General features: G+C 62.0%; 71 protein-coding genes (1 of these 71 cut by a window edge). 59 read left to right on the top strand and 12 right to left on the bottom strand.

Annotation, left to right across the window (positions count from 1 at the left end; genetic code table 11):
- Positions 1-51: 51 nt before the first annotated feature.
- The 5 genes from rpoD to E4656_RS13555 form a co-directional block, all read right to left on the bottom strand.
- The gene (rpoD, locus tag E4656_RS13535) at positions 52-1,893 is read right to left on the bottom strand and encodes an RNA polymerase sigma factor RpoD (protein WP_135483822.1); all 1,842 of its coding nucleotides are present in this window, start codon (positions 1,891-1,893) and stop codon (positions 52-54) included.
- A 154-nt stretch (positions 1,894-2,047) separates the two neighbouring features.
- Positions 2,048-4,000, bottom strand: coding sequence for a DNA primase (gene dnaG, locus E4656_RS13540; RefSeq protein WP_135483823.1), 1,953 nt, complete (start codon positions 3,998-4,000; stop codon positions 2,048-2,050).
- 147 nt (positions 4,001-4,147) lie between these two features.
- Positions 4,148-4,591, bottom strand: coding sequence for a GatB/YqeY domain-containing protein (locus E4656_RS13545; RefSeq protein WP_135483824.1), 444 nt, complete (start codon positions 4,589-4,591; stop codon positions 4,148-4,150).
- Positions 4,592-4,743: 152 nt separating this feature from the next.
- Entirely contained in the window at positions 4,744-4,959 is a 216-nt protein-coding gene (gene rpsU, locus E4656_RS13550; protein ID WP_135483825.1) for a 30S ribosomal protein S21, read from the bottom strand.
- 162 nt (positions 4,960-5,121) lie between these two features.
- Complete coding sequence (locus tag E4656_RS13555; RefSeq protein ID WP_135483826.1) at positions 5,122-5,874, bottom strand: YdcF family protein; 753 nt, start codon at positions 5,872-5,874, stop codon at positions 5,122-5,124.
- Between the two features lie 155 nt (positions 5,875-6,029).
- Here E4656_RS13555 and tsaD point away from each other — a divergent pair, with 155 nt between their 5' ends.
- From tsaD to E4656_RS13580, 5 genes are all read left to right on the top strand, one after another.
- Entirely contained in the window at positions 6,030-7,073 is a 1,044-nt protein-coding gene (tsaD, locus tag E4656_RS13560) for a tRNA (adenosine(37)-N6)-threonylcarbamoyltransferase complex transferase subunit TsaD (RefSeq protein ID WP_135483827.1), read from the top strand.
- Positions 7,070-7,480 carry a dihydroneopterin aldolase gene (locus E4656_RS13565; protein ID WP_205849207.1) on the top strand — a complete coding sequence of 137 codons (411 nt, stop codon included), beginning with the start codon at positions 7,070-7,072 and terminating at the stop codon, positions 7,478-7,480. Before tsaD ends, E4656_RS13565 begins: the two co-directional genes overlap by 4 nt.
- A gap of 11 nt (positions 7,481-7,491) precedes the next feature.
- A complete protein-coding gene (gene folK, locus E4656_RS13570) occupies positions 7,492-8,055 on the top strand; it encodes a 2-amino-4-hydroxy-6-hydroxymethyldihydropteridine diphosphokinase (RefSeq protein WP_135483828.1) in 564 nt (187 codons plus the stop codon).
- A 106-nt stretch (positions 8,056-8,161) separates the two neighbouring features.
- The gene (locus E4656_RS13575) at positions 8,162-9,895 is read left to right on the top strand and encodes an alpha-glucosidase (RefSeq protein WP_135483829.1); all 1,734 of its coding nucleotides are present in this window, start codon (positions 8,162-8,164) and stop codon (positions 9,893-9,895) included.
- 90 nt (positions 9,896-9,985) lie between these two features.
- Positions 9,986-12,553: a peptidase M16 family protein gene (locus E4656_RS13580; RefSeq protein WP_135483830.1), complete on the top strand. Its 2,568-nt coding sequence runs from the start codon at positions 9,986-9,988 to the stop codon at positions 12,551-12,553.
- 81 nt (positions 12,554-12,634) lie between these two features.
- Here E4656_RS13580 and E4656_RS13585 read toward each other — a convergent pair whose 3' ends face one another.
- From E4656_RS13585 to E4656_RS13595, 3 genes are all read right to left on the bottom strand, one after another.
- Entirely contained in the window at positions 12,635-13,399 is a 765-nt protein-coding gene (locus E4656_RS13585; protein ID WP_135483831.1) for a hypothetical protein, read from the bottom strand.
- A gap of 223 nt (positions 13,400-13,622) precedes the next feature.
- The gene (locus tag E4656_RS13590; protein WP_135483832.1) at positions 13,623-14,276 is read right to left on the bottom strand and encodes a hypothetical protein; all 654 of its coding nucleotides are present in this window, start codon (positions 14,274-14,276) and stop codon (positions 13,623-13,625) included.
- 9 nt (positions 14,277-14,285) lie between these two features.
- Positions 14,286-14,705: a helix-turn-helix domain-containing protein gene (locus E4656_RS13595; protein ID WP_135483833.1), complete on the bottom strand. Its 420-nt coding sequence runs from the start codon at positions 14,703-14,705 to the stop codon at positions 14,286-14,288.
- A gap of 185 nt (positions 14,706-14,890) precedes the next feature.
- Here E4656_RS13595 and E4656_RS13600 point away from each other — a divergent pair, with 185 nt between their 5' ends.
- The 41 genes from E4656_RS13600 to E4656_RS13795 all read left to right on the top strand — a co-directional run bounded on the left by E4656_RS13600 (position 14,891) and on the right by E4656_RS13795 (position 40,661).
- Positions 14,891-15,241: a helix-turn-helix domain-containing protein gene (locus E4656_RS13600; RefSeq protein WP_167856063.1), complete on the top strand. Its 351-nt coding sequence runs from the start codon at positions 14,891-14,893 to the stop codon at positions 15,239-15,241.
- Between the two features lie 2 nt (positions 15,242-15,243).
- Positions 15,244-15,678 (top strand): hypothetical protein, encoded by a 435-nt coding sequence (locus E4656_RS13605; RefSeq protein ID WP_135483835.1) that lies wholly within the window; start codon positions 15,244-15,246, stop codon positions 15,676-15,678.
- Positions 15,675-16,052, top strand: coding sequence for a hypothetical protein (locus tag E4656_RS13610; protein ID WP_135483836.1), 378 nt, complete (start codon positions 15,675-15,677; stop codon positions 16,050-16,052). The genes E4656_RS13605 and E4656_RS13610 overlap by 4 nt, the downstream gene beginning before the upstream one ends.
- The gene (locus tag E4656_RS13615) at positions 16,049-18,292 is read left to right on the top strand and encodes a DDE-type integrase/transposase/recombinase (protein WP_135483837.1); all 2,244 of its coding nucleotides are present in this window, start codon (positions 16,049-16,051) and stop codon (positions 18,290-18,292) included. Before E4656_RS13610 ends, E4656_RS13615 begins: the two co-directional genes overlap by 4 nt.
- Before the next feature lie 69 nt (positions 18,293-18,361).
- Positions 18,362-19,129: an AAA family ATPase gene (locus tag E4656_RS13620; protein ID WP_135483838.1), complete on the top strand. Its 768-nt coding sequence runs from the start codon at positions 18,362-18,364 to the stop codon at positions 19,127-19,129.
- 1 nt (position 19,130) lies between these two features.
- Positions 19,131-19,757 carry a hypothetical protein gene (locus E4656_RS13625; RefSeq protein ID WP_135483839.1) on the top strand — a complete coding sequence of 209 codons (627 nt, stop codon included), beginning with the start codon at positions 19,131-19,133 and terminating at the stop codon, positions 19,755-19,757.
- Entirely contained in the window at positions 19,750-20,082 is a 333-nt protein-coding gene (locus E4656_RS13630; protein WP_135483840.1) for a helix-turn-helix domain-containing protein, read from the top strand. The genes E4656_RS13625 and E4656_RS13630 overlap by 8 nt, the downstream gene beginning before the upstream one ends.
- 240 nt (positions 20,083-20,322) lie before the next feature.
- Positions 20,323-20,697, top strand: coding sequence for a hypothetical protein (locus E4656_RS13635; RefSeq protein ID WP_135483841.1), 375 nt, complete (start codon positions 20,323-20,325; stop codon positions 20,695-20,697).
- Positions 20,690-21,028: a hypothetical protein gene (locus E4656_RS13640; protein ID WP_135483842.1), complete on the top strand. Its 339-nt coding sequence runs from the start codon at positions 20,690-20,692 to the stop codon at positions 21,026-21,028. Before E4656_RS13635 ends, E4656_RS13640 begins: the two co-directional genes overlap by 8 nt.
- Complete coding sequence (locus E4656_RS13645) at positions 21,021-21,650, top strand: DUF3164 family protein (RefSeq protein WP_135483843.1); 630 nt, start codon at positions 21,021-21,023, stop codon at positions 21,648-21,650. The genes E4656_RS13640 and E4656_RS13645 overlap by 8 nt, the downstream gene beginning before the upstream one ends.
- 10 nt (positions 21,651-21,660) lie before the next feature.
- On the top strand, positions 21,661-21,849 hold the full coding sequence (locus E4656_RS13650; RefSeq protein WP_135483844.1) for a hypothetical protein: 189 nt from the start codon (positions 21,661-21,663) through the stop codon (positions 21,847-21,849).
- Positions 21,842-22,246, top strand: coding sequence for a hypothetical protein (locus E4656_RS13655; RefSeq protein ID WP_135483845.1), 405 nt, complete (start codon positions 21,842-21,844; stop codon positions 22,244-22,246). The genes E4656_RS13650 and E4656_RS13655 overlap by 8 nt, the downstream gene beginning before the upstream one ends.
- Positions 22,243-22,833, top strand: a complete 591-nt coding sequence (locus E4656_RS13660) for a gp16 family protein (protein WP_135483846.1) — start codon at positions 22,243-22,245, stop codon at positions 22,831-22,833. The genes E4656_RS13655 and E4656_RS13660 overlap by 4 nt, the downstream gene beginning before the upstream one ends.
- Before the next feature lie 2 nt (positions 22,834-22,835).
- Complete coding sequence (locus E4656_RS13665) at positions 22,836-23,252, top strand: Mor transcription activator family protein (protein WP_135483847.1); 417 nt, start codon at positions 22,836-22,838, stop codon at positions 23,250-23,252.
- 5 nt (positions 23,253-23,257) lie between these two features.
- Positions 23,258-23,506, top strand: coding sequence for a hypothetical protein (locus E4656_RS13670; protein WP_135483848.1), 249 nt, complete (start codon positions 23,258-23,260; stop codon positions 23,504-23,506).
- A gap of 163 nt (positions 23,507-23,669) precedes the next feature.
- Entirely contained in the window at positions 23,670-24,167 is a 498-nt protein-coding gene (locus tag E4656_RS20370) for a putative holin (protein WP_205849208.1), read from the top strand.
- Positions 24,168-24,180: 13 nt separating this feature from the next.
- On the top strand, positions 24,181-24,798 hold the full coding sequence (locus E4656_RS13680; RefSeq protein WP_135483849.1) for a transglycosylase SLT domain-containing protein: 618 nt from the start codon (positions 24,181-24,183) through the stop codon (positions 24,796-24,798).
- Positions 24,789-25,220, top strand: coding sequence for a hypothetical protein (locus E4656_RS13685; protein WP_135483850.1), 432 nt, complete (start codon positions 24,789-24,791; stop codon positions 25,218-25,220). Before E4656_RS13680 ends, E4656_RS13685 begins: the two co-directional genes overlap by 10 nt.
- Positions 25,217-25,537: a hypothetical protein gene (locus E4656_RS20250; RefSeq protein WP_167856052.1), complete on the top strand. Its 321-nt coding sequence runs from the start codon at positions 25,217-25,219 to the stop codon at positions 25,535-25,537. Before E4656_RS13685 ends, E4656_RS20250 begins: the two co-directional genes overlap by 4 nt.
- A gap of 7 nt (positions 25,538-25,544) precedes the next feature.
- Entirely contained in the window at positions 25,545-25,706 is a 162-nt protein-coding gene (locus E4656_RS20760) for a TraR/DksA C4-type zinc finger protein (RefSeq protein WP_420812686.1), read from the top strand.
- Complete coding sequence (locus tag E4656_RS13695; protein WP_135483851.1) at positions 25,707-26,048, top strand: DUF2730 family protein; 342 nt, start codon at positions 25,707-25,709, stop codon at positions 26,046-26,048. It abuts the gene before it with no gap.
- A complete protein-coding gene (locus tag E4656_RS13700) occupies positions 26,045-26,347 on the top strand; it encodes a VpaChn25_0724 family phage protein (protein WP_135483852.1) in 303 nt (100 codons plus the stop codon). Before E4656_RS13695 ends, E4656_RS13700 begins: the two co-directional genes overlap by 4 nt.
- A gap of 1 nt (position 26,348) precedes the next feature.
- Positions 26,349-26,900 (top strand): DUF3486 family protein, encoded by a 552-nt coding sequence (locus tag E4656_RS13705; RefSeq protein ID WP_135483853.1) that lies wholly within the window; start codon positions 26,349-26,351, stop codon positions 26,898-26,900.
- Positions 26,897-28,441, top strand: coding sequence for a hypothetical protein (locus E4656_RS13710; RefSeq protein WP_240753989.1), 1,545 nt, complete (start codon positions 26,897-26,899; stop codon positions 28,439-28,441). Before E4656_RS13705 ends, E4656_RS13710 begins: the two co-directional genes overlap by 4 nt.
- Positions 28,435-30,018, top strand: coding sequence for a DUF935 domain-containing protein (locus E4656_RS13715; RefSeq protein WP_135483854.1), 1,584 nt, complete (start codon positions 28,435-28,437; stop codon positions 30,016-30,018). Before E4656_RS13710 ends, E4656_RS13715 begins: the two co-directional genes overlap by 7 nt.
- On the top strand, positions 30,018-30,815 hold the full coding sequence (locus E4656_RS13720) for a phage head morphogenesis protein (protein WP_135483855.1): 798 nt from the start codon (positions 30,018-30,020) through the stop codon (positions 30,813-30,815). Before E4656_RS13715 ends, E4656_RS13720 begins: the two co-directional genes overlap by 1 nt.
- The gene (locus E4656_RS13725) at positions 30,815-31,294 is read left to right on the top strand and encodes a phage virion morphogenesis protein (RefSeq protein WP_135483856.1); all 480 of its coding nucleotides are present in this window, start codon (positions 30,815-30,817) and stop codon (positions 31,292-31,294) included. Before E4656_RS13720 ends, E4656_RS13725 begins: the two co-directional genes overlap by 1 nt.
- Positions 31,295-31,587: 293 nt before the next feature.
- Positions 31,588-32,697 (top strand): phage protease, encoded by a 1,110-nt coding sequence (locus E4656_RS13730; protein WP_135483857.1) that lies wholly within the window; start codon positions 31,588-31,590, stop codon positions 32,695-32,697.
- Positions 32,694-33,605 (top strand): Mu-like prophage major head subunit gpT family protein, encoded by a 912-nt coding sequence (locus E4656_RS13735; RefSeq protein ID WP_135483858.1) that lies wholly within the window; start codon positions 32,694-32,696, stop codon positions 33,603-33,605. The genes E4656_RS13730 and E4656_RS13735 overlap by 4 nt, the downstream gene beginning before the upstream one ends.
- An 11-nt stretch (positions 33,606-33,616) precedes the next feature.
- A complete protein-coding gene (locus E4656_RS13740; protein ID WP_135483859.1) occupies positions 33,617-34,207 on the top strand; it encodes a hypothetical protein in 591 nt (196 codons plus the stop codon).
- Positions 34,204-34,626, top strand: a complete 423-nt coding sequence (locus E4656_RS13745; protein WP_135483860.1) for a gp436 family protein — start codon at positions 34,204-34,206, stop codon at positions 34,624-34,626. Before E4656_RS13740 ends, E4656_RS13745 begins: the two co-directional genes overlap by 4 nt.
- On the top strand, positions 34,626-35,180 hold the full coding sequence (locus E4656_RS13750; protein ID WP_135483861.1) for a hypothetical protein: 555 nt from the start codon (positions 34,626-34,628) through the stop codon (positions 35,178-35,180). Before E4656_RS13745 ends, E4656_RS13750 begins: the two co-directional genes overlap by 1 nt.
- Positions 35,181-35,208: 28 nt before the next feature.
- Positions 35,209-35,406, top strand: a complete 198-nt coding sequence (locus E4656_RS13755) for a hypothetical protein (RefSeq protein WP_135483862.1) — start codon at positions 35,209-35,211, stop codon at positions 35,404-35,406.
- Entirely contained in the window at positions 35,399-36,595 is a 1,197-nt protein-coding gene (locus tag E4656_RS13760) for a phage tail sheath subtilisin-like domain-containing protein (RefSeq protein ID WP_135483863.1), read from the top strand. The genes E4656_RS13755 and E4656_RS13760 overlap by 8 nt, the downstream gene beginning before the upstream one ends.
- Positions 36,595-37,086 carry a phage major tail tube protein gene (locus E4656_RS13765; RefSeq protein ID WP_135483864.1) on the top strand — a complete coding sequence of 164 codons (492 nt, stop codon included), beginning with the start codon at positions 36,595-36,597 and terminating at the stop codon, positions 37,084-37,086. The genes E4656_RS13760 and E4656_RS13765 overlap by 1 nt, the downstream gene beginning before the upstream one ends.
- A 25-nt stretch (positions 37,087-37,111) precedes the next feature.
- Positions 37,112-37,459 (top strand): phage tail assembly protein, encoded by a 348-nt coding sequence (locus E4656_RS13770; protein ID WP_135483865.1) that lies wholly within the window; start codon positions 37,112-37,114, stop codon positions 37,457-37,459.
- A gap of 5 nt (positions 37,460-37,464) precedes the next feature.
- Complete coding sequence (locus tag E4656_RS13775; RefSeq protein ID WP_135483866.1) at positions 37,465-37,599, top strand: GpE family phage tail protein; 135 nt, start codon at positions 37,465-37,467, stop codon at positions 37,597-37,599.
- Positions 37,600-37,613: 14 nt separating this feature from the next.
- Positions 37,614-39,623: a phage tail tape measure protein gene (locus E4656_RS13780; protein WP_135483867.1), complete on the top strand. Its 2,010-nt coding sequence runs from the start codon at positions 37,614-37,616 to the stop codon at positions 39,621-39,623.
- Positions 39,623-40,096 (top strand): phage tail protein, encoded by a 474-nt coding sequence (locus E4656_RS13785; RefSeq protein WP_135483868.1) that lies wholly within the window; start codon positions 39,623-39,625, stop codon positions 40,094-40,096. Before E4656_RS13780 ends, E4656_RS13785 begins: the two co-directional genes overlap by 1 nt.
- The gene (locus E4656_RS13790; protein ID WP_135483869.1) at positions 40,096-40,449 is read left to right on the top strand and encodes a hypothetical protein; all 354 of its coding nucleotides are present in this window, start codon (positions 40,096-40,098) and stop codon (positions 40,447-40,449) included. Before E4656_RS13785 ends, E4656_RS13790 begins: the two co-directional genes overlap by 1 nt.
- Positions 40,446-40,661: a tail protein X gene (locus E4656_RS13795; RefSeq protein ID WP_135483870.1), complete on the top strand. Its 216-nt coding sequence runs from the start codon at positions 40,446-40,448 to the stop codon at positions 40,659-40,661. Before E4656_RS13790 ends, E4656_RS13795 begins: the two co-directional genes overlap by 4 nt.
- Here E4656_RS13795 and E4656_RS13800 read toward each other — a convergent pair.
- On the bottom strand, positions 40,658-40,933 hold the full coding sequence (locus tag E4656_RS13800; protein WP_135483871.1) for a hypothetical protein: 276 nt from the start codon (positions 40,931-40,933) through the stop codon (positions 40,658-40,660). The two genes, E4656_RS13795 and E4656_RS13800, sit on opposite strands and share 4 nt — an antisense overlap.
- Before the next feature lie 11 nt (positions 40,934-40,944).
- On the opposite strand from E4656_RS13800, the gene E4656_RS13805 reads away from it, so the two are divergent.
- The 12 genes from E4656_RS13805 (at position 40,945) to E4656_RS20830 (ending at position 49,177) form a co-directional block, all read left to right on the top strand.
- Entirely contained in the window at positions 40,945-41,898 is a 954-nt protein-coding gene (locus E4656_RS13805; RefSeq protein ID WP_135483872.1) for a phage late control D family protein, read from the top strand.
- Positions 41,898-42,227 carry a GPW/gp25 family protein gene (locus E4656_RS13810; RefSeq protein WP_135483873.1) on the top strand — a complete coding sequence of 110 codons (330 nt, stop codon included), beginning with the start codon at positions 41,898-41,900 and terminating at the stop codon, positions 42,225-42,227. The genes E4656_RS13805 and E4656_RS13810 overlap by 1 nt, the downstream gene beginning before the upstream one ends.
- The gene (locus E4656_RS13815; protein WP_135483874.1) at positions 42,224-43,228 is read left to right on the top strand and encodes a baseplate assembly protein; all 1,005 of its coding nucleotides are present in this window, start codon (positions 42,224-42,226) and stop codon (positions 43,226-43,228) included. The genes E4656_RS13810 and E4656_RS13815 overlap by 4 nt, the downstream gene beginning before the upstream one ends.
- A complete protein-coding gene (locus E4656_RS13820) occupies positions 43,221-43,838 on the top strand; it encodes a phage tail protein I (protein WP_205849209.1) in 618 nt (205 codons plus the stop codon). Before E4656_RS13815 ends, E4656_RS13820 begins: the two co-directional genes overlap by 8 nt.
- A 6-nt stretch (positions 43,839-43,844) precedes the next feature.
- Positions 43,845-44,567, top strand: coding sequence for a phage tail-collar fiber domain-containing protein (locus E4656_RS13825; RefSeq protein ID WP_135483876.1), 723 nt, complete (start codon positions 43,845-43,847; stop codon positions 44,565-44,567).
- The gene (locus E4656_RS13830; RefSeq protein WP_135483877.1) at positions 44,567-44,914 is read left to right on the top strand and encodes a hypothetical protein; all 348 of its coding nucleotides are present in this window, start codon (positions 44,567-44,569) and stop codon (positions 44,912-44,914) included. The genes E4656_RS13825 and E4656_RS13830 overlap by 1 nt, the downstream gene beginning before the upstream one ends.
- Positions 44,907-45,938, top strand: a complete 1,032-nt coding sequence (locus E4656_RS13835; RefSeq protein WP_135483878.1) for a phage major tropism determinant — start codon at positions 44,907-44,909, stop codon at positions 45,936-45,938. Before E4656_RS13830 ends, E4656_RS13835 begins: the two co-directional genes overlap by 8 nt.
- Positions 45,939-45,980: 42 nt before the next feature.
- Positions 45,981-46,349: a diversity-generating retroelement protein Avd gene (gene avd / locus E4656_RS13840; protein ID WP_135483879.1), complete on the top strand. Its 369-nt coding sequence runs from the start codon at positions 45,981-45,983 to the stop codon at positions 46,347-46,349.
- Between the two features lie 267 nt (positions 46,350-46,616).
- The gene (locus E4656_RS13845) at positions 46,617-47,642 is read left to right on the top strand and encodes a reverse transcriptase/maturase family protein (RefSeq protein WP_135483880.1); all 1,026 of its coding nucleotides are present in this window, start codon (positions 46,617-46,619) and stop codon (positions 47,640-47,642) included.
- Positions 47,635-48,150 (top strand): phage baseplate assembly protein V, encoded by a 516-nt coding sequence (locus E4656_RS13850; protein WP_135483881.1) that lies wholly within the window; start codon positions 47,635-47,637, stop codon positions 48,148-48,150. Before E4656_RS13845 ends, E4656_RS13850 begins: the two co-directional genes overlap by 8 nt.
- On the top strand, positions 48,150-48,875 hold the full coding sequence (locus E4656_RS13855; RefSeq protein ID WP_135483882.1) for a hypothetical protein: 726 nt from the start codon (positions 48,150-48,152) through the stop codon (positions 48,873-48,875). The genes E4656_RS13850 and E4656_RS13855 overlap by 1 nt, the downstream gene beginning before the upstream one ends.
- Positions 48,872-49,177: a PAAR domain-containing protein gene (locus E4656_RS20830; protein WP_167856065.1), complete on the top strand. Its 306-nt coding sequence runs from the start codon at positions 48,872-48,874 to the stop codon at positions 49,175-49,177. Before E4656_RS13855 ends, E4656_RS20830 begins: the two co-directional genes overlap by 4 nt.
- A gap of 82 nt (positions 49,178-49,259) precedes the next feature.
- Here E4656_RS20830 and E4656_RS13865 read toward each other — a convergent pair whose 3' ends face one another.
- The 3 genes from E4656_RS13865 to sbcB form a co-directional block, all read right to left on the bottom strand.
- A complete protein-coding gene (locus tag E4656_RS13865; RefSeq protein ID WP_135483883.1) occupies positions 49,260-49,469 on the bottom strand; it encodes a hypothetical protein in 210 nt (69 codons plus the stop codon).
- A 75-nt stretch (positions 49,470-49,544) separates the two neighbouring features.
- Positions 49,545-51,059, bottom strand: a complete 1,515-nt coding sequence (locus E4656_RS13870; protein ID WP_135483884.1) for a fumarate hydratase — start codon at positions 51,057-51,059, stop codon at positions 49,545-49,547.
- Positions 51,037-52,536 carry an exodeoxyribonuclease I gene (gene sbcB / locus E4656_RS13875; RefSeq protein WP_135483885.1) on the bottom strand — a complete coding sequence of 500 codons (1,500 nt, stop codon included), beginning with the start codon at positions 52,534-52,536 and terminating at the stop codon, positions 51,037-51,039. The genes E4656_RS13870 and sbcB overlap by 23 nt, the downstream gene beginning before the upstream one ends.
- Before the next feature lie 82 nt (positions 52,537-52,618).
- Here sbcB and E4656_RS13880 point away from each other — a divergent pair, with 82 nt between their 5' ends.
- On the top strand, positions 52,619-53,382 hold the 5' end (the start) of the coding sequence (locus E4656_RS13880) for a DUF349 domain-containing protein (protein ID WP_135483886.1). Its footprint extends 1,795 nt past the window's final position; the window shows 764 of its 2,559 coding nt (coding positions 1-764); its start codon is at positions 52,619-52,621; the stop codon falls past the right edge of the window.

Here is a 53,382-nt window from a genome sequence, read left to right on the forward strand (position 1 = left end):
CTTGGCCGCGCATGCGTGAGCAAGGCTCACAGCCTACAAGTGAGCCCTTGCCTACTGCTCGTCGATAAAGGTTCGCAGGTGGTCGGAGCGGCTGGGGTGGCGCAGTTTGCGCAACGCCTTGGCTTCGATCTGGCGGATTCGCTCGCGGGTGACGTCGAACTGCTTGCCGACTTCTTCCAGCGTGTGGTCGGTATTCATGTCGATACCGAAGCGCATGCGCAGCACCTTGGCTTCGCGTGCTGTGAGGCCGCCCAGTACGTCCCGGGTGGCTTCTTCCAGGCTCTTGTCATTGGCGCTGTCAGACGGTGATTCCATGGTGCTGTCTTCGATGAAGTCGCCCAGGTTGGAGTCTTCGTCGTCGCCGATGGGCGTTTCGAGCGAAATCGGCTCCTTGGCGATTTTCAGCACCTTGCGGATCTTGTCTTCCGGCATTTCCATGCGCTCGGCCAGTTCTTCCGGTGTGGCTTCACGGCCCATCTCCTGCAGCATCTGCCGCGAGATGCGGTTCAGCTTGTTGATGGTTTCGATCATGTGCACCGGAATACGGATGGTGCGTGCCTGGTCGGCGATCGAGCGGGTAATGGCCTGCCGAATCCACCAGGTGGCGTAGGTGGAGAACTTGTAGCCGCGCCGGTACTCGAACTTGTCGACGGCCTTCATCAGGCCGATGTTGCCTTCCTGAATCAGGTCGAGGAACTGCAGACCCCGGTTGGTGTACTTCTTGGCGATGGAGATGACCAGGCGCAGGTTGGCCTCGACCATTTCCTTCTTGGCGCGCCGGGCACGGGCTTCACCAATGGAGATGCGGCGGTGAATGTCCTTGATCTCAGAGAGATTCAGGCCGGTCAGTTTCTCCAGGTTGCGCAGCTTGCGCTGGGCCCGCTTCAGTTCGATTTCGTGTTCGAACAGGCGCTTGCCATAGGTCTTGTCATCAAACAGCTTTTCCAGCCACTCGGGGTTGGTCTCGTTGCCCTGGAAGCTCTTGATGAAGTCGCGCCGCGGCATGCCGACCTGCTGGGTGCAGATGCGCATGATGTTGCGCTCCTGAGTGCGCACGATATGCACGGCATTGCGTACGTTCTGCAGCAGCAGATCGTATTGGCGGTTGGCCAGCTTGAAGGGAGAGAACAGTTCGCCCAGTTCGTTCAGGGCCTTGTTCGCTTCCTTGGTCTCGCGGCCGTGCTTGTCGATGATCTTCTGGGCACGATCGAACGCTTCCCGCAGCGCCTCGAAGCGCTGGCGGGCCAGTTCGGGGTCGACACCGCCGTCGGCCGGATCATCTTCTTCATCCAGGTCGTCGTTGTCGCTGTCGTCGTCCTTGGCCGGAGTCACTGTCGGCGTGGGCGCAGCAGTCGGGGTCTGGTCTGTGTCCGGGTCCAGAAAGCTGCTGAGAATGTCGGTCAGCCGGCCTTCTTCTTCCTGGCTGGCGTCCCAGGCTTCGAGTACATGCTCGATGTTGCCGGGGAAGTGAGCCAGGGCGGACATCACTTCGCGCAGGCCTTCTTCAATGCGCTTGGCAATGACGATTTCGCCTTCACGGGTCAGCAGCTCGACGGTGCCCATTTCACGCATGTACATGCGCACCGGGTCGGTGGTGCGCCCGGTGTCGGACTCCACGGCCACCAGGGCCGCTGCGGCCTCCTCGGAGGCGTCTTCGTCAGCAGGGCTGGCATCGTCGGACATGAACAGGGTGTCGCCTTCATCTGGCGCTACTTCGACAACGCTGATGCCGATGTCGTTGATCATGCGGATGATGTCTTCAACCTGCTCCGGGCTGGCAATTTCTTCCGGCAGGTGGTCATTCACCTCGGAATAGGTCAGATAGCCCTGTTCCTTGCCCTTGGAAATCAGTTTCTTGAGGCGCGACTGTTGTTGCTGAGATTGTTCAGCCATCCAAATACCTGTCTTCTGTCATGTGCTCGGGGGTTGAGTCCACCAATCGGTGCCGCGACCGGCGCCCGGAAAAAGGCGCAATAGTATAGCTGAACCGGCCGTGACATTTCTACTGCCAATCACGGGCGGCTGATTTGTGCGCAGGTCGCCGGAATCATTCGAATGTGGGGCTCAGCTTGCTCTTTTTCAACAGGGTCAGGTAACGTTCTTTCTGTACCCCGGTCATATTCTTGCGATCGGTCAGCCAAAGCTGCCGCAATTGTTCGTATTCTTCCCGTTCCGTGGGTTCATGCGTCAGGTCGCGCAGCAGTGCTCGCAGGATGTCCTTGTGATGCTTACCCGGGCTGTTCTGCCGGGTCAGGATGGCAAAGTACTCCGTGCGCGACAGGCCACGCAGCAGATCTTCAAAACCGTGCGGGGCCAGCAGGTCCATGGCTTCGTAGCGATTGGCTGCAGCTCTGGATTGTAACAAGGTTAGCATACTTTTCACCCACGCGATGTGATCCCCGTCCTTGAATTGACGTTCGCCCAGGTCAATATCTTCCGCCAGTTGCGGCCAGCAGAGCATCAGCGCCATGGCTTTCTGCCACGGCGGCGGCTGGCGGGTCTGGTTCAGATCCCGGGAAGAGGGCAGCCGCTGGTTTTCATTCAGGGTGTCCAGCACCGGTGGGCCATCCTGAAGCCAGTCCGGCGGCGGCCCGGGGTCGGCATGTTCCATCAGGTCCGGTGGCGGGGGCACGGGGGCGGCCTCCTGCGCCACCGGCGGTGTGGCCGGGCGCTGGGTGGTCTTGGGGTCGGGCGCTTCGGCCAGACGCTGGCGGATCAGCTCGGGCGGCAGGCCGGCCAGGTCGGCCAGACGCTGCATGATCAGCGATACCAGCATACCCTGCGGCGGCAGTTGCTTGAGCTGGGGCACGGCAATATGCACCAGGCGTGCACGGCCGTCCATGGTCTCCATGTCGACCTGCTCCTGCCAGTGTTGCAGCAGGAATTCGCTCAGTGTAGGTGCGCGGGACAGCCGCTCTTCGAAGGCTTCCAGCCCTTCCTGCCGGATCAGGGTGTCCGGGTCTTCACCCTGTGGCAAAAACAGGAAACGCAGCGTGCGGCCGTCCCCGGCTTCGCTGAGCGCGGTATCCAGTGCTCGTACGGCGGCCTTGCGGCCGGCATCGTCACCGTCGAAACAGAAGATGACTTCATTGGCCAGGCGGAACAGCTTGTCGAGGTGGTCGGCACTGGTGGCGGTGCCCAGGGTGGCCACCCCATAGGGCAGGCCGAACTGGTGCAGGGCGATAACATCCATATAGCCTTCGACCACCAGAAACCGCTCCGGCTGGCGCTGCGCCTGCAGGGCTTCATAGAGGCCGTACAGTTCGCGGCTCTTGTGGAAGATGGTGGTTTCGGGTGAGTTCAGGTACTTGGGCTTGTCATCACCCATGACGCGGCCGCCAAAGGCAATCACCCGGCCGCGGATGTCCCGAATGGGAAACATGATGCGATCACGGAAGCGGTCGTAGGTCTTGCCGTCTTCCTTGGCGATCACCATGCCGGAATCGACCAGGCGCTGCAGCTGGGCGCGGTCATTGTCGGCCTGCTGGTTGCGCAACAGGTTGTCCCAGCCCGGCGGTGCGAAACCGATCCCGAACTGCTGGGCGACCTGGCCACTCAGGCCGCGGTCCTTGAGGTAGCGTACGGCATTGTCGCCGCCGGCATGTTCGCGCAACTGGCGGCGATAGAAGTCGGCGGCGTGTTCCAGCACACCATAGAGGGTTTTCTGCTGCTGGCGCTTGCGGTCGGCCTCGGGGTTGTGTTCACGCGGTACTTCCATGCCGGCCATGCGAGCCAGTTCTTCCACTGCCTCGGGGAAATGCATGCGGTCATGTTCCAGCAGGAACTTCAGGGCGTTGCCGGAGGCGCCACAGCCGAAGCAGTGGTAGAACTGCTTGCTCTGCACCACATTGAAGGAGGGGGTTTTTTCATTGTGAAAAGGGCACAGCCCGAGATGGCTCTTGCCGGCTTTCTTGAGTTTTACCCGCGAGGAAATGACGTCCACGATATCGACGCGATCAAGCACATCGTCAATGAAGGATTGTGGAATCAGACCGGCCATGGTTGGGTATTCCTGCCTGAGCGCCGTGTTCAACAGTGAAAACTCTGCCCCGTGCAGATCAGTATAGCGAGTCTGTCAACGGCGTCAGCAGGCTGTGCCGTATATCGGAGGTCAGAGTGCAAGAAAAGTCGGGTGCAGCGTCAAGCGTCAGCCCAGTCGGGCCTTGACCTGCTGGCTGACCTGGCCCATGTCGGCACGACCCTGGACCTGGGGTTTCAGTACGCCCATGACCTTGCCCATGTCCGCCATGCTGGCGGCTCCGGTAGCGGCAAGGGCGCTGTCGATCAATTCGTTGAGTTCCGATTCACTCAGGGCGGCGGGAAGGAATTGGGCAATCACCTCCAGTTCAGCTTTCTCTGTGTCGGCGAGATCCTGCCGACCGGCAGCTTCGAACTGTTCGAAAGAGTCCCGGCGCTGTTTCTGCATCTTGTCCAGCACAGCCAGTACCCGGGCATCATCCAGTTCGATGCGCTCATCCACTTCCACCCGTTTGATGTCGGCCAGTATCATGCGCAGTACACCCAGGCGTGCCTTGTCTTTGGCACGCATGGCGTCCTTCATGGCAGTCTGCAACTGTTCTTTCAGTGCCATGGGCTCTGGTCTCCGATCATTCGGTGAAATACGGAAATAGCACAAGGGCTGCGCCGCACACAGCCCCGCTGCTCATACCAACGGAAGTCCAATCAATTCAACGTCATCTGCCAACGGAACAGGCAGGTGCACGGGAATGTCCAGTGATCGGATCAGTAGTTGCGTTGCAGGCGCTTCTGTTCGCGCTGCAGTTTTTTCGCATGGCGCTTCACTGCCGCAGCAGCCTTGCGCTTACGAGCCCAGGTCGGCTTTTCATAGAATTCACGGCGACGTACGTCTGCCAGAATACCGGCCTTTTCACAGGAACGCTTGAAACGACGCAGTGCTACGTCGAACGGCTCGTTGTCTTTCACTTTAACCTGAGGCATCTAATCCCCTTCAATTTCCGTTGTGTATGTTGGTGTCGAAATGGCCCCTGGCGGGCCAACCCCTGGGCTGCAGCGGTGACAGGTCAGACACCGCCCAGATTCGGGATGCGCGATTTTACGCCTGCCCATGGGGAAAGTCAAAGCGCCGTGGGGCTCAGTGCTTCAGTTATTGCCGCGCCAGCGATAGGCGACCAGGCCCAGCCATTCGTGCAGGGCCTGGCTGCTCTGGTGCAGGTAGTAGGCTCTGGGCACCCAGTTGGTCAGCCGGCCTGCCGATGGCACCGAGAGATGCTCCACTGGCGCCGGTATCACGGCCACGCCGGCCTGCTCGAAAGCATAGACGGCACGGGGCATGTGGTGCGCCTGCGTGACCAGCAGCACCGGTGACAGGTCGTGCTGCTGAAGCAGGGCGGCGGTAAAGCGTGCGTTCTCCCAGGTATTGCGGCTGTCGGGTTCCAGCAGCAACTGGTCCAGATCATAGACCTGGCGCAGATTGCGCGCCATCAGCTCGGCCTCGGGCGCCTGGTCGGCAGTGCCCAGACCACCGGACAACACCAGCGGCAGACCAAGCTGGCGCTGCCAGCGCACGCCCTCGTGCAGGCGGCGCAGAGTAGGGTTGCTGATCGTATCCAGGCCGTCCCATTCGGGCGCAGCATGCAGGCGCCCGCCGCCCAGAACCACAATGGCCTGCGCCTGCGCGGCTGATTCTACCGTGGGGACCGGGTGGATGTGCAGAAAACGGTGCAGCGTCCAGGCGCCGGAGGGCAGGGCCAGCCAGAGCAGGCTCAATGTCGCCAGGGCACAGAGCAGCCAGCCGCTGCGCCGCCATTTCAGGCCGACCAGAAGCAGGGCCAGACCCAGAAGCAACAGGTTGGCCCCGGGCGGGAGCAGCCAGAATTTCCATGCACTCAACATCGGTTCGCACTTCCTTTATGTAAAAGCGGGGCCGGGTGGCAGCTGCCGCTGCCGCTTATAGTGCCGACTCTGCCGCTGCTCGGGTAGCCTTGGCCTGTTCTGCCCAGTATCATCCGCAGGCCATGATACCAAAACGGGCAGCACCGAGGTCGCCAATGCGTGTACTGGGAATAGAATCCTCCTGTGATGAGACCGGCGTGGCGGTGTATGACACCGAACGCGGGCTGCTTTCGCATGCCCTGTTCAGCCAGGTCAAGCTGCACGCCGAATATGGCGGCGTGGTGCCGGAGCTGGCTTCGCGCGACCATGTGCGGCGCCTGCTGCCGCTGGTTGATCAGGTACTGGCCGAGGCCGGCCTGAGCCGGCAGGATGTCGACGGGGTGGCCTATACGACCGGTCCCGGGCTGCTGGGTGCTCTGATGGTGGGCGCCATGGCGGGGCGCAGTCTGGCGCTGGCCTGGGGCGTGCCGGCAGTGGCCGTGCATCATATGGAAGGGCATCTGCTGGCGCCCATGCTGGAAGCCGAACCGCCCGCGTTTCCCTTTGTGGCGCTGCTGGTGTCCGGCGGGCATACGCAGCTGATCAAGGTCGAGGCGCTGGGGCGCTATGAGCTGCTGGGCGAATCACTCGATGACGCCGCCGGCGAAGCCTTCGACAAGACGGCCAAGCTGCTCGGCCTGCCGTATCCGGGTGGTCCCGAGCTGGCCCGGCTGGCCGAACAGGGCGTGCCGGAGCGGTTCGTGTTCACGGCCCCCATGATTGACCGCCCCGGCATGGATTTTTCCTTCAGTGGGCTGAAAACCGCCGTCCGCCAGGCGGTGGCCAGGTTGCCGACCCCGCTGTCCGAGCAGGACAGGGCCGATGTGGCCCTCGGCTTTCAGACGGCCGTGGTGCGGGCGCTGGAGGTCAAGTGCCGGCGGGCCCTGCAGGCCACCGGCCATCGTACGCTGGTGGTGGCTGGCGGCGTCAGTGCCAACACCGCCCTGCGGGCAGCACTGGACCGCATGGCCGCGAAAGAGCGGGGGCGGGTGTACTATCCCGACCTGCGCTTCTGTACCGACAATGGTGCCATGATTGCCTATGCCGGTGCCCAGCGGCTGCTTGCCGGGGAGCAGGTCGACAGTGCCGTGACCCTGCATGCGCGCTGGCCATTGACTGATCTGCAGCCGCCCGGACAGAGTGCAGGGCAGGCCGCATGAGTGAGATGACCCCCGGGCATGACAGCCGCGACCGCATTGTCATCCGCAATCTGCAGGTGCCGACCCTGATCGGGGTCTACGATTTCGAGCGCGAAGCCCTGCAGACGCTGCGCATGGATTTGACGCTGTACACGGATATCAGGGCTGCCGGGCGGTCGGATGACCTCGCCGATACCCTGAACTATGCCGCCATCGCCGAAGCCGTGGTCGCCTTTGGTGCCGAGGCCCGGTATGAGTTGCTGGAAGCCTTTGCCGAGGCGCTGTGTGCAGAGCTGTTGGTCCGCTTCACGGCGGACCGACTGGATATGGTGCTGTACAAGGATGGTTGCATTCCCGGTGCCCGGGGTGCCGAGCTGCATCTGACCCGCCACCGGGGTGGTCAGGCCGATGATCGGACAGAGAACTGAGTGAGTTCGCCATGAGCAGTCATTCGAGCCAGGCACCGCGGTCTGTAGCCAAGCCCTCGACAGCCGTCGAGGTGTTGCTGGGTCTGGGCTCCAACATCCGGCGGGATTACCACCTGCAGGCCGGCCTGGCGGCGCTGCGCGCCGAGTTCGGGACCGTCGAGTGTTCACCCTTCTATGAGAGTGCAGCTGTCGGCTTTGCCGGCAGTCCCTTCTACAATGGTGTGGCCGCCATTCGGACCGAGCTGTCCGTTGACGAGCTGAACCGCTGGCTCAAGGCGCTGGAAGACGGCTTTGGCCGCGACCGCAGCCAGCCCAAATTCTCCAGCCGCAATCTGGATGTGGACATCCTGACCTGTGGCGACCTGCACGGCTGGATAGAGGGGGTGCAACTGCCGCGCTCGGAAGTGTTCCGCCACGCCTTCGTGCTGAAGCCGCTGGCCGACCTGCGCCCGCAGGGCCAGGTGCCCGGTGAACAGCGGACCTGGGGCGAATTGTGGGCGCAGATCGGCGACAGCCTGCAGCCCCTGCATCCTGTCGAGCTGGCACCCCTGGCCAGTTCCCTGCCGCTGGGCTGAGCGCCGTCCTGCTGCTTTTCTTCCATTGGCTGTTGTTCTAGTCTGCCTGCAGGCGCGGCGCTGCAGCCGCACATCTTCAGAGCAAGCCCGCATCGATGGAGGCCCCATGGTCCAACCCGAAACTGTTGCTGCTGATACGGCAGCCCGCGAACACGGCCGCTGGTGGCGTGAAGGCATTGTGTATCAGATCTATCCCCGCAGTTTTCTCGACACCAATGGCGATGGCATTGGCGACCTGCGCGGCATCATAAACAAGCTGGATTATCTGCAGGCACTGGGCATCACCATTGTCTGGCTGAACCCCATCTACGCCTCGCCCAATGATGACAATGGCTATGACATCAGCGACTACGAGTCCATCATGGCTGAGTTCGGCACCATGGCGGATTTCGAGGAATTGCTGCACGGCCTGCACGAGCGTGGCATCCGCTTGATCATGGATCTGGTGGTCAACCACAGTTCCGACGAGCACGCCTGGTTTGTCGAGTCGCGGCGCAGTCGGGACAACCCGCACCGCGACTTCTATATCTGGCGCGACGGCGTGGACACACCTGCCGGCGAACAGCCGCCGAACAACTGGCGCTCGTTTTTCTCCGGCTCGACCTGGGAAAAGGATGCTGCGACCGGGCAGTACTACCTGCATCTGTTTTCGCGCAAGCAGCCGGATCTGAATTGGGAGCACCCGCCGGTGCGCGAGGCCGTGTACGACATGATGAACCGCTGGTTCGACATGGGCATCGACGGCTTTCGCATGGATGTCATCAATCTGCTGTCCAAGGTACCGGGGTTGCCCTCGGTGCCTGACACACCCCCAGGCGAGCTGGCCTGGGGTGGCCGCTACTTCGTCAACGGCCCCCGGCTGCACGAGTTCCTGCAGGAAATGCATCAGCGCACCCTGGCCGGCCGGGATGTGATGACAGTGGGTGAATGCGTGGCCGTCGATGTGGCCGAGGGCCGCAAGCTGGTTGGGCAGGACCGGGGTGAACTGGACATGATTTTCCAGATGGAACACATGGATCTCGACAGCGGGCCGCTGGGCAAGTGGGATATCAAACAGCCGTGGTCGCGCGCGGAGCTCAAATCCATCCTGGGGCGCTGGATTCAGGGTCTGCACGGTGATGGTTGGAACTCCCAGTTCTGGACCAATCACGACCAACCGCGCACGGTGTCCCGCTTCGGCAATGACAGCCCCGAGTGGCGCGAGAAATCAGCCCTGGCGCTGGCCGCACTGCCACTGACCCTGCCCGGCACACCCTATATCTATCAGGGTGACGAGATCGGCATGACCAATGTCGCCTTCCCCATTGAAGACTACCGTGATCTGGAAACACTCAATTGGTATCGGGAAGAGGTGGCGCGCGGTCGCGATCCGGCTGCGCTGATGCCGGCCATTCACTTCAAGAGCCGGGACAATGCCCGTACCCCCATGCAGTGGGACGACTCGGCGCAGGCGGGCTTCACCTCGGGCACGCCCTGGCTGCGGATCAATCCGGACTATGCGCAGATCAATGTGGCAGAAGCCATGGCGCGGCCCGGTTCGGTCTGGCACGGGTTCAGGGAACTGATCGAACTGCGCAAGGCCAACCCGGGGCTGGCCTATGCCGAACTGACCTGGCTGTGGCCGGAGCATGAGGCGCTGGTGGTCTTTCGGAGTCGGCATCAGCAGCAGAACTGGCTGATCGCGCTGAACCTGCATAATGAGCCGCAGACCCTGCCCACCGAGCTGCCACCGGTCGAGCTCTGGCTCTGGTCCAATGAGCCGCTGCCGAGCGGCCCTGTGCAGTCGCTGGCGCCCTGGCAGGCGTTGGTCGGGCAACTGCCGACGGCGTCAGCCGGTTGAAAAGCGACCGTCAGTGCGGTCGCATGACTGGTCTGCACGGCTGGCACTGTTATACTCGGTCGCCATTGACGGGCAACCGGGGACGAAGGTGTGCTGACAAAATGGTTTCTGCACGGCCTGCTGGCTGTGGTGGTATTGGTGTTGCTGACGCTGGGCGGACTGTGGTGGTGGTCTGTCCAGCCTGCGGATATCCGTCTGACGGAAGCGGAATCCAGACAACTGACGCTCGACAACGGCATGGAAGTCGAGGTGGTCTCGGACCCGGATGCGCCGGCGGCCAGTCTGGACTGGCGCTGGCTGTCGGGCACGGTGGAAGACCCGCAGGATTGGCCGGCCAGGCATCAGCTGTTCAGCCGGGTGCTGTTCTACGGCGAGAGTGACTCCGGTTACCGCCACCTGGAAACCCGGGCTCTGCGCGATCCGCTGGGTGCGGTCAGTACCCGAGTTGACCGCACGCATACTCATATCCAGTACCAGACCAGTCCCAGCGCTTTTGCCGAAGAGGTCGACTATGTCGCGCGGCTGCTGCGTTCCCCGACCTTGCCGCTGGAAGGCATTGCCTATGAGCGGGGCCAACTGACCGGCCTGGACGCCGCCTATGACTTCATGAGTCCGGGAGAGGTCGCCCGGGTATCGGCCCTGTTGCAGCAGGGACTGCCCGACCTGCCGCCGCTGCAGCATGACATGGCAGGCTGGGAAGGCATGAGCAATGAAGCCGTCGCGCGTGAGCTGGCCCGCTACGCAGATGACCGGCTGACGGCCCCCCTGATGCAGATCACACTGCGTGCGCCCATGCCGCTGTCCGAGCTGGAGGCGTTGGCCCGGGAGACCTTTGGCCGTTTGCGTGACCAGGCCGCAGAGCCGTCTGCAGAGTCCTTGCCGGAAGGCCCGGTGGCGGGCTTGCCCGATGCCCGTACCGAGCCGGTGAGTGTGAATCGGGAACTGCACCCGCAGGCACCTGATCTGCGTCTGCTGTATCCCTGGCGGCTGGGCTCCGAACAGCTGGACAGTGCCGACCGCCTGGTCAACTGGTTCAACCAGCCTTACGAGGAAGGCATCACTCGGCAACTGCAGAATGCCGGCATCATCGAAGGCCTGCAGGCACGTTTCAATGATGATTTCCTGATTCTGGATATCGACCTGGCCTCCAACGATGCAGCTGACCTCAATCGTCTGCACAGTACCCTGGCCAGCTTTCTGGCACAGCTGCTCAATCATCCGGCGGCGCCCACCCGGATTACACGTATTGCCGGTGAAGAGCGCGTTGCCGAAGCACTGACGCTGTACGATCTGGATCTGGACCCGACGCTGCTGCTGCAACTGGATCTGCGCGGCAATGCGGCTGCCTCTGCCGGTACGCTGCCAGAACCGGATCTGACGCAGGCCCTGACTCTGCAATTGCCGCGCTCGGAGCCCGAGCGCAGCGATGATCTGCCCGGGGTGGACCCGAACGAATATGAACTGCTGGGCTGGCAGCCGGGCCTGCTGCTGGATGAAGAGGGTGCCACCGTCTGGCATTATGAAGACAACCGATTCGGCACCACGCTGGCCTCTGCGCATGTGCGTGTGCACTACCCGATTGGCCCTGATCAGCGGGAGCAGGAACGCTGGCGCCGCTGGGCCTATCGCCACGGCCCCGGCTGGAGCAACCAGATTATCTGGACCGATCATCATGCCCGCACACCGGCGCAGGGGCTGCGCGTTGAAGTTGACGACCAGGGCGTGACCTGGCACTACACCGACCGCTGGCCGGAAGTAGAACCCTGGCTCTATGACCTGATTCAGCAGTTGGAAGGCCTGGCGGTTGAATTGCCGGAGGCCATGCCCGAAGTGCGGCAACCTGATCGCCTGATGCGGGAGCGGGCCGGATTGCTGCCGGTACCGCAGCCCGAAGACCTGGGCCGACTGCGCAACACCGTATTGCTGAGTGGTCGTATTCCGCGCGAGGATGCCGGGCGGTTCGCCGAATGGCTGGAAACCCAGCGGCCTGCCGAGCATATGGCCGAAGTGCCACCGCGCCCGGATACACTGTGGCGCCTGGATACCGGTCATCGGGTGGCCGAGCTGAGCCTGAACGGCGGCCGCTCCCAGGTCAGCCGGGTGCTGCAGGTGCCGGAATACAACATGCGTCAGCGCACGCTGGCCGACTGGACCTTCCCGTGGTTGGAAGAAACCCTGACCATGGCCGTGCGCGGTGAGGAGTTCGGCGGCGAGCTCAATATGGCACTGCGGGCACCGCTGGGCTATACCGGTCTGGATATCGAACTGTCGAGTCAGACTCAGGACCCGGCGCGCCTGGGGCTCTATCTGGAAACATTCTGGGTGCAACTGGCCTTGGCTGCCGAGGGCTTGTCGTCGGAACGTTTCCGCGCCAGTACCCAGCGCCGCGCCGACCTGCTGCGTGATGCCGCATCAACGCTGCCGGCGCTGGCGGCCTATCACTGGGACGACATCACTGCTGGCCGGCCACATTTCAATGGCCGTCTGCAGCAGGCGCGCACCCTCGAAGGCACCAATATGGACGGCTGGCAGTTCTTTGTACGCCAGTGGCTGTTCGATACCAATGCGCGCCAGTTGACGGTGTATGAAATTGGTGCTGACTGGGCTGATGACTACAGTTCAGCCCGGCAGATGCCTGCCGGGGCCCGTGAGTGGTAAACCACGGGTCGGCAGACTGCGCCTGGGCTGATTGTGCGTGGGTACAGGCGTGATAGGGCGATAGGAGGGTAGGAGGTCGGCTCAGACCTCCTCTTCATCGTCCTGATTGATACGCAGCGGCAGGGTCAGATAGACACTGATCTGATCGTTCAGTTCCGCAGAGACACGGACCTCGCCACCCAGCAGTTCCGCGTAGCGCTTGAGCAGCAACATGCCCAGGCCCGGGCCCAGATAGCGCCCGTCCTCACTGCTGTGCAACTGGAAGTGGGTGAACCACTGGTTGGCATCCATGTCATTCAGCGTGAAGTCGAAGGCGGTGAAGGTGAACTGGACAACGTCGTCCAGTTCAGCATGCAGGTAGCTGATCATGCCGGCCTGCATGGGCTTGCCCTGAGACAGCGGGGACATGGTGGCCAGCCCCACTTCCACGGCGCGCAGAAACACACGACGGTCCGTGCGCGCGCTGATGTCTGCATCTTCATGTTGCAGTGACACCGTTTCCGGCAGGCGGTTCTCTTCATGCAGTCGTGCCACCAGAGCCTGCAATTCATGGTCTACCACAAAGTGGTCTTCATGCAGGCTGTCGTGTCTGACTTCGACTTCCAGCAACTCCACCAGGTCATTGCAGATCACATGCAGAAAGCTGAGCTGTGACTTCACCACCGGGTCGATGCGGGTCTTGCTGACTTTCTGGCTGGCAGTGCCGGCGATTTTTTCGAACTGCTGAGCCAGTTGCAGAATGGCACGGTTCTGATCGGTCTGCCGGTGCTGCAATGATCGGCGCTGGCGTGTGACGTGCCCCAGCTCCAGATTCAGGCGCTCCTGCTCCAGATGGGCTTCCTGCAACCGACGGTTCTGGTTGCCCTGCTCACGCAGCAGCTGTGAGGTGACAGATGGGTTGGGAACAGTGGGACTAAGTGGGACTTGTCGGGAGCATGTGGGCTGAGCCCAGTGTTCATGCGGCATTGCTGGAGCTGGAACCGAGCAGCGGTAAAAATTGTCGCGTCGCATGAATATTCAGAATATCGTCAATACGACGCGAGACTTGGGACACATTTGTAAGCGGTGTTTAACGGCTCATTATAGAGTCGTAAAGGCGCTGCAGGTGGTCGTCGCTGAGTTTGGTCAGGCTGCTGATCTGCAGGCCTAGCCGTTGCTTGACCTCATGATACACGTCACCCTTGCTGAGGCCTAGTTGCTTGGATCGTGCCCATATGGCTGTGTACAGCTCTTTGCGGCTATGATCGACTCTAGCCCCTGCAGCACTAGCATCTCGGCGCTTAATGGCTTTCATTTGTTTGAGCCAGGCCAGTGCGTCATCACCCAGGTGGGTGGGTATCGCCCGGTAGGTTTCTACGTCATACCGATCACGCACGACTCGGTGCCACTTCGGGAAAAGCTTGGCGGGCGGGACCCCTGTGGCCGCCTCCTCGGCCCTCACCAGGTCATCCAGTGTCCGCTGAATGTCGCGCGCCTGTTTGGGCGTGATGTGCTCAGGGCCAGGTGTGAAATTCACACTGACCCTTTTGGGAGCGTGGTGATGTATATCGCCCTGGTGAAATTGGGCATTGCCGCCCACGTTAAAGCTGTTGCCACTCATGCTGTTGCTACTGCCGCCTATGTTTGGGCGGTCGGGCTCAGCTGATTTCTTCTTCCTGATGTTCTCACCAAACATCTGCGTGACGTTGTTTTTGATCTTTTTGTGGTCCTTGTCGTCAGTCATACTACCTCACTAAGCTGCTGTTTTTATTAGCCTTATTACCTTTTTGGCGTCCGGTTGGGCGCCGGTTTCGTTGTACATCTCATAGATCGCCAGGATCAGGTCTGCCTTTTTTGAGGCTGGCGTAATTTCCAGATCCAGCATTTCCATGGCCTCCTCGATTGCCTCTATCACAACCCTCATAAGGGTTTCGTCAAAGCCTGCGCTCCCTAGATCCTTCAGATACATAGGGCCATGTCCCGTCAGCACCCAGTTAGCGTTTATGCCTTGTTCTACTAAGCCAGCAATGACTTGACTGCCTGGCACGCGACTACCCCCCTCATACTGTTGCCAAGAGCGAAACTTGCTGCCCACCGCTTCAGCCATACTCTTTTGAGTGTAATCGAGCGCCTTTCTTACACTCTTTAGCCGACTGCCAATTAGCTCATCCATGCGCAACACCTCTGTCGCACTTATGCCGCACTTTCGCAACACCACTGTTATCGGCGCAACACCTAGGGCAACTCTTTGATTTCATTGACATTATTTGAATAGCACTCCAATGAGTACAAAATTTAAGGTGTTGCGCGTCTAAAGAGTGTTGTTATGCTCTCAATTGAGTGCTAATGTCTAAACCCATGACTATATTAGACAGCACCACCAAAGCCCTATTACGTGACCCCGCCAAGCGACGGGCGTGGGTCGTTTATCAAGTGGCCATACAGGGCACCTCACTGGCTGCCGTGGCCCGGGAAAAGGGCCTGGCGCGCCAGACTCTGTACCGGGCGTTCGACATCCCTTACCCCCGCATGGAGAAGATCATGGCGGACGCCGTTGGCCTTACGCCGCAGCAGCTTTTCCCTGAGCGGTATACGAAAGACGGCCTGCCCGCCCGCCGCATGGGCCGCCCTAAAAAGTCTGCTACCAAGAAACCAAAGGATACCACCCCTTACCACCAGCGCAATGTCGATAACGGGGAGCGGATTTAGACATGCGCCGCCGGGATCCTTTAACCGATGACATGTTCCTGATACCGACGCCGGTGGCGCCGGTACCGGCCAGCATGGATTACCGCGCCGAAGTCGCCCACCTGGTGAGTGCCGTCATTAAGGATTCGGGCGTGGACCGGTATGAACTGGCTGCCCGCATGAGCCGCCTGACCGGACAAGAGGTGTCCAAGTACATGGTGGATGCCTGGTCGAGCGAAAGCCGCGAGGCATACAACATGCCGTTTCATCAAGCCGCTGTGCTGGAGAGTGCGTGCGAAACCCTGGCGCTGACCACCTGGTTGGCCGAGAAGCGCGGCGCCCGTCTGCTGGTGGGCAAAGACACGCTCACCAATGAGCTGGGCAAGCTGGAACGGGTAAAGGAAGACGCGGCCAAAAAAATCCGCGAACTGAAGCGAATAATGGGAGAGATGGAATGACAACAATCATAAGCGAGCGCCAGTGCTGGATAGATAGCCAGTACCTTGAAGGCATGCCTGAACGGCTGCGCGCCCGCAGCGATCGGCCCTACATGATGCTGGAAGTGGATACCGGCACCGACCTCACGCTGGAACTGGCCTATGGCAGCGCCGGCGGCACCGGGTACGACCACGATTTTTTGAACATGGCGAACACCCATATCTGGTACTTCTCCCGCAAAGGCCGGCACGTTGCGCGGCGTGTTGCGCGTGAGCTGGCCGGTCTGGGGTTTGCGTTTTTATACCCTGGCGACGGCCCCGACATTTTCATCTTGAGCGCCCGTTCGCATCTCATCATTGACGCCGGTTATCGGTGGCAGGAGGAGTGCGCATGAGTCGGGTGGTGACACGAAAGCGCATAGCGCAGGCTCTGGCCAAGAACCCATCGACCATCACTCGACGCGCTGATAAAGAGAGGTGGCCATTCGAGGAGGTGTCAACGAATGGCGGCCTGCAGCGCCACTACCCAGTGGACTCACTGCCCAAGCCCGTGCGCGAAGCGCTTGCCGAGCTGTCGGCCCGCGAGGCGGCGCAGGAAGCTCTGAACCGGGGCGCTGCCGAGATGGCCCCTGCAGAGGTATCAGGTGGCAACGCTGCCGCCCATGCCCGCCGCCTGGCGGCGGAGCGTGAGGAAAAACAACGGGCCGTCCAGGCGGCCAAACAGGAGGGCCTGAAGCGCTTCTCAGCCCTGCCGTCCGACAGTCCGAAACGCCTGCGCGCCAAGGCCCGTGAAACCGTATTGATGGCCCTGTGGGACTACCAGAGACGACGCCAGTTGCCGCTGCGCCCGGCACTCAAACAATTCGCCGAGCTGGCCAACGCCGGCGAGATCAATCTGCCGGAATCGGTCTGGGACTGGATGCCCACTTACGGCGGTGGTCGCGGCCTGCACGTGGGCAGCCTGAAGCGCTGGCACTACGACTACAAAGACGAAGGCTTGTGGGGGCTGGTGGATGGCCATGGCACACGCAAAGGCCAATTCAAAGTGCTGCAGGTCGAGGGTCTGGCCAAGGTCATTCACGACATGATGCTGGCCAATCCGCACACCACGCCGACGCAAATCAAGAAATACCTGGAGGCCGATCACCCGGACAAAAACACGGTCTCCGTCAAGGCCATTGAGCGCTACATGAAGCACTGGCAGGAAGAGAATGCTCAGTACTTCATGTACGAGACCAACCCCGATGCCTGGAAGAACAATTACATGGCGGCGGTCGGCTCGCAGCATGAGGATGTGAAGCGGCTGAACCAGCGCTGGGAGCTGGATTCCACGCCGGGCGACCTGATGCTGAAAGACGGCCGTCACAGCGTGATAGCGGTGATCGACATGTACACACGCAGGCTCAAGCCGCTGGTCTCCAAAACCTCGACCGCCACGGCGGTGTGCCAGGTGTTCCGCCGGGCGCTGTTGGACTGGGGTGTTCCTGAAGCCATCGTCACCGACAACGGCGCGGACTACGTGTCACACCAGTTCAAGAGCGTGGTGCGCAGCCTGGACATTGATCAGCGGCTGTGCCTGCCCTTTGCGTCTGAGCAGAAGGGCACCATTGAGCGTGCCTTGAAGACCATGAGCCACAGTATTGTGGAAATGCTGCCCGGCTACATCGGCCACAGCGTGGCTGATCGCAAGGTGATTGAGGGCCGCAAAAGCTTCGCCCAGCGCATCATGTCGAAGGATGAGGTGGTGGAAGTGAGCCTGACGTCCGAAGAGTTCCAGAAGCTGCTGGACGACTGGGCCGACTATGCGTATGGCCGGGACCCGCACAGTGGCCTGGACGGCCGCAGCCCCTTTGAGGTGGCCGCCGCCTGGAAAGAGCCGGTCAACAAGATACACGATGAGCGCGCCCTGGACCTGCTGCTGGAAGAGATTGGCGGCTGGCGCACGATCACCAAAAAAGGCATCCGTTTTGAGAACCACCAGTACGACGCCCCGGAGCTGTTTGAGCACGTGGGTAAGCAGGCTGAGCTGAAGCGTGATGAGCAGGACATTGGCCGTCTGACGGCCTACGTGGACGGCGAGTTTGTGGCGGTGGTCGAGTGCGCCGAGCTGCTGGGGATCTCTCGCAAGGACCGGGCCCGAGCTGCCCAGCAGTTCCAGAAAGAATTCCTGAAGTCGCAGCGTGAAGATTTCGGCCAGTTCCGCAAGAGCGTGAACAAGAACATTGGTGCGGTGGTGATGGATGCCCGGCGCAAAGAGGCGGAGAACGTCTCCATGATGCCGCATGCGGGTGTGAGCTACACCACCGACGGGCTTGAGCAGGCTGGCAAGGCCGCCCGCGCGCGCCGTACCGGAGCGCCTCAGGTTGATGCGCAGCAGCAAATGACGCCCGAGCAAAAAGCGAAATTCAAGGCGCAGTTTGAGGCCGAGAAAAACAAGCCCAAAGCGCCCGTAACGGCGATTGAATCGAATCGAGATAAGTATGAGCGGTGGGTGCGCCTGGACCGGCAGATTGCGGCGGGCCATGTGCCTTCAGACGCGGAGGCCCGGTTCCACAAGCACTTTCCCCAGTCTTCAGCCTACAAGTCCCAGAAAACGTTTTATGCGGACTTTAACCTGCAAGTAAAGGACGCCTAACCGGCGTTTAAAGAAGTGCGCCCGTGTATCGGCACGGGCGCGATGATGTCAATCCGATGGAGTACTGACATGACAACGCAACAAAGTTTGACGCAAAACCTCAACCCGGTCAATCCACACAGCGGCCTGACCACCGCCCCGTTGCAGAACGTGGGGCTGTGCAACGAAGCCCTGGAGCGTGCCCTGGATCGACCGGCGCACCTGCCCGGCCTGGTTGCATTCTATGGGCCGTCCGGCTGGGGCAAGTCCACCGCCGCCGCCTACTGTGCCAACCGGCACCGGGCCTACTACGTGGAGTGTAAAAGCTCCTGGACCAAGAAGGCCTTGTTGCTGGCCATCATCACCGAGATGGGCATTGCCCCCGCCAAGACGCTGTACGAGATGGCGGACCAGATCAGCGAGCAGCTGGTGCTGAGCCAACGGCCGCTGATCATTGATGAGATGGATCACATCGTCAGCAAGAAGGCGGTCGAAGTGGTGCGCGACATCTACGAAGGCAGCAACGCCGCCATTCTGCTGATTGGTGAAGAGATGCTGCCGGCCAAGCTGCGCGAGTGGGAACGGTTCCACAACCGCATGCTCTCCTGGGTGCCGGCACAGCCGTGCAACCTGGACGACGCTCAGGCACTGGCGCAGATGTATTGCTCAGAGGTGGCGATAGCGGATGATCTGATGTCCCGCATCTCTGATGTATCGAGAGGGGCTGCCCGTCGGATCTGCGTCAATCTGGAATCGGTACGCCAGGCGGCATTGTCTGACGGGCTGGACTTCATTGATTTGGCCACCTGGGGTGACCGTCCACTCTACAGCGGCGAAGCGCCGAAGCGGAGGGTGTGATATGCGCAAGCTGCCACTGGGCCGCAAAGCGGCACACCTCACCGCCGACAAGAAACGCCCGCAGGGCCGCCAGGTGATGTGGGAGGCCATTCGGGCCATACGCACCTTCACCATTCAGGATCTGGAGATAAAGACAAACATCACCCAGGGCACCTTGCGCACCTACGTCATGGGTCTGCAGCGCGCCGGGTATCTGGACCGCCAGGAGCCGGAGCGCAAAAACAACCGGTACGGACCCGTGCGCTGGACTTTGATTAATGATGTGGGCGTAGAAGCGCCCCGGGTTACCCGGGACGGCCGTCACGTTACCCAGGGCCGGGGTCGTGAACAGCTCTGGCGCACCATGCGCATCATTGGGCAGTTCACCTTTCACGAGCTGGCCGTTCAGGCCAGCACTGAGGAACTGGTGGTGGCGCCGGGTGAGGCGAACTTCTACTGCCAGTACTTGCACCGCGCCGGGTATCTGGTCTGCATGGAAAAGGGTGGCCCCAACAAGGCCGCCCGGTACCGCTTACTCAAGACCCGTTACACAGGCCCGCAAGCCCCACAGATTCAACGGGTACGCCAGGTGTGGGACCCGAACACCGAGCAGGTGGTATGGACACCGGAGGGCCAGACCGATGAGTGATTGGATGGAAGTACTGCGTGAGGAATGCAAACACACCAGCCAGAACCGCATGGCGCAACGCTTGGGGGTGTCGTCGTCCATGGTGAGCCAGGCACTGAAAGGGGTTTACCCCGGCGACCTGAGCAAGCTGCAGCGCCGCGTGGAGGGCGAGCTGATGGGGTCGTCGGTTAACTGTCCGGTGTTGGGTGAGATCTCGACCCGCGAATGCCTTGATTGTCAGCGCCGACCGTTTGCCGCAACCAACGCACAGCGTGTGCGTCTTTATCGGGCCTGCCGTAGTGGATGCCCCAATAGTCAGTTAGAGAGGTTGAATGATGTCAATTGATAAGCCCCAGGTTGTCCAGCAGATGTGTGATCGGACCACCACCATATCGGTACGCACAGACACGCGCTTACTGCCGGACCTTCCTATCACGGTGGAAACCCATACGGAATACGATGAGCGGTTGGGTGCTACCCCAGACTGGACACGGGTGGCGTTGAGTTTGGGGGATGCTCGTGCGCTTCAGCATGCCCTGCTGACAGCTATAAATGAGGCCGAGAAAAACGGCTCGGGAGGTGCGGTATGAACACACACAGCGACGAACACATTGAATACTGGGGTGAGGTTTTCATCAAAGAGCGCTTGTACCGCCGTCGCGGTCTGCCGTTCGGCGTGTTCATCTCAGACCCTGATGCCTATCTGAAGCAAGACGCCGAGGCCGGTGATGAGGTGCTGCCGTTCATGACGGCCCAGAAGGCCACCGCCGAAAGCCTGGCAGAGGCTGAGCGCGACGATCAGGAGCTGCTGCAGGAAGACGCTGAGGTCGAGATCGCGCATCTGCCGCGCCGCAATGGCTATGTGGTGGAGCAGATGCGCCACCGCCGGTACCCGCGCCGCACGGCTGGCAACTTCTGGTTGCGCCAGAAGCGGAAAGTGGGAGGTGTGCACCATGGCTGAGGCAGTATTGCAGTTGCTGGCCAAGCGCAAACAGGCCAGCCCCTTTGACGTTTGTGAAGCGCTGGACCTGGCGCCCCGCGTGGCGGTTGATCGCCTGTTCACCCTGGAGCGCATGGGGTGGGTTAGCTACACCGTTGACGACCAGTTACGGATCCAGTTTCACGTGATTGAGACGCAAGGCACATGCGATTGCTGCGGCCTGTACGACCACCACCGGGTGGCTGGCCTGTGCGTCCCGTGCCTGGACAAAAGCTCAGGCCTGGACCGCACCCCTGCGGTTCCGGCCGTGGCCACCACACTTAAACAACCTGAGGTTGAATGTCATGACTGAACAACACACCCACGACCAGATCCCCGCCGGTTATCTTATGAACGCCTCCGGCCACCTGGTGCCTGAAAGCCAGGTGCGTGAGCAGGACAAGCTGCGCGACCAGATCGCCCGTGATCTGGTGGAGGAAGCGTTGAAGCTGAACAGCCGGCTCGGTGAGTTCAAGCGCCGGGCACTGGATGAGATTGCGGACCTGGTGTCGATCAGTGCCGAGCGGTACGACGTGAAGATGGGCGGCCGCAAGGGCAATGTGAGCATTGCCACCTACAACGGCGAGTACATGGTGAAGCGCAGTTATGCCGAGCTGATCGGATTTACCGAAGAGCTGGAGACCGCTAAAGAGTTGGTGAACCAGTGCATTATGCGCTGGAGCGAAGGTGCTAACGACAACATCCGCGCCCTGGTCGACCGCGCGTTTCGCACCGACGCCAGAGGGCAGATGAAGACCACGGCGATTTTAGAGCTGCTGCGGCTGGAGATTGACGACGACGAATGGCAGCGGGCGATGGAGGCGCTGAAGGATTCGATCCAGTCACAGGGCACGGCGGTGTATGTGCGCATCTATCGGCGTGACAGCAAAACCAACAAGTATCTGCCGGTACCGCTTGACCTGGCGGCGGTGTAAGGAGGTGAGCATGCAGAACCCATTCATGGATCAGAGCGGCCATGGCGCCGTGGATGTCGAGTCTCGCCTGGACCTTGTGAAGCGTTTCGACGTGGATCAGCTGCGGGCGGCCCTTGCGGTACCGCACCTGCAGAAGTCGGTGGTTAACCGCATACACAGTCGGCTGAATAAGCTGCGTAAGGAGGCCGCTCATGGATAAGTGGAAGCAACTGGAGGAGAAGCTGCAGGGCGTCTCATCGGGTGCCGACGTGCTTGCTGACGGGTATACCGTCAACCTGCGCAAGCGGCTGTACAAAGAACGCCTGGTGATTGAGGTTGGCGTAGAGGGAGAAGTAAAGCGCGAGTGGTGGGAGGTCGATGCCGACCGCAAACCAAAGCACCCCGAGGGGCGTTTCTGGCGACCCGTGAAAACCCGCGCCTACTCGCTCAAGGACTACAAGAAGATCAAGAGTGCATTCGGCAAACGGAAGGCGGACCAAATGACTGCACTGAAGGTGGTGGCCTTAATGCCCTGGTGGAACAGCCCGCGCACACTGATCGCTCACCTGAAGCGTGAGTTCCCGGACCTTGAGCTGACAGAGGAGTCTGCCCAATGACAGCCCAAGCCGACAAGCGCCGCCGCGAACTCGCCCAAATCCACCTGGCCGCCAAGCAACTGGGCATGGACGAAGACACCTACCGGGGCATGCTCGAGCGTGTTGCCGGCGTCCGCTCTGCGGCCCTGCTGACGGTGGCTGGCCGCCAGCAGGTGCTGGACCATTTGCGCAGTGCCGGCTTCAAGGCCAAGCCTCGCAAGCGAGTGGCGCAACACCCAGGCACGCCACACAACCTCAGCCGAGTTGAGCAGCTGCAAAAAATTGAGGCGCAACTGGCCGAGATGAAATTGTCCTGGGCTTATGCCGATGCGATCGCAAAACGCCAGGCCGGTGTCGAGAAGGTGGCATGGGTGCGTCAGCCCAAACACCTGAGCGCCATCATTGCTGCGCTGCACGTTGAGCAAGAGAAGCGCGCGCTGCTGAGTGAAGTGGATGACAGCCTGCGGCAACTGGGCCTGAACCGTGAAGACTTTGCGGCCATGAACACTCAACTGGGCAAAGGCTGGGAGCGCAACCGGCGCACCCTGCGCCAGGTGTGCAGCCACCTGTCTGAGCAGATCACCCAGCGAGCCCTGCAGGAGCACTGATCATGAACGCCTACCAAAGCCTCAGCGCCGACAACCTGCCAGAAAGCCTGGCCGAGATTGTTGATGCCATTGGCCTGGAGTCGGCCCTCAAGCTGGTGGAAGCTTTGCCGGGCGTGCGTGTGTATGTGCCACAACAAATGCCAGCTGATCACCAGCTGGTGACCATACTGGGCCAGGAGGCAGCAATGTTATTAGCGGAACACTTTGGCGGCGAGGCGTTGAACGTCGCCCGTTGCCTGCATGCCCTGCGCGGCGTGCGCAATACGGAGATCTGGCAGGCGCGCCATCTGGGCGCCGCGCGCCTGGCGTTGCGGTTCGGGCTGACAGAGCGCCAGGTGTACAGTATTCTGGCGCAGGTCCACGCCAATCAGGATCAGATGGATCTGTTTTCAACCGACACCACCGAAAGTGAGGTATAGCGACCATGCACCCCAATCAGAAAAACCGCCACGACCTGTTGGTGATGTTTTATGACCGACTGCAAGCAGAGTGCCGGCCAGGCAATTACCGAGCGGGCTGGATTGCTGAGAACGATCTGCGTAGCGCGTTTGCCGGAGACATCGACTTTCACCTGGTGGCATTGCAGAAGCTCGGCCAGATTGAGCGCAGCGGTTATCAGTTTTCCATTACCGGCAAAGGCATTCTGGCCGTAGAGGCCGAGGCTGGCCAATAAGCCGGTTTGTTATTCTCCCCCGGTCGCGCTAATCTGTGCGCGAACCTGGCTCGGTTATCAGTCTGCCGGCACCCGTTGAGCCAACCGGGCCGGCCACCCACCTAAGCCTCTGCTGAAGCCCTTCAGCTTATTTTGACCCCCTCGCCCCGCTACCGTCAGGGGCATGAAGACACTACTGAAATACCTCACCCTTGTTGTTGCAAATCCTTTCCTGCTGCTGGCCGGTGCGTTGGCGGTTCCCATCACCTGGGCGGCGTTTCCGGATGCTCTGCCTGCGGTGGCGCTGGGCGTGTTCGTCTGGACGATTATTGTGGCTGTGGGCTACTGGTGCGTTAGTCACATCGACCAGATGCGCGCCTGGCCGTGGCTACTGTCGGGCGTCGTGTTTGCCGGCATCGTCGCCTGGCTGGCCCCGCATCAGATTGGCGTGCTCGTGTGGTCACTCAGCAAGTTGGGCCTGGGGGCGTACCTGGGCTACTGGATCGACCGCAGTGTGTTTCACTACGCCCGGCCGGGCATGCTCTTCGACATCGCCAATTCACTAGCCCGCCAAGATCAGACGCAAGGCGCGCAAGCCATGCGCCACCAGGCCAGCCTTGCCACACTCCGGCGCGTCGGCATCATGGCCGCTGCCATTCTGGCACTGGGCCTGGGGGTCTAGCGTGATGATCCGCATGGTTTGGTCTGTGCTGGTATTGCTGCTGGTGAGTTGTGCCCCGGTCAACGCCGAGCCGATCCCGTCCGCTGCCAAGGGTCATCAGCGCGAGCTGACCCGTCTGGCGCAACAGGAGTTCGGCCTGAATGCGCCGGTGGCTTTGTTCGCGGCACAGATCCACCAGGAGTCCACCTGGCGGCCTGACGCCCGCAGCCCCTTTGCCAATGGTCTGGCCCAGTTCACCCCCGACACTGCCGAGTGGATCGCCCAGGCGTACCCGTCTCTGGGCCGTGCCGCGCCGTTCAGTCCGGCGTGGTCGCTGCGCGCCATGCTGGTCTATAACCGCCACATTAAACAGCGCATAAACCCCGTTTACGACGCCGCTATACCCGCTTGTGATCACTGGGCCATGACCCTGTCTGGTTACAACGGCGGCCCCGGCTGGGTGTCCCGTGACCGTCGCCTGGCTACGGAGGCGGGCGACAACCCCGACCGCTGGTTTGACCATGTGGAGCACCACACCGCGCGCGCTGATTGGGCGCGCACGGAAAACCGTCATTACCCACGGCGCATTCTGCTGGAGCTTGAACCCACCTACCGACGTGCCGGCTGGCATGGGGGTGCCGTATGCCCGTGAGACTGTTGGGTGGCGCCCTGGTGAAGTGGTTGGGTGGCGGCACCATTGTCGCCGTTGTGCTGGGGGGCGTGGGCTTCCTGTATCACGGGTACCAGACCAACCGCCTTGAGCGCGCCGTCACTGAGGCCGAGGCCACGGTGCTGCTGCATCGCTCTGAGGCGGTCGACCTGCGCAGCCGGGTGAGTGACCTGCAGCGCGACCTTGGCCAGTGGCAAGCGGCCGCCGACGAATCCCAAGCCCGTGCTGAGGCACTGCGCGAAGAGCTGCAGGCCAGCCGTGACACGGTGCGAAACATGAATGCCAGGCTCGCCGCCGGAGAGCGCGCCTACCGGGCACTCAATGAGCGCATCCGAGCCGCGCCGGCTGAGGCCGATGGGCCGGTGGCGCCGGTGCTGCGCGATACGCTGGAGGCTCTGCCATGAAGGCACTGGCCCTGGCGTTGGTCGCCGTGGTGCTGACAGGGTGCGGGACCATGCCCGGACCCGAACCAACACCGCCACCGCCCGCACAACCGCTGGTGTTCTGTGTGGTGCCGGCGGGCCTGCTGGTGGCACCGGAAGCCCCTGACCGGCCGCAAGGCGACTACAGCCAGCGCGATGTGGCGCGGTACCTGTCAGACCTGCATGCGTGGGGCAGCGAGGGCTGGCAGCGCATTGACGCAATAGACGAATGGAGTGAGCACTGTGTTCAACGAAGCGGACTACGAACGGGCACAGGCCCTGCAGCAGAGAGAGATTGACACGGCGGTGGCCCGGCACCGTGCCGACCACAACCAGGTCGGAGAAGGCGAGAGCCATTGTCTGGACTGTGGGGATGAGATCCCCGAGAAACGACGGCTGTCTGTGCGCGCTGAGCTGTGCCTGGACTGCCAGACAAGACTGGAAAAGCGCAATCGGATGAGGAAGTGAATGGACACGGTAGATGCAAACACGGCGCGGCTGATTTGGGACGTCACGCAAACCATCATTATGGCGATCATCGCCATCTATGTGTGGTGGACCACCCGAACCCGCGCCACCACGTCGGCTATTCAGAAAGTGGATGAGCGGGTGACGGAAGTGCAGTCACACGTGGACCGGGTGGAGAGCGCGGTGAGTAACCGGCCAGGGCACGACGATCTGGAAAAGCTCCGCAACGAAGTGTCCAGCACGAACCGGCACCTGGCTCAGGTGTCGGCGGAGTTGCAGGCCACGACCCAGCTATTGGGCCGCCTGCATGAATACCTATTATCAGAGAAGGGGCAACGATGAGTTACCAGGATTTTGAGACCGACGGCCGGCGCCTGGGAATATTGCGTATTCTCTCGCGCCGCAACCTGTTCACCACCAACGAGTACTCGCTGACCGATGAGCTGCAGCAGGCCTATGGCCACCATGTGAGCCGTGACCGCCTGCAGGGCGATCTGGCCTGGCTGGAAGAGCAAGGCCTGGTGATTACTCAGCAGCCGCGCGCCGGCTGGCTGGCCACGCTGACATCGCGCGGCAACGACGTCGCCAGCGGTGCCGCCCAGGTGCCCGGTGTGGCCCGCCCGCGCCCCGGAGTACTCTGACATGCCCAAGCGCTCAAAGGTGTACGACCTGCCACCGGAGGTCCGCGATGAGCTGAACAAGCAGCTCGTGGGCACCGGCTTTCAGGGTTACGACGGCCTGGCCAACTGGCTGAGCGATCAGGGCTTTCAGGTGTCGCGTTCTGCCGTGCATCGCTACGGCAAGGACCTGCAGGAAGAGTTCGAGATGGCTATGGGCGACGTGCGCAAAACGACCGAGATGGCCAAGGCGTGGGCGGATTCTGATGAAGACACTCAGGGTGCACTCATGGGCGCGACCGCCCAGATGGTTCAAGAGAACCTAATGCGCATCACCATGGCGCTGCGCAAGTCTGAGGATGAGCCAGAGAAAGCCGCCAAGCACATGGCCACGGTCAGTCATGCCCTCGCTGACCTGGGGCGCATGTCCCTGGGCCAGAAGAAGTGGGCGCGCGAGGTGCGCAAAGAAGTGGCCACCGAGGCCGCCAACAAGGCCGCCGAGTTCGCCAAGAAGGGCGGCATGTCCAAGGCCCTGGTGAGCAACCTGCGCAAAGAGCTGTTGGGGATTGCTGAATGACGACCGTCGATACCGTATTGCCCGCCACCCACAGCACCGACGGACCCCCGCCGGTGCTGTTGCCTTACCAGCAGCTGTGGGTCGCCGACGACAGCCAGCTCAAGGTGAGTGAGAAGTCACGGCGTACCGGCCTCACCTGGGCCGAAGCGGCGGACGATGTGCTGATTGCCGGCGCGGCCAAAGAGGCCGGCGGCATGAACGTCTATTACATTGGCTACAACCAGGACATGGCGATTGAATACGTGGAGGCCGTGGCCATGTGGGCGCGGGTGTTCAACCACGCGGCGTCTGCCGTGGATGAGGGCCTGTGGGACGACGGTGAAGACGGTGACAAGCACATCAAAACCTTCACGGTGCGGTTCCCCGAGAGCGGTCACAGAGTAGTCGCGCTGTCCAGTCGTCCGGCGAACTTGCGCGGCAAGCAAGGCGTGGTGGTCATAGACGAGGCGGCGTTCCATGACAAGCTGGGCGAGCTGCTCAAAGCCGCGCTGGCCCTGTTGATCTGGGGTGGCAAGGTGCGGGTGATCAGTACCCACAACGGCGATCAAAACCCCTTTAACCAGCTCATAAATGATTTGCGCGCCGGCCGCCGCAAAGGCTCGGTGCAGCGCATTGAGTTCAAAGAGGCGATCAGCCAGGGCCTGTACCAGCGGGTGTGTCTGCGCCTGGGTATTGAGTGGACGGCTGAGGCCGAGGCGGAGTGGATGGAAAACGTCTACAGCTTCTACGGCGACGACGCCCAGGAAGAGCTGGACGTGGTACCTGCCGAGGGCTCCGGCAACTGGCTGCCACGGGCGCTGATCGAAGCCCGCACGGCCACCATCCCCGTGCTGCGCCTGAAGAAAGACGACGGCTTCAAGCACTGGCACCAGGCGGCACGCCGCGCCGAGATTCACGACTGGTGTGAAGCGCACCTGAAGCCATTGCTGGTCCAGTTGCCTGACAACCTGTGGATGGCCCTGGGTGAAGACTTTGGGCGCAGCGTCGACCTCACGGTGCTGGTGCCATTGATCATCAGCCAGGACCTGGTGCGCCGCACCCCCTTTGTGGTGGAGTTGGCCAACATTCCCTTTCAGCAGCAGGAACAAGTCCTGTTTTACATTTGCGATCGCTTTCCGCGTTTCCAGGCGGCCAAGCTGGACGGCACCGGCAACGGCGCGTACCTGGCGGAGGTGACCGCGCAGCGTTACGGCTCGCATCGGGTCGAGGAAGTGAAGCTGTCCGAGGGCTGGTACCGGGAGCATATGCCCCCGCTCAAGGCCGCGTTTGAAGACGGCACCATTGAGATTCCGGCTGACAGCTTCATTGTCGATGACCTGCGCGCGGTGACCGTGGTGAATGGCGTGGCCATGGTGCCGCGCAACAGTCGCCAGGACGGTCGCCACGGGGATGCCGCTGTGGCCTACGCGTTGGCCTACGCCGCCAGCCGCCAGGACCCGGCCCCCATTGAATACACCGCTGTGCCGAAAGCGGCCAGCCGCTGGGACGCACACGAAGACGACGCGTCTGAATTTTCGATACCGGAGAAAGGTGCATGGTAGACCAAAGCAACACCGGCCTGGTGGATCATCGGGGCCGACCCATCCGCCGCGCCACGCTGGCCAAAGAGCCACAGACCGCCAACGTCGGTCACCTGGCGCGAGAGTTTGGCGACCACCCCAGCCGGGGCCTGACGCCCGCCAAGCTGTCGCGCATTCTCAACGACGCCGAGCGCGGCGACCTGACTGCCCAGGCGCGCCTGGGTGAGGACATGGAAGAGAAGGACGCCCACCTGTTCGCCGAGCTGTCCAAGCGCCGTGGTCAGCTGCTGGGGCTGGACTGGGACCTGCAGCCGCCGGTGGATGCCACCCCGGCGGAGCAGAAAGACACCGCCCGCATCGAGGCCATCATTCGTGACCTGGACTGGGAGGACATCATCAACGACGCGGCGGCGGCGATCCTGCACGGCTACAGTTGCCAGGAGATTGTGTGGGACCGCTCCGGTGGCGAGTGGCGGCCCCAGGCCGTGGAGTACCGCCAGCCCGACTGGTTCATGATGCAGCCCGAAGGCCGCAACGAGCTGCTGCTGCGCACCCTGGACGGCCTGGGTGAGCCGCTGCGCCCCTGGGGCTGGATAGTGCACGAGCACAAGGCCAAGAGTGGGTACCTGGCGCGTGGTGGCCTGGCGCGCATTCTGGCCTGGCCGTACCTGTTCCGGAACTATTCGGCGCGCGACTTCGCCGAGTTCCTGGAGATCCACGGCCTGCCCATGCGCATTGGTAAATACCCGGCGGGTGCCAACGACACCGAGAAGGCCACCCTCATGAAGGCCGTGGTGGGCATCGGCCACGCCGCTGCCGGGGTGATTCCCCAAGGCATGGATATTGATTTTGAAGAGGCCGCGAAGGGGTCCAGCGATCCCTTCATGGCGATGATGCACTGGGCCGAGCAGTCGATGTCGAAAGCCATTTTGGGCGGCACCCTGACCAGCCAGACCAGTGAGTCGGGTGGCGGTGCGTACGCCCTGGGCGAAGTCCACAACGAAGTGCGCCACGACATTGCCCGCAGTGACGCCCGCCAGATTGCCCGTACCCTGAGCCGCCACCTGGTGGAGCCGCTGGTGCGGTTGAACACCACCATGCAGCGCCTGCCGCAGTTTCAGTTTGACACCGGCCAGGCGGAAGACATGGGCCGCTATTCAGAGGCCCTGCCCAAGCTGGTGACGGTGATGGACATTCCCGCCCGCTGGGCGCACGACAAGCTGCGCATCCCCATGCCAGAGGGCGATGAGCCGCTGCTGCGGGTGCCCGAGAAAGCGCCCAGCCCCAGCCCCTGGGGGCAGGCCCGCGCCAACCTGCCAGCGCACACGGCCGCCCTGACCACGCAGCCCCTGGACGACCCCGACGATCTGCCGGCGCAGTGGGCCGAGCGCCTGCAGACCGAAGGTGCCGATGCTATGGCGGGTCTGATGGAGCCCGTGCGGCAGTTGCTGCAGTCGGTCAGTTCGCTGGAAGAGTTTCGGGATCGGCTGGTCGACCTGTACGACGACATGCCCGAAGAGCAGCTGGCCCGCATCATCCACCTGGCCACCAGCGCCGCCGAGCTGGCAGGCCGTGATCAGATCCAGGAGGAAGGCTGATGGCGGTCAAGTACGGCAGTCTGCCATTCGAGGAGGCCATCACCTTTTTGCGCAACAAGGTGTCGATACCCACCGAGCGCTGGACCGACGTCTGGCGCGATCAGCATGATGTGGGGTTCATGGTTGCCGGCGCGACCAAAGCGGACCTGATCAATGACTTATTCCAGGCTGTTGATAAGGCGGCATCACAAGGCACCACACTGGAGACCTTCCGTCAGGACTTTGATGAGACGGTGGCCACCTACGGCTGGGAGTACAACGGCTCGCGCAACTGGCGGACCCGCGTGATCTATGAGACGAACCTGCGCACCGCGCAACAGGCGGGGCGTCATGCCCAGCTGACGGATCCAGATGTGCAGGCCCGTCGACCCTATTGGCAGTACCGTCACGGCGGCAGCGCCGACCCGCGCCCCGAACACCTGGCGTGGGACGGCATGGTGCGCCCTGCGGATGACCCAATATGGGACTTAATTTCTCCACCTAACGACTGGGGCTGCAGCTGCAAGGTCATGGCCTTGTCTGAGGCCGACCTGGAGAGCATGGGAATTACCGTCAGTAAGCCGCTGGTCCTGGAGACCTATAAGCACGTAAACAAAGCCACCGGTGAAGTCACGCAGGTGCCGGTGGGCGTGGGGCCCGGCTGGGACTACGCGCCGGGTCGCAGTGTAGCGGCGCGCACGCGCGACCACGTGGCGAAAAAGGCCAGGCGTTTGCCGGACGCGCTGGCCCGGCGCCTGATGACGTCGGTCAGTCGGGCGGCCGATCGGGACCCCGGCCCCGCACCAGGTGATCGCTGATGGCGGGCGTACACATCCAGGTGGACACCCGCGAGGTGTCGCAAGCCCTGGAACGCCTGGTGCGCTTTGGTCGCCGCCCCGATGCGGCGCTGAAAGACGTGGGCGAATACATGCAGCGCTCGGTGGACGATCGCTTTATCAGCCAGACCGACCCCGACGGCCAGGCCTGGGCCCCGAACACGGCGGCCACGCTGTTGCGCAAGCGCAACCCCAAGGTGCTGCATGAAAGCACGATCCTGCGCGGCTCCATCCATTACCAGGTGAGCGGTGGTGAGCTGCGCCAGGGTACGCCCATGATCTACGGTGCGGTGCAGCAGCTCGGTGCCGGCAAGGGCGACTTCGGCAAGACCAGTAAGGGCGGCCCGATACCCTGGGGCGACATCCCGGCCCGGCGGTTCCTGGGCTTCTCTACTGGCGACCGGGGTGAGATACTCAGGCTGCTGGAAGAGCACGGCACTGGCGCGTGGTCTGGGCGGTAGTCCGACAGCCGATACGCTGGCTCGATAACGCATCAATAATGGCGTATATTGGCCTCACTGGCCGGCCGGTTTGTCAGTGACCTGTCTAGCCAGTGGCAAACATCGCCGTTAAACAGGTGTTAAACAGGCTAGCGCAAGCGCAACGCTTTTGCGTGACCCAACGCACCGCCAGAGCCTAGATCGTCTCTGAGGGCTTCTCAGAGGCCCGTCACAAAAACCCCCTTTGCGCCACCCCTCTCTATGCTGAAGCCCTTCAGCTTCATCGCCCGTGTGGGACGGCCCATAGTGGCCCCATGAAAAAGACAACCCGATTCCAAATTGCCGCGCTAGCGGCCCGCATTCGATCTGCCGGCACCGAGGTTCAACTCATGCCGGCAGGCTGGTTTGAGGCCCGTGATGGCCGCGACGGTGGCCGCTGGTACCTGGACGCCGCGCTGGCCAACCAGGTGATTGCGTTGGCCACCGCCCGCCAGACCCCCTTTGTGATTGACTACGAACACCAGACCCTGCACGCCGACACCAGCGGCCAGCCGGCCCCGGCGGCGGGCTGGTTCACTCGCTTGGAGTGGCGCGAGGGCGACGGCCTGTACGCCACCGATGTGCAGTGGACCGCCAAGGCGTCGGCGTACATCAGCAACGATGAGTACCGATACCTGTCCCCCGTGTTTGCGTTTAACCCCGAGAACGGTGCGGTGCAGGAACTATTCATGGCGGCGGTGACCAACAACCCCGCCATTGATGGCATTGCCGACCTGGCAGCTGCCCGCTTCAACCTCAACTCTGATCAACCCCCCAATGAGGAGACCACACCCGTGGATGAAAAAACCCTGAAACTGCTGGGGCTGTCGAAAGACGCCACCGAGGCAGAGATCAGCGCGGCCGTGGCGGCGCTGAAAGCAAAGACCGATGGCGCAGCGGTGCTGAACGCCAAAACGCTGGAAGCCCTGGGACTGAAGGAAGACACCGACCCCGAGGCGGTGAACACAGCGGTCACTGCACTGGCAGCGGCGCGCACCGAGCACGCGGCACCGGGCGAACCGGACCCGACGAAGTTCGTGCCCATTGCCGCCGTGCAGGACCTGCAGGGCCAGATTGCCGCGCTGCGCGCTGACCACACCGGCAAGGAAGTGGATAGCCTGGTGGCGGAAGGCCTGGCCGACGGTCGCCTGACGAAGGGCCTGGAGTCCTGGGCGCGCGACCTGGGCAAAAAGGACGTGGCCGCGCTGCGGTCGTTTTTGGGTTCGGCCCAGCCCATTGCGGCGCTGTCGGGCACCCAGACCAACGGCCGCGAGATGCCGGACACCAACACCAAGCTCACCCCGTCGGAGATGGCGGTGTGCAAGGCCACGGGCGTCTCGCACGCACAATTTCTGAAAGCTAAAGAGGCTCAGCAAGCATCATGATTATCACTCCTGACATTCTCACTGCGTTGATGACCACCTTTCGGGCGGACTTCGACGAAGGCACGGCGATGGCCGACCCCGCCTGGAACAAGGTAGCCACTCTGGTGCGCAGTTCCAGCAAGTCCAACACCTACGGCTGGCTCGGCCAGTTCCCCGGTTTTCGGGAGTGGGTAGGCGATCGCCAGGTCAACGACATGGCCGCGCACGGCTATCAGATCACCAACAAGCTGTGGGAGTCCACCGTGGGCGTGCAGCGCACGGACATCGAAGACGATGAGCTGGGCATCTACTCGCCGCTGTTCCGTGAAGCGGGGCGGGCGTCGGCAGTGCATCCGGACGAGCTGGTGTTTGCGCTGATCAAGTCTGGCCACACCGAGCTGTGCTACGACGGTCAGAACTTCTTTGACGACGAACACCCGGTGTACCCGAAAGTCGATGGCACCGGTACACCGGATCTGGTGAGCAACCAGGACATTCCGGCCACCGACCCCGGCACCGCCTGGTACCTGCTGGACACCAGCCGCGCCTTGAAGCCGTTCATCTTCCAGGAGCGCACTCCGCATAACTTCCAGGCACTGACGGATGAGACCGACCAGAACGTGTTCATCCGCGATGAGTACCTGTACGGCGTGCGGGCGCGCAGCAACGTCGGTTTCGGTTTCTGGCAGATGGCCTACAAGAGCCAGCAGCCATTGAACGCCGCGAACTACGCCGCCGCTCGCCAGGCCATGTCCAGCCAGAAGGCCGACGGTGGCCGTCCACTGGCGGTGAAGCCCACCATGCTGGTGGTACCGCCGTCCCTGCGCAGTCAGGCCGACGAAGTACTGAAGGCCGAGCGCCTGGCCAACGGGGCGACCAACACCCTGGCCAACACGGCAGAGCTGCTCGAAACCCCCTGGATCATGTAAGGACGGACTAGATGGCGACCACTAAGAAGCGTCAGACGGGCGGCACCAAAGCCGCCGCGTCTGCCCAGAAAAAAGCGGAAGCGGCCAACACCGCGACCGACCCGAAGACGCCCGATCCGGAGTCGAAGGCTGCGGACGCCACTGCTGCGGTGGCTACGGATACCACCCCGGCGAGCGAAAAGCCTGAAGGTGAAGGCGGCCAGGATCAGCCGAACACCCACAGCCCGGACCCGGCCGCAACGGACGCGGCCACCACGGATGGCTCTGACAAGACGGCTGATGCGTCGGATGCAGACGGCGAGGCCAAGGCCAAGGCGGACGCTGAAGCGGTTTTTGCCCAGGCTGAGGCTGACGCCAAGGCCAGGGCCAAGGTCCAGGCAGAAGCCGACGCCGCCGCAAAAGCGGAGGAGGAAGCAGAAGCCAAAGCGAAGGCGAAAGCCAAGGCCGAGGCGGGCACGATCGCCGTGCGTGTCCGCACCAAAGCCGAACGCCACTTTCGTGCCGGCATTGAAGTGACCCGCGCCGAGCGGGACGTGGAAGTGACGCCAGCGCAGCTGGCGAAGCTGGAAGCTGATCCGCACGTGATGGTGAAAGCGCTGTGAGTTACGCCGAGCTGGAAGACTTGCAGGCGCGGTTCGGTGACGCGGAGCTGGTCCAGTTAACGGACGTGACGGGGAGTGGTGAGATCGACATCGCCCCGATCGAGCGCGCCCTGGACGACGCCACCGCCGAGATCGACGGTTACCTGTCTGCCCGGTACCAGTTGCCGCTGGCGTCGGTGCCGGTGGTGCTGGTGCGGCTGTGTGCGGACATGGCGCGCTACTACCTGCACGACGATCACGCCCCGGACCAGATCACTGAGCGTCACAAGGCGGCGGTGCAGACGCTGCAGCGCATCAGCAAGGGCGAAGTCTCTCTGGGCATGGACGCCGCTGGCGAATCACCACAAACCGCTGACGGTGCCGAGATGGTGTCAGGCGGTCGGGTCTGGGCCCGTGAAGACAGCAAGGGGTACATCTGATGCCGGGCGACCTGTACAGCTTTGAACCGGTACAGGATGCCATTCTGGCAGCGGCCAAGGCCGCGTTGCCAGGGCTGGTGATGTGTGAGCCCTACGCGGGGCAATTTGGCCAGGACGGCCCGAGCCGGGGGCGCATGGCCACGCCGGGTTTTTTTCTGGCGGCACTGGATGCGCCACCGGCTACTGAGCAGCCAGGGGAAGGCCGGATTGCGTTTGAGGTGCGGTGGGCAGCGTATTGCCTGTCGCGCAACGCCGGCGGGGCTGCCGACCGGGGCCGGGACGCCATGGCCCTGGCCACCCAGTGGGCGGTGCAGGTTCAGGATGCCCAGTGGGGCATGGCGCCCCAGGTGGAGCAGGCCGCCATTGAAGGCGTGCAAAACCTCTACAGCGCCGAGCTGGACAACAAGGGCTTTGGTCTGTGGGCCGTGACCTGGCGTCAGGTCATCAACCTGGGCGGCAGCATCTGGGCTGGCGACGATGTGACACCCACCGAGGTGTGGATAGGTCAGGACGGCGAAGCCTTTCCGGACGACTACGACGAACAAGACACGTAACGACCCTTTAAACCGAGGTTAATGGACGATGAAACAGCAAGAGCAACAGTACACAGTCAAAGCGCCCTTCCCTTGGCCGGGTCGTGCGTTGCGCAAGGGTGACGTGGTGACAATGCACCCACGCCAGGCGAAATACTTAACCGGCACCCACCTGGAGGTCACCGCACAGCGGACGGCCAGCAAGAAGGCCAGTGCCAAGAAAACGGAGGTGAAGAACGATGCCTGATTTTCTGCATGGGGTCGAAATAGTTGAAATGGAGGGCGGGCCGCGCACGATTGCGTTGTCGGCGTCTTCCGTGGTGGGCGTGGTGGGTACTGCGCCGGAGGCCGATGAGGCAGCGTTCCCGCTGAACGAACCGGTGCTGGTTGCCGGCAGCCGTACCAAGGCCGCTCAGTTGGGTACCGAAGGCACTTTGCCTGACGCCCTGGAAGACATTCTCAGTGTCACCGGTGCGCTGGTGGTGGTGGTGCGTGTTCAGGAAGGCCTGGACGACGCCGAGACCCGCAGCAATGTGATTGGTGGTGTGGACGCGGAGACCGACCAGTACCAGGGCATTACGGCCTTGCTGGCGGCCAAGTCGCAACTGGGCGTGACGCCGCGCATTCTGATTGCCACCGGTTTTACGCATCAGCGTGATGACGATCCCGAGAATCCGGGGCAGTTCCTGGCCAACCCCGTGGCCGCTGAGTTGATCAGTGCCGCCGGTCGCCTGCGCGGCATTGTGGTGATTGATGGCCCGAACACCACCGATGCGGATGCGTTGGCGGCGCGGTCGGACTTCTCCAGCCGGCGCGGGTTCTTTCATGACCCGTGGTACCGGGTGTGGGATACCGAGCTGAACATGGCCGTGACGCGCCCCAGCTCGGCCCGCCTGGCGGGTGTGATTGCCTGGAATGACAACAACCGCGGTTGGTGGACTTCGCCCTCTAACCAGGCGGTGCCGGGCATTGTCGGCCTGTCACGGGACATCGACTTCACCATGGGTGACCCCAATTGCCGGGCCAACCGGCTGAATGCCGATGAGATCGCCACCACGATTCAGGAAGACGGGTACCGCCTGTGGGGCAACCGCACCACCTCTGACGACCCGAAGTGGGCGTTTCTGGCGCATGTGCGCACGGCGGACATCATCAATGACTCCATTGTGACGGCGCACCGCTGGGCGGTCGACCGCAACATCACCAAGACGTACCTGGAAGACGTGGTGGGTGGCGTGCAGACGTTCATCAACCGCCAGGTGGCGCTGGGTCGGATTGCGGGCGGCACGTGCTGGGCTGACCCGGACCTGAATTCGCCAGAAGACGTGGCGGCGGGCCGTGCGGTGTTTGACTTCGACTTCTCACCCTTTGGTGTGGCTGAGCGCCTGACGTTCCGCAGCGCCATGGTGAACGATTACCTTGAGGAGATCCTCTGATGAAAGACGTAATGCGTAACGTCGCGGCCTTTGTTGATGGCCGCAACCACGCGGGAGACTTCAACAAGGTCACCCTGCCGGAGATCTCGGTACAGACCGAAGAGTTCCGCGCCGGCGGCATGGACGCCCCCACCGAGATGGACATGGGCATGGCCGCCATGCGGGTCACGCTGGAAGGCGAGACGGTGCCGGTGGCGGTGAAGAAACTCATGGGCCGCCCCGACATTCCGCTGACCCTGCGCGGCGCACTGATCGCCAGCGACGGCGAAGTGCGCGGCGCGACGGCTGAGCTGACGGGCCGGTTCATCACTGATAACGGTGGCGATTGGCAGCCGGGCTCCAAGGCCACCAGCACGCTGACCTTTGCCGCCAACACCTACGTGTTGCGCGTGGGAGGTGAGGAGATCTACGAGATCGACGTGGAGCGCATGGTGCGCAAAGTCGGCGGCGTGGATCAGCTGGCCAGCATTCGCGATGCCCTGGGCATCTAACGCACAACCTGAGGAGTGACGAACGGTGAAAATTGAAAACGGCCTGGCCGTCATCGAAAAACGCGACGACGTGGACATTGAAGAGCTGAAGGACGGACTGGCGGATCGGGTGGAGCTGGAGCTTCTGGCCCCGAAAGAGATCGGTGGCGAGATGCGGGACACCCTGGTGTTTGAAGAGCCCACCGGCGACCACATTGACCTGATGTTCAAGGCGGGCAGCCAGAAAGCCCAGGGCGAGGTGAGCTGGCGCATCATGGGTGACTGTGTGGGGCTGTCGGCAGCGGAAGTCAGAACGCTGGGGGGGCGGGACATTGCGCGCCTGACGGCGGTGCTCAGCTATTTTTTGCCCGATGTCCGAGCTGGTCGGATGTAAAGGAGATGGTCGCTGACATCGCCTTCATTTTTCACTGGCAGCCGGACTGGCTGCTGGGGCGCGGCGTCAGCGAATTGATGGACTGGCACGAGAAGGCAACGACTCGGCATCAGCAGGTTAATGGGGGGCAGTCAGAGTGAGTGCAGGCGGCAACATGGCATTGTCGGTATTGCTGCGGGTCAGGGATCAATTCTCTGGCCCGTTGCGCAATATCCAGACACGTCTGGGGGCGTTCCAGCGTCAGGCCCAGGTGATGGGCCGACGCATGGGCTTTGACCGCCTGACGGGCTCGCTGGCGTTGGCGGGACGGGCCAGCGGTGAGTTGTACCGCGCCACCGGCCGACTGGCCAGACGCCTGGCGTTTGTGGGTGCTTTGGGCGCGGCGTCGCTGGCTGGCATTGCGTTCACCACCGCCAGCTCTGGCGATGAGATGGCCAAATTTTCCGACCAGGTGGGCATGAGTGCCGACCAGTTGCAGCGCTGGCAGTACGCCGCCGAACGTAACGGGGTGTCGAACTTTAACAGCTCGCTCGAAAGCTTTGTGCGCCGCCTGGGCGATGCCCGCAACGGCCAGGGTGAGCTGTTCTCTCGCCTGCAGGACACGCAGCCGCAGCTGCTGCGCCAGTTGATGGCCACCAATGACACCAGCGAAGCGTTGCGCATTTACATGCGGGCCCTGGAGGGTACGGACGACGCCCTGGAACGCAACCAATTGGCGGCCGCCGCGTTCAGTCGCAGCGGCATGGACATGTCGCGTCTGGTGCGTGACGGCGGTGAGGCGCTGGATGGCCTGATGGACCAGGCGCACCGCTTTGGCCACTTCTTCAGCGGCGAGGGGCTGGCAGCCTCTGAGGCCTTTGCCGACGGCCTGACCAATATGCGCAGCTCTCTGTTTGGCGTGCGCAATATTGTGGGCAGCGCGCTTTTGCCGGTGTTCACCGAGCTTATGGGGCAGTTGACCGAGCTGGTGATTGAGCATCAACCCGCCATTCAGGCCTGGGCGGAAGGGTTTGCGGCGGACCTGCCGGGGCATATTGAGATGCTGAAGGGCGAGGTGTTGTCTCTGGTGGATACGCTGACGCCGCTGGTGATGAAAGGCATGGAGCTGGTGGAGCAATTTGGCGTGGTGAATTCTGTGGTGCTGGGGCTGGGCGCGGTACTGGCCGGGCCGGTGGCGCTGCCGCTGTCCATGTTTGTGCTCTCTCTGCTGAATGTCGGTTTTGCCGTCACCAACATTGGCGTGAAGTTGATCGGCCTGGCGGTGCGCGAGATTCCCATGATCATCGGGGCCCTGAAAATGCTGGGCATGGCCATCATCGCCAATCCGATCGGGGCGCTGATCACGGCCATTGCTATTGGTGCGGCGCTGATCATTGCCAACTGGGAGACGGTTGGGCCCTGGTTCAAAGAGATGTGGGAGCGGTTCGCGGGCTATGTGTCGGGCGCCTGGGGTCAGTTGGTTGAGTTTCTGGGTTGGGATCCACTGGCCGTGCTGCGCCAGACCTGGGGCGCCATGGTGGACTATGTGAGCGACGTCACCGGGGCCGTGGTGCGGCTGGTGTCCGGCGACTGGTCGGCATTGATTGACCTGTTCAAGCTCTCACCCCTGGGCATGGTGATGGAAGCGTTTGGCGAGGTCACCGACTGGCTGGCCGACATCGACTGGTCAGGCCACGGCCGCGCCTTGATAGCGACCCTGGTGCAGGGCATCAAGGACATGGCCAGCGGCCCGGCGGATGCCCTGCGCGGCGTACTGTCCAGTGCCCGCGACCTGCTGCCGTTCAGTGACGCCAAAACCGGCCCCTTCTCAAGTCTCACCGCCTCTGGCCAGGCCATTCCGAACACGCTGGCCACGGGCATGGCGCGCGGACAGGACGGCTTTCTGTCGGCTTTCCGTGATCTGGCCGGGCTGGGGCTGGATGCGTTTAGCCGCGATTCCGGTGCCGACACCGTCACCCTGCCAGAGCCCCTGCTGGGCCGAGGCGGGCAGGCCGCTGCCTCCGGTGGCATCACCGTTCACCGTGTGGACTTTCGGCCCAACATCACCGTGCGGGTGGGCAACGATGCCCAGGCGCGGGACGTGGCGGACGAGCTGGAGGCGATGCTGGAGCGTCTGGGCCGGCGCGATATGTGGTCATCCATCAAAACCGTAGGGGATCTGTAGTGGTCGATATCGTCAGCGGTTTGCGCAACATCAGCCGCGCCCGTGAGGGCCTGGAAGCGGTACGCGACCAGGTAAAGAACCGCGACCGCGTGATGATGATGCTGGGGCCTTACATGCTCAGCGTGGGCACGGCCTCACCGCAGCAAATTGACCGCAAGGCGAGCTTCGCCTGGCCCGCTCAGGAGCGGATCGGCAAGCGGCCGTTGTTGCAATTCACCGGCCGAGGCCAGGAGCTGATTCACATTGATGGCGTGATCTACCCCGAATACAAGGGCGGCCTACGGCAGATGCAGGCTCTGCGCGAGATGGCCGGCAGCGGCCGCCGCTGGCTGCTGGTGGATGGCCTGGGCGTGGTTTATGGCCTGTACGCCATTCTGGAAGTCGATGAAGTCGGCTCTGCCTACACCAAATTCGGTTCGCCCAAGCGCATCGAGTTTCAACTGCAACTGGAATACGCGGGAGACAGCGACTGATGACCATGACCAAGCAAGAGCATGATGAGCTGCGTGAGCAGGTGTTGGCGGACGTTTCACTGGCTGTGGTGCTGAGCAAGCTGCACACCCACGGCAGTATCGTTCTTCCAGAGGCTGGTGATTACGAGATGGCCCAGCGGGCTTTGAGCTGGCTGGCGGAAGCGGGCTATGTCGAGGAGCTGCACGACGGCACCATCCAGCTGACCGCCGACGGCCGTGCGTTGTTGGCGACCCCGCTGTCAAAGGCGGGGCCGACGGGTGACGCCCTGGTGCGCATGCTCGAACAGCGCGGCAATCAGCTGCTGCACATTCAGCCGTTGCTGCGCCAGGCGCTGAACTGGAGGGCTGCATGAGCCAGCAATACCGCGCCGCCGACGGCGAAACCGTGGACCAGATCTGTCGCCAGTATTACGGCTACAGCAACGGCTCAGTAGAGGCGGTGTATGAGGCGAATCGGGGGCTGGCGGATCATGGCCCGTTTTTACCGGCGGGCCTGGTGATTACGTTGCCGGAGTTGGGAGAGATTGAGCAGAAAGTGGAGGTTGCGAAGCCGATATGGAATTAGTCCCACTGCCGCAGATCGACACAGTCAAACTCATGGACTTCGCCATTGCGGGTGTCGGTGATTCGGACCGTTTCGTAAAGGCCTCTCCAGACGGTTGGTGCTGCGGCGCAAAAGCCGTGCGCCCTGTCTCTGGGTCGCTCATTGGTCGGATAGCGCTCTTCCCACTCGCCGTCTACAAAGGCCTCGACTTTATAAGGCTGGCCGGTGGTTTCGGTGAGCGAAGCGCAGGCGGTGAGGGCGAGCAGGGACAACAGTACAAACAAGCGAATCATGGGGTCTCTCAATGAAAATGCATGAACCAGTGTTCAAGATAGAAGGGGAAAACCCGGAAGTCACGAAATTCGTAAAAAATCACCTGCGCGAAGCGCGCCTGGAGGATCAGAGCGGCGTGCACGCGGACGCGCTGGAGATTGAGCTGGCCATGCCCGAGGAGGCGCCCTGGCCAGATGACGGCACGACATTGAGTTGCCGGCTTGGTTACTCAGACATTCACCAGGATCGCAAACGCTTCGCCGTCGACCAAATCGCCCACATGGGCCCGCCCAGTCACCTGCTGATCAGCGCCACCACGGCGGCGTTCAACAGCGCCACCCGCGCCCCGAAAGAGCGCAGCTTCAACAATCAGACCTTTGGCGAGATCCTGGACACGGTGGTGAGCGAGCACGGCTATGAGGCCCAATTTGTGCCAGCGTCCCTGGGCAATGTGTACATCGCCCATATTGACCAGACGGGCCAGAGTGACCTGCAGTTCATTCACGACCTGGCCGAGACCTACGGCGCCATGTTCAAGCCCGTGGATGGCCGTTGGGTGGTGGTGAGTTATGAGGCCGACCTGACGCCCAAACTGGTGATTCGCCCCAGCGATGTGACGACCTACCGCACCCACCACATGGCCCGCCGGGTGTACCGCAGCGTGCGGGCGTTTTACCAGGACTACGGTCTGGCCAGCCGGGTACCGGTGACCGTGGGCAGTGGCGAGCCCGAGCACCTGCTGCCCCAGGTGTTTGTGGACGAAGACACCGCCCTGGCCAAAGCCCGCGCCGCCCTGGTGGAAAGCCGCCGGGGAGCGCGCGAAGGCACCCTGCACATGCCCGGCCGCCCTGACCTGTCCAGCCAGGACGTGATAACGCTCGAGGGATTCGGCGGCCGCACCGATGGCGACTGGCGCATCACCAGCAACATCCACACCCAGAACAAACGCGGCTACACCAGCCGCATTGAACTGGAGGGTGTTTGATGCGGGGTACTGACCGAAAAACAGGCAAGGCCATTGAGGGACTGGAGTACTTACGGCAGCGGATCGATGACGTGTTGACCACTCCGATCGGCACCCTGTTATTGCGCCCCGAGTACGGCAGCGGACTGTTTGAGTTGGTGGATGATCCCGTGGATGAGCGTTTTCGGGTTGAGGTGACCTCTGCGGTGGCCAATGCGCTGAATGAACACATTGAAGACTTTCGCCTGGAGGGTGTTCGGCTGGCTGAAATGACCCCGACTGGCCCTGTGTTCGACCTGGTAGGTGTCTACCTGCCCGATGGTCGGCGAGTAACTTTGGAGCGTGTATGAGTGGTGAAACTGAGTTCACAACGGTCGACCTGAGCCGGCTACCAGCGCCGCAGGTGATTGAGGAGCTGTCGGTTGAGGCGATCTTCCAGGAGCAGCTGGCCGACTACCTGGCGCAGGACGCTGGATTGTCGGAACCCGACCCCAGTGACCCGGCCTATAAACAGCTTTTAACGACCAGTTACAGAGAGTTTCTGGTGCGCCAGCGTGTCAACGAAGCCGCGCGCGGCGTGATGCTGGCCCATGCAAAAGAGTCTGATTTGGAGCAGCTGGGGGCATTCTATGACGTGGAGCGCCTGATGACTGATCCTGGTGACCCTGACGCCAACCCCCCGGTTGCCCCCAGCTATGAGTCTGACGAAGAGCTGTTGCGCCGGATCCAGGCAGCCATGCACGGGTTTTCCATCGCGGGCCCTGAGCGAGCTTACATATTCCACGGCCTGAGCGCTGACGGCGATGTGTTGGACATCTCAGCGGACTCGCCTGAGTTTGCCTATGCCGAACTGGATCCAGAGTTGCAGAGCCAGCTGCCGCCAAACGTGATTGTACTGGAGGTTGTTCACGCCGCCGGGCTGCAGGATCCGCTGCCGGGTGATGTGGCCCTGCGCGTGCTGTCGCGCATCGGTGACGGTACCGCGTCGCCTGGACTGGTCGATGCGGTCGAGAGCGCACTGACATCCGAGGCGATTCGGCCGCTCACCGATCGTGTGCGAGCACAGGGGGCGGATATCGTTCACTACGAGATCGAGGCTGAGCTGTTCACTTACTCCGGCGCGGGCGCTGAGGTCGCCTTACAGGAGGCTATCAGCAACACCGAGGCCTTCGTGGATGAGATGAAGCGGCTGGGCCGGGACATCTACCGGAGCGCCATTACCGCAGAGCTGCATGTGCCCGGCGTTGAGCGAGTGAACCTCATCAGCCCGGCGGCAGACATTGTGTTGAGCCGCAGTCAGGCAGCGCACTGCTTGGGCGTGGTTGTGCATGACGGGGTCGCGAATGGGTAAAAAGACGTTGCTGCCAGCAAACACCACCCTGCATCAGAGGGCTATGGAGCAGGCCGCCAAGCGGATCAGCGATGTGCCGGTGCCTATTAGAGATGTCTGGTCACCTGACAGCTGTCCGGTCGAGCTGTTGCCCTGGCTGGCCTGGGCGTTGTCCCTGGATACCTGGAGCGATACCTGGCCAGAAGCGGTACAGCGCAACCAGATCCGCCAGGCGGTGCGCATCCATCGGCGTAAGGGAACCAGTCAGTCAGTGCGTGAGGTTGTGTCTTCCTTTGGCGCTGGGCTCGCGCTCCAGGAGTGGTGGCAGAAGGACCCGATCGGCGTGCCCTACACCTTCGACATCATTTTGACGGTGGGTGCGGGCGTACCGGCAACAGCGAAGTACCAGGAAGATATTATTGACGAAGTGCGCCGCACTCGCCCCAGGCGGTCACGGTTCACCTTCATTGCTGGCGTTTCGGCCGAGGGGTCGATGGGCCTTCTCGGCGTGCTCAGAGTGGCGGTGTTTCATCGTCTCCAGCTGCAGGAAGCGCCCTCAACAGGTGGCTTGGGCTTTCAGGGCGTAGCCCGACCCGCCACCTTTATCCGAATCAGCACAACAGAGGCATAACCGAACATGGGACTCAAGATCACGATTACAGACGCAGGGCGAGCCGAGGTCATCAATGCGACCAATACCGGTACTGCGCCTGTTGAGATTACCGAGGTAGCGTTGGGGTCGGGTGGCTATGAGCCGAATCCGGAGCAGGTCACGCTGCAGAACGAACAGACGCGCCTGAGCACGATCGCGGGCGAGGTGGTCTCATCGGACACCATTCATGTCACGGTGAAAGATGAGAGCAGTGATGCCTATGATGTCCAGGAGTTCGGGCTCTACACCGAGCACGGCACGCTGTTCGCGGTCTACTCTGACCCGGAGGGCCCGTTCATGCAGAAGGCGTCAGCCTCCAGCTTGCTGTTATCGGTCGATGTCATCCTGGGCACGCTTAATGCGACCAACCTGACCTTCGGCGATACCTCATTCAGCAACCCGCCCGCCAGCGAGACCTTGGCTGGCGTTCTGCGCTTGGCCACCGAAGAGGCGGTCCTGTCGGGCTCGGGCTCAGTAGAGGCCGTGACACCAGCCACGCTCAACGCCCGCACGGCTACCACCGAACGCACTGGCTTGGCCCAGTTGGCGACTGACGAGCAGGCGCTAGCCGGCACCGGGGCGGGCCGCGCTCTGCAGGGGCCGCAAGGCAAGGCAGTGGCGCAGCAGGAAGTGGCCGCCAAGGTCGATATCGGCAGCCACAAAATCATTGTCGTTAATGGGGTTATGGCCCTGGAGGAAATCACCTGATGTATCAGATACCCAACCAACTGAATACGCGGGCAGACCATGACCGCGTCCACAACCTGGCCAAAGCCGGTGCGTGCCGCTGCGACCAGGCACTCGGTCACTTCAAAGGCCTGTTGAATGGTCACTACCAGATGCAGTTTGACCGCGTGCTGGGTGAGTCCGAGCCTGCCGATGGTGATGAGCCGGATTACCGTGTACTCACTGCTGAAGACGAATCAACCGGTGAGTCGGTGCGTGAGCAATACAAGCGCGTTGAGCGCACCGAGTCCAGAATGACGCGGCTCGGTTACACGGTAGCGGAGCTGACCGACATCATCACTGAGCTGGAGGAGATTGATAATGGGTAACAAGCTAGTCATTCCAGCCATGGCCGCTGGCTTTGTATCGCTCATGGGGCGAATCGCCGTCACCTCGGCACCGGGCCCCGGTCTGGACTTGCCCGAGGGCCAGGTCAATATCGGCGGTAACGGCAAGGGGTATCTGCTCGAAGCCCAATCTGGGTGGTCACCGCTCGATGTTGCGAGTAATGACGGCACCGTCAGCGGTGGTCTGAACCTGGGTGATGACGTCTACATCTATGCCGTGCAGCATGAATCCGGTATCGCCCAGTGGATCGCCAGCCAGAACAGCACTTATCCGGACGGCTACACGGCTGACAATAGCCGTAAGATTGGCGGCTTTCATGTGGGCCTTTATCGGCCAATCGAAGAGGCCTATAACGCCAGTTACAACGCATTTCATGCGGTGCTCCCTAATAGCTGCTGGGACCTCCAACACCGTCCGACATGTGACCCGACCGGTATGGTCGAAGTCATTGAGGGCGCACTGTGGGCTGATGTTTACCTGGCGTCAGAAGGGCCGGGTGCGTGGCCGAACACAGTGCCCGTATCGCAGCACAGCGCTACGCCGCTGACAGGTACTGAGGGTTACAGTAGGTTGGACTACGCCCGCCTGGCCCGCAACGCCGGCAAGCGCCTGCCTGATTATCAGGAGTTCATGGTGTTGGCGTACGGGGTGCCCCAGGGTGCGACAGGAGCGAGCGCACGGCAGGATACAGGTGACCACAGCGGGTACGGCTTCAATGCCGTGAGTTGCATGAACGTCGACCAGCCTGCCGGCAACGTGTATCAGCTGTCCAATATGTACTACGACCGGGACTCCACGGGTGATGCGTGGTACGACGACCTGAATCAAGGCAAAGACTCTGCTTTTGATCACGGGCAGTGGAGAGGCGGCCAGCTCAGGGTGGCCCTGTTTGGCGGTAACTGGACGGTCGCGTCCGAGGCTGGTTCCCGGTGCGTGCATTTGGTCAGCACTCCGTGGGATGTGTCTAGCCCTGTGGGCGTCCGGGCCGTCTGCGATTCTCTGTAATCGGTCATCTGATTTTCTGTTTTTTAGGAGGTAGCCACACGCATGAACGCACCGGCGCAGGGAATACAAAGCCATCCCTTCGTGCTTCGTCAGAAGCTCGAAGACTTTTGCCACTGGTTCTTTCCCGTGGTCGATCGGTTCCCGAAAAAAGAGCGCTGGGCGTTGTGCACGCAAATAAAGAACTGCCTGTATCGGCTGGTGCGCCGGACGATTCAGCTGCAGAAGTCAAAGAACAAGGTGGGGCATATTTTCGAGGTCGACATCGACCTGGAAATGCTGCGCTACCTCATTCGCCAGGCACACACCAGCCGCTACCTGAGCAGTAACCGGCTCCGGCATGCGAGTGTTCTGGTGGGAGAAATCGGGAAGATACTGGGCGGCATGCTCAGAAAATGCGGGGTGCAGCCGTAGGCGGTAACTGGACGAACGCGTCCGAGGCTGGTTCCCGGTGCGTGAATTTGAACAACAATCCGTGGAATGTGAATAGCAATGTGGGCTTCCGGGCCGTCTGCGACCCCTTAGGGCGCAACCAGACGATGAGCGACTACGGTCTCCATCGCAGCGATCCACAACAGGAATCGGGGCTGCAATCCATCTCAGGGACGGGAAAAGATAAACAGGCGGTCACGGCCAGTAGGCAATGGCTGAACGTGGTGACCGCCGACCTTTGGAGAATTCATGAGGCGACAAAAAGACATCTGGCTAGAGATTTCATCGTGGGAAAACCTGCTGGTGGCATGGCAGAGCGCCCGCAAAGGCAAGCGATTCAAGCGCGACGTGCTGTCGTTTCATCAGCACTGGGAAGAGCATTTGATTGATATACAGAACCGTCTGATATGGGGCATGTGGGAGCCGACGCCGTTTGCCTCATTTGTGATCTATGAGCCGAAACAGCGCGTCATCGAGGCGCCCCGGTTCGGTGATCGGGTGGTTCACCACGCGCTGCACCAGGTAGTAGAGCCGTTCTTTGAGCGTCGATTCATAGACGACTCTTATGCCTGCCGACGCGGCAAAGGCACACACGCGGCGGTGGCAAGCGTCCAGAGGCACCTGAGGCGCGCCCAGCAGAACTGGGGCCAAGTGTACGTGCTCCAGGCGGACATCAAGGGATATTTCCACCATATCCAACATGATCGCCTGATGCGCCAGATTGGCCGCGTGATCGGAGACAAGAAGGTGCTGCACCTCTGGAGCAAGATCATCCGGTACAACGGCTACAACGGTGTAGGGCTGCCCATTGGCTCGCTCACCAGCCAGCTTGGTGCCAACATCTATCTGGACGCCCTAGACCACCACTGCAAGGACGACCTGGGCATTAAGCACTACGCGCGGTACATGGATGACTGGGTGATACTGGGCCAGAGTAAGGAAGAGCTACACTCACTGAAAGATCACTTGAAATACTGGCTGTATCGAGAGCTGGGCCTGAGCCTCAGCAAGTGGTCCATCTATCCGGCCAGCCAGGGCGTCGATTTTTCCGGGTACCGCACCTGGGCAACGCACATCAAGCCGAGAAAGCGCAACATCAAAAACGCCAGGCGTCGACTGAAAGGGTTGGCGTCTGGCTATGCCGCAGGGAGGGTGGGCGCTGTTGAGCTGCGGGCGTCTCTCGCGTCGTACGTGGGGTACACGAAGTACTGTGAAAGCAGAACCACCGTAGACGGCTTAATAAATGATGTTCATGAGAGGTTGAAGCATGCGTGAATCTGAGGTGAGAAGACTCATAACCAACCTGATTCGCCTCGGTACCATTGCCGAGGTCGATGGCGCACGCGCACGGGTGCAGACAGGTGCAAACCTGACTCCCTGGTGCGCCTGGCTCACGCAACGCGCCGGGGATGACAGTACCTGGTGGGCGCCGTCAGTGGGTGAACAAGTGATCCTGTTATCGCCCGGCGGCGACCTGGCTCAGGCGGTGATCCTGCCTGCCCTTTACCAGGACGAATTCCCGGCCCCTGAGTCTGACCCGGCCGTTCGCCGGACCCAGTACCGTGACGGCACCTACATCGAGCACAACACCGACACCCGCCAGATGACCATAGCACCTGCGGGTGACTTGGCCATCCACGTTGCTGGCCACTGCACCCTGAGCACAACAGGCGACGTCGATGTGCTGGCCGAGGGCAACGGCACTCTGGCGGCCGCCGGTAACGTCGAGGTCGAAGCGGGTGCGATCCTGAACCTCAAAGGCACCATAGTGAACCTCAACTGATGAAACTGAACGAATACACAGCCTGGGTCGCAGTGGCCATAGCGCACTGGGAGCCGATCATTGACCAGGTGCTGGACGATGTCGCCGCGCAGTCCTGGAGCCCGGAATATGACCCTGCAGCTGACAAAGCCTCGCTGAAACAGCAGCTGGCCGACTACTTGGCCGCCTTTGAAACCCCGCTGCTGACATACCGGGACGACAACACTCGTCGCGGCCCGTTCATTGATGTGCTGATGAGCCAGGTGTTCTACATCAACGTGGCCGTAGCGCAACCGTCACCGCTGGAACCGGTGGCCGTGCCCAGCCTGATACCAGGTGAAGACATCCGGCTGCTGTTTGCCTGGTGGGGGCAGGACTTGCCCGACTTCACCGGGTTCTTTGAAGTGCTGTACGACGGCAGCCCAACCATGCCGGTCTATGACGCCACTTCAGAACCGCCCAAAACCAGCGTCGACGGCACGTTCTCGCTCGGTTCAACCGCTGCCTATCAGGCGGCGATCGACGGGCTGAGCGGCTATGTAGATCAGGACCTACAGAACATGGAAGCGTTGCCTCTGCAGGTCCAGGCCAACACCCGCAACCGCGTGGCCTATGGCATCTTTGCCGGTGCCGATGCCGTCATTGAACCCAACCCAGTCAGCTCGAAACAGTACCTCCTGCAGGAAATGCACGTGCAAGACGTTCTGGATGAGTTCGGCTGGACAATCAGAGGCCTGGAACTGTGAGCAGACCGGTAGCGCGTGTAAATGACATCACGGTGGGGATCTGCTGCGCGCACAGCAACCCGTCATGCATCCCCATGTCCGGCTTGATCGCCCAGGGAGCGCCAACGGTGAACGCCGAGGGGCTGCCGGTGGCGCGCATGAATGACACGATCATTGGCGCCTGTGGCCACACGGGAATCGTTGCGAGTGGGGCGCCCACCAGGCTCGCCGAGGGGCTGCCAGTGGCGCGGGTAGGGGATTCTCACGCGGGGAGTTTTACCGGGAGTGTTGGTGGTGGATCGCCTACGGTTTTATTGGACTGATAATGCGTGCGTATACGTCGCTTAAAGCGGTAATATCAATGTCTACATTCTGCTGGCGCAGCGTCTCAATGCATTCGTCGCGCTACAGCAGCAGCATGACCCGCTGGCTGTTGTAGAGCAGGAATGAAACGCCGATCAGCATGCTCAGGGCACCGGACAGGACCAGCAGGGTACCGGGCCACAGGGGCACCTCATTGACGGCGAGCATCCAGGCACCAAAGGACAGCGGCAGGGCTGCTGCCATCATGAACAGAATGACCTGCACACCCGGGCGGTGTTCAGAACGACTCATATGCTACTCCCATGACTTGTGGTGCCGTCCGCATTCAATGATTGAACTGTAGACACAGGCTGACCGACAACAGAATCAGGCAAGGGCCTTGGCCTCTATCTTTTGCGCCCACTCTGCGGGGCCGCTGATATGGACCGAATCCCCCTGACTGTCGACAGCAACGGTCACTGGCATGTCCTCTACGGTAAACTCGTAGATGGCTTCCATGCCCAGATCTTCGAAGGCCAGACAGCGTGACGACTTGATCGCCTTCGACACCAGGTAGGCTGCGCCACCCACGGCCATCAGATAGACCGCGCCGTGTTTTCGTATGGCTTCACGGGCCACCGGGCCACGCTCTGCCTTGCCGATCATACCCAGCAATCCGGTTTCTGCCAGTACAGTGTCGGTGAATTTGTCCATTCGGGTGGCGGTGGTGGGCCCGGCCGGGCCTACCACTTCTTCCCGCACCGGGTCGACCGGCCCGACGTAATAGATGAAGCGGTTGCGCAGATCCACCGGCAGGGCTTCACCCTTGCCCAGCATGTCTACCATCCGCTTGTGGGCGGCATCACGGCCGGTCAGCATTTTGCCCGACAGCAGCAGGGTGTCGCCTGGCTTCCAACTGCGCACGTCTTCCGGGGTCACCGTATCAAGGTTGACGCGACGTGCGCCCGGGCCTGCCTCCCAGGTGATGTCCGGCCAGTCTTCCAGTTTTGGCGGGGTCAGTTCTGCGGGTCCGCTGCCGTCGAGCACAAAGTGCGTGTGACGGGTGGCCGCACAGTTCGGAATAATGGCCACCGGCTTGTTGGCCGCATGGGTCGGATAGTCTCTGACCTTCACATCCAGCACCGTGGTCAGGCCGCCCAGGCCCTGGGCGCCAATGCCGAGCTTGTTGACCCGCTCATACAGCTCCAGCCGCAGCTCCTCGGCGCGGTTGCTGGCGCCTCTGGCCTGCAGATCCTGAATATCGATCGGGTCGAGCAGAGATTCCTTGGCCAGCTGCACGGCTTTTTCTGCCGTGCCGCCGATGCCGATGCCGAGCATGCCGGGCGGGCACCAGCCAGCGCCCATCTTCGGCACCTGCTCCAGCACCCAGTCTGCCACCGAGTCTGACGGGTTCAACATGGCCAGCTTGGATTTGGCTTCACTGCCGCCGCCCTTGGCTGCCACATGTACTTCGACGGTGTCACCGGGCACAACGCGGGTATGGATAACAGCCGGGGTGTTGTCGCGGGTGTTTTTGCGCGCGCCGTCAGGGTCATCCAGAATGGACGCGCGCAGCACGTTGTCCGGGTGCAGGTAGGCGCGCCGTACGCCTTCATTGACCATGTCCTCGACGCCCATGGTGGCATCGGCCCACTGCACATTCATGCCAATGCTGAGGAAAACGGTAACGATGCCGGTATCCTGGCATATGGGGCGGCGACCCTGCGCGCACATGCGGCTGTTGATCAGTATCTGGGCCATGGCGTCCTTGGCCGCAGGTGACTCCTCCTTCTCATAAGCCGCATTGACGGCCTGAATGAAATCGACGGGATGGTAATAGGAGATGAATTGCAGGGCGTCTGCAACGCTGTCGATGAGGTCAGCCTCGCGGATTGTGGTCATTCGGTACTCCTGAGTCGTGATCTGCTGAAATCCGCTCCGTAGTGTACAACATTTTTTGTTGCTGGCTGAGAAACGCTTCCACTTCATCCAGTACCGGGTTCTGCGGCTGCTCGGCGCGCAACTCCCGGCAGCGTGCAGTCGCCTGCTCCAGCGTCAGCGCGCAACCGACCTCGGGCCGGGTCAGGGCGGCCCTGAGGTAACGCTGCCAGTCGGCCTGGCGCTCAGGGGGCAGTGGTTGACCGCTCTCGCGCTCATAGTGGCGGGCGATAAAGCGCCGCCAGACGGTCTGCAGGCGCTGGTCCGAAGGCTCTTCCATCTGTAGCCACTGGCTGGCTGGTGTGCCATGGAACTGCCGACAGGCGGTCTGGTCCCGGTCTGATATGAACCCCTGATACAGAGCCTGTTCGGCGTCCATGGGCTGTGCTTCGCGCGCCATGGCCTCCTGCAGTTGGGGCAGCAGCGCTTTCATGTCCGGCAGGCGGGTCGCATGGTATTCCATCCGGGCGCGGTCCAGCCCCAGGCGCGTGGCCACCTCGTCAGTAAAGAGGCTGATCGGGCCCACCATGGGGCACTTGTTGGCGTGTATCGACTTGATGCCCAGGCGGGGCGTGTCACCCAGTGTCTCCGCCGGGCTGAACAGGCGGTGGCGGATGTCGGTGGCGCTGAGTCCGGCCAGTTCTGCCGGGTCAGACTGCAGGTCAAAGCAGATGATTTCATTGCGATTGGCGGGGTGAAAGCACAGGGGGACCAGTACGCTCAGGCAGCCGTGGCTGGCCGGCAGCATGCCTGACACATGCACGAAAGGTTGCTGCTGCAATACCGGCACCTGACTTTTGACAAAGGCCTTGTCGCGGCATTGCAGGGCCCAGTCGAAAAGCTTGGGCTGGCGCGTGCGTATCAGGCGGGCCAGGGCAATGGTGGCCTCGACATCCGACAACGCATCGTGGGCCTTGTCGTGCTGCAGGCCATTGGCCGCACTCAGTGTTTCCAGACGAAAGCTGGGCGCGCCGTCCTCCCGGCTGGGCCAGTTGATGCCCTCAGGGCGCAGGGCATAGGCCAGCCGGGCCACATCCAATATATCCCAGCGGCTATTGCCGTCGCGCCACTCGCGGTCATACACTGGCAGCAGATTGCGAAAAAACAGGAAACGGCAGACTTCATCATCAAAGCGGATGGAGTTGTAGCCGGCACTGCAGGTTCTGGGCTGACTCATTGCACTCAGAATCCGCCGCGCAAACTCCGGTTCGGGCAAACCTTCCGCCGCGCAGTGTTGAGGGGTGAGACCGGTGATCAGGCAGGCATCGGGACTGGGCACCAGTTCCGGCGTCGGCTGGCATAGCCAGTTGATCGGATCACCTATCGGGTTCAGGTCCAGATCGGTACGGATGGCCGCAAACTGGGCCGGCCGATCCTGCCGGGGTCGGGCACCGAAGGTTTCGAGGTCGTACCAGAGGAATGAAGGCGGGTGATTGGCCATGCTGAATCCATGATTGCGCGAGAGTCAGGGTAGCAGGCACACTAACCTGTCGGTCCTGCAGTGTAAATACAGGGGAAATAGTGTGCTGGGTAAACTGTTCAAACGTTCCGGGCTGACCCGGGCAGAAGATGTTCAGGCGTTGTCCAGAGAACAGGACAGTGAGACGCTAAGGGCCCTGGTGCTGGACGCAGAGGTTGATCCGCCGCTGCGCGTCACAGCACTGCAGCATCTGCAGGATGCCACGGTGGCTGCCGAATGCTGGCAGGCAACCGAGCTGCCGGCAGCGCTGCGTGGCGCCGCCCTGGAGCTGCTGCGGGCGCGACTTGAGCAGGACATTTCCTTTCTGGACACATTGAGCGACTGGTCACCGGTGGCACGCTACGGTCTGCTGCATGATGCCTGGTCGGAGGGCTGTGCGGACTGGCTGGCGTGGCAGGACGAACAGACCTGCCTGGAACTGGCGCAACAGGCGCACCGGCCGCAGGCACGCCATCAGGCGGCCGAACATATTGCTTCCGTCGACGCCCTGCAGGCGCTGCAACGGCAGGCCAAGGGCCATGACAAGGTCATGTATCGGCTGGCCAAGACCCGGCTGCAGAATTTGCGCGCCGTGGCTGAACAGCAGGCTGCCCGCGACCAGGCTCTGGAACAGGTGCGCCAGGGGCTGCAGAAACTGGTGCAGACCACCTATGACCCCTTGCTGGAAGGCAAGTTGAATCACCTCTTGCACAAGCTGGACGATATTCAGCCCAGCCCCGAGGAACAATCCGCGATCGAGCCGCTGGCGAACCAGGTGCGCCAAAGGCTGGAACAGGTGCGGGCCGAACGTGCGCCAGCACAGCAGGC

Source organism: Natronospirillum operosum, from assembly GCF_004768465.1.
Lineage (GTDB): Bacteria > Pseudomonadota > Gammaproteobacteria > Pseudomonadales > Natronospirillaceae > Natronospirillum > Natronospirillum operosum.

Coding starts and splice junctions, on each gene's coding strand:
- E4656_RS13660 (WP_135483846.1), top strand. CDS start 22,243: ATGACAGCCCAAGCCGACAAGCGCCGCCGCGAACTCGCCCAAATCCAC.
- avd (WP_135483879.1), top strand. CDS start 45,981: ATGAACGCACCGGCGCAGGGAATACAAAGCCATCCCTTCGTGCTTCGT.
- E4656_RS13650 (WP_135483844.1), top strand. CDS start 21,661: ATGCAGAACCCATTCATGGATCAGAGCGGCCATGGCGCCGTGGATGTC.
- E4656_RS13780 (WP_135483867.1), top strand. CDS start 37,614: ATGGCATTGTCGGTATTGCTGCGGGTCAGGGATCAATTCTCTGGCCCG.
- E4656_RS13820 (WP_205849209.1), top strand. CDS start 43,221: ATGGGTAAAAAGACGTTGCTGCCAGCAAACACCACCCTGCATCAGAGG.
- E4656_RS13545 (WP_135483824.1), bottom strand. CDS start 4,591: ATGGCACTGAAAGAACAGTTGCAGACTGCCATGAAGGACGCCATGCGT.
- E4656_RS13555 (WP_135483826.1), bottom strand. CDS start 5,874: ATGTTGAGTGCATGGAAATTCTGGCTGCTCCCGCCCGGGGCCAACCTG.
- E4656_RS13845 (WP_135483880.1), top strand. CDS start 46,617: ATGAGGCGACAAAAAGACATCTGGCTAGAGATTTCATCGTGGGAAAAC.
- E4656_RS13725 (WP_135483856.1), top strand. CDS start 30,815: ATGGCGGGCGTACACATCCAGGTGGACACCCGCGAGGTGTCGCAAGCC.
- E4656_RS13680 (WP_135483849.1), top strand. CDS start 24,181: ATGGTTTGGTCTGTGCTGGTATTGCTGCTGGTGAGTTGTGCCCCGGTC.
- folK (WP_135483828.1), top strand. CDS start 7,492: ATGAGCAGTCATTCGAGCCAGGCACCGCGGTCTGTAGCCAAGCCCTCG.
- E4656_RS13710 (WP_240753989.1), top strand. CDS start 26,897: ATGACGACCGTCGATACCGTATTGCCCGCCACCCACAGCACCGACGGA.
- E4656_RS13795 (WP_135483870.1), top strand. CDS start 40,446: ATGAGCCAGCAATACCGCGCCGCCGACGGCGAAACCGTGGACCAGATC.
- E4656_RS13640 (WP_135483842.1), top strand. CDS start 20,690: ATGGCTGAGGCAGTATTGCAGTTGCTGGCCAAGCGCAAACAGGCCAGC.
- E4656_RS13810 (WP_135483873.1), top strand. CDS start 41,898: ATGCGGGGTACTGACCGAAAAACAGGCAAGGCCATTGAGGGACTGGAG.
- E4656_RS13595 (WP_135483833.1), bottom strand. CDS start 14,705: ATGGATGAGCTAATTGGCAGTCGGCTAAAGAGTGTAAGAAAGGCGCTC.
- E4656_RS13600 (WP_167856063.1), top strand. CDS start 14,891: ATGACTATATTAGACAGCACCACCAAAGCCCTATTACGTGACCCCGCC.
- E4656_RS13685 (WP_135483850.1), top strand. CDS start 24,789: ATGCCCGTGAGACTGTTGGGTGGCGCCCTGGTGAAGTGGTTGGGTGGC.
- E4656_RS13830 (WP_135483877.1), top strand. CDS start 44,567: ATGTATCAGATACCCAACCAACTGAATACGCGGGCAGACCATGACCGC.
- E4656_RS13740 (WP_135483859.1), top strand. CDS start 33,617: ATGGCGACCACTAAGAAGCGTCAGACGGGCGGCACCAAAGCCGCCGCG.
- E4656_RS13670 (WP_135483848.1), top strand. CDS start 23,258: ATGCACCCCAATCAGAAAAACCGCCACGACCTGTTGGTGATGTTTTAT.
- E4656_RS13615 (WP_135483837.1), top strand. CDS start 16,049: ATGAGTCGGGTGGTGACACGAAAGCGCATAGCGCAGGCTCTGGCCAAG.
- E4656_RS13715 (WP_135483854.1), top strand. CDS start 28,435: ATGGTAGACCAAAGCAACACCGGCCTGGTGGATCATCGGGGCCGACCC.
- tsaD (WP_135483827.1), top strand. CDS start 6,030: ATGCGTGTACTGGGAATAGAATCCTCCTGTGATGAGACCGGCGTGGCG.
- E4656_RS13835 (WP_135483878.1), top strand. CDS start 44,907: ATGGGTAACAAGCTAGTCATTCCAGCCATGGCCGCTGGCTTTGTATCG.
- E4656_RS13625 (WP_135483839.1), top strand. CDS start 19,131: ATGCGCAAGCTGCCACTGGGCCGCAAAGCGGCACACCTCACCGCCGAC.
- E4656_RS13765 (WP_135483864.1), top strand. CDS start 36,595: ATGAAAGACGTAATGCGTAACGTCGCGGCCTTTGTTGATGGCCGCAAC.
- E4656_RS13720 (WP_135483855.1), top strand. CDS start 30,018: ATGGCGGTCAAGTACGGCAGTCTGCCATTCGAGGAGGCCATCACCTTT.
- E4656_RS13825 (WP_135483876.1), top strand. CDS start 43,845: ATGGGACTCAAGATCACGATTACAGACGCAGGGCGAGCCGAGGTCATC.
- E4656_RS13865 (WP_135483883.1), bottom strand. CDS start 49,469: ATGAGTCGTTCTGAACACCGCCCGGGTGTGCAGGTCATTCTGTTCATG.
- E4656_RS13760 (WP_135483863.1), top strand. CDS start 35,399: ATGCCTGATTTTCTGCATGGGGTCGAAATAGTTGAAATGGAGGGCGGG.
- E4656_RS13635 (WP_135483841.1), top strand. CDS start 20,323: ATGAACACACACAGCGACGAACACATTGAATACTGGGGTGAGGTTTTC.
- E4656_RS20370 (WP_205849208.1), top strand. CDS start 23,670: ATGAAGACACTACTGAAATACCTCACCCTTGTTGTTGCAAATCCTTTC.
- E4656_RS13630 (WP_135483840.1), top strand. CDS start 19,750: ATGAGTGATTGGATGGAAGTACTGCGTGAGGAATGCAAACACACCAGC.
- E4656_RS13735 (WP_135483858.1), top strand. CDS start 32,694: ATGATTATCACTCCTGACATTCTCACTGCGTTGATGACCACCTTTCGG.
- E4656_RS13590 (WP_135483832.1), bottom strand. CDS start 14,276: ATGACTGACGACAAGGACCACAAAAAGATCAAAAACAACGTCACGCAG.
- E4656_RS13750 (WP_135483861.1), top strand. CDS start 34,626: ATGCCGGGCGACCTGTACAGCTTTGAACCGGTACAGGATGCCATTCTG.
- E4656_RS13665 (WP_135483847.1), top strand. CDS start 22,836: ATGAACGCCTACCAAAGCCTCAGCGCCGACAACCTGCCAGAAAGCCTG.
- E4656_RS13565 (WP_205849207.1), top strand. CDS start 7,070: ATGAGTGAGATGACCCCCGGGCATGACAGCCGCGACCGCATTGTCATC.
- dnaG (WP_135483823.1), bottom strand. CDS start 4,000: ATGGCCGGTCTGATTCCACAATCCTTCATTGACGATGTGCTTGATCGC.
- E4656_RS13730 (WP_135483857.1), top strand. CDS start 31,588: ATGAAAAAGACAACCCGATTCCAAATTGCCGCGCTAGCGGCCCGCATT.
- E4656_RS13695 (WP_135483851.1), top strand. CDS start 25,707: ATGGACACGGTAGATGCAAACACGGCGCGGCTGATTTGGGACGTCACG.
- E4656_RS13775 (WP_135483866.1), top strand. CDS start 37,465: ATGGTCGCTGACATCGCCTTCATTTTTCACTGGCAGCCGGACTGGCTG.
- rpsU (WP_135483825.1), bottom strand. CDS start 4,959: ATGCCTCAGGTTAAAGTGAAAGACAACGAGCCGTTCGACGTAGCACTG.
- E4656_RS13605 (WP_135483835.1), top strand. CDS start 15,244: ATGCGCCGCCGGGATCCTTTAACCGATGACATGTTCCTGATACCGACG.
- E4656_RS13790 (WP_135483869.1), top strand. CDS start 40,096: ATGACCATGACCAAGCAAGAGCATGATGAGCTGCGTGAGCAGGTGTTG.
- rpoD (WP_135483822.1), bottom strand. CDS start 1,893: ATGGCTGAACAATCTCAGCAACAACAGTCGCGCCTCAAGAAACTGATT.
- E4656_RS13655 (WP_135483845.1), top strand. CDS start 21,842: ATGGATAAGTGGAAGCAACTGGAGGAGAAGCTGCAGGGCGTCTCATCG.
- sbcB (WP_135483885.1), bottom strand. CDS start 52,536: ATGGCCAATCACCCGCCTTCATTCCTCTGGTACGACCTCGAAACCTTC.
- E4656_RS13800 (WP_135483871.1), bottom strand. CDS start 40,933: ATGATTCGCTTGTTTGTACTGTTGTCCCTGCTCGCCCTCACCGCCTGC.
- E4656_RS13815 (WP_135483874.1), top strand. CDS start 42,224: ATGAGTGGTGAAACTGAGTTCACAACGGTCGACCTGAGCCGGCTACCA.
- E4656_RS13870 (WP_135483884.1), bottom strand. CDS start 51,059: ATGACCACAATCCGCGAGGCTGACCTCATCGACAGCGTTGCAGACGCC.
- E4656_RS13610 (WP_135483836.1), top strand. CDS start 15,675: ATGACAACAATCATAAGCGAGCGCCAGTGCTGGATAGATAGCCAGTAC.
- E4656_RS13805 (WP_135483872.1), top strand. CDS start 40,945: ATGAAAATGCATGAACCAGTGTTCAAGATAGAAGGGGAAAACCCGGAA.
- E4656_RS13645 (WP_135483843.1), top strand. CDS start 21,021: ATGACTGAACAACACACCCACGACCAGATCCCCGCCGGTTATCTTATG.
- E4656_RS13700 (WP_135483852.1), top strand. CDS start 26,045: ATGAGTTACCAGGATTTTGAGACCGACGGCCGGCGCCTGGGAATATTG.
- E4656_RS13620 (WP_135483838.1), top strand. CDS start 18,362: ATGACAACGCAACAAAGTTTGACGCAAAACCTCAACCCGGTCAATCCA.
- E4656_RS13850 (WP_135483881.1), top strand. CDS start 47,635: ATGCGTGAATCTGAGGTGAGAAGACTCATAACCAACCTGATTCGCCTC.
- E4656_RS13705 (WP_135483853.1), top strand. CDS start 26,349: ATGCCCAAGCGCTCAAAGGTGTACGACCTGCCACCGGAGGTCCGCGAT.
- E4656_RS13855 (WP_135483882.1), top strand. CDS start 48,150: ATGAAACTGAACGAATACACAGCCTGGGTCGCAGTGGCCATAGCGCAC.
- E4656_RS20250 (WP_167856052.1), top strand. CDS start 25,217: ATGAAGGCACTGGCCCTGGCGTTGGTCGCCGTGGTGCTGACAGGGTGC.
- E4656_RS13575 (WP_135483829.1), top strand. CDS start 8,162: ATGGTCCAACCCGAAACTGTTGCTGCTGATACGGCAGCCCGCGAACAC.
- E4656_RS13755 (WP_135483862.1), top strand. CDS start 35,209: ATGAAACAGCAAGAGCAACAGTACACAGTCAAAGCGCCCTTCCCTTGG.